The 57,671-nt window shown below is 64.6% G+C and carries 51 protein-coding genes (2 of these 51 cut by a window edge); 15 read left to right on the top strand and 36 right to left on the bottom strand.

Features of this window, described 5'->3' with window-relative positions:
• The 25 genes from DOD19_RS12940 to DOD19_RS13060 all read right to left on the bottom strand — a co-directional run.
• A protein-coding gene (locus DOD19_RS12940; RefSeq protein ID WP_112185872.1) for an acetyl-CoA C-acyltransferase crosses the window boundary here: on the bottom strand, window positions 1-523 show its start. It extends 677 nt beyond the left edge of the window; 523 of the gene's 1,200 nt are visible here — the first part of the coding sequence; it begins with the start codon at window positions 521-523; the stop codon falls past the left edge of the window.
• Window positions 524-555: 32 nt separating this feature from the next.
• A complete protein-coding gene (locus tag DOD19_RS12945; protein ID WP_112185874.1) occupies window positions 556-3,036 on the bottom strand; it encodes a 3-hydroxyacyl-CoA dehydrogenase/enoyl-CoA hydratase family protein in 2,481 nt (826 codons plus the stop codon).
• A gap of 74 nt (window positions 3,037-3,110) precedes the next feature.
• Window positions 3,111-4,898 (bottom strand): acyl-CoA dehydrogenase C-terminal domain-containing protein, encoded by a 1,788-nt coding sequence (locus DOD19_RS12950; protein ID WP_024976653.1) that lies wholly within the window; start codon window positions 4,896-4,898, stop codon window positions 3,111-3,113.
• A 51-nt stretch (window positions 4,899-4,949) separates the two neighbouring features.
• A complete protein-coding gene (locus DOD19_RS12955; protein ID WP_021196492.1) occupies window positions 4,950-5,540 on the bottom strand; it encodes a TetR/AcrR family transcriptional regulator in 591 nt (196 codons plus the stop codon).
• Window positions 5,541-5,944: 404 nt separating this feature from the next.
• Complete coding sequence (locus DOD19_RS12960; protein WP_112185875.1) at window positions 5,945-7,609, bottom strand: CoA-transferase; 1,665 nt, start codon at window positions 7,607-7,609, stop codon at window positions 5,945-5,947.
• A gap of 40 nt (window positions 7,610-7,649) precedes the next feature.
• The gene (gene clsB, locus DOD19_RS12965) at window positions 7,650-8,912 is read right to left on the bottom strand and encodes a cardiolipin synthase ClsB (RefSeq protein WP_112185877.1); all 1,263 of its coding nucleotides are present in this window, start codon (window positions 8,910-8,912) and stop codon (window positions 7,650-7,652) included.
• Entirely contained in the window at window positions 8,909-9,655 is a 747-nt protein-coding gene (locus DOD19_RS12970) for an endonuclease/exonuclease/phosphatase family protein (protein ID WP_024976656.1), read from the bottom strand. The genes clsB and DOD19_RS12970 overlap by 4 nt, the downstream gene beginning before the upstream one ends.
• Window position 9,656: 1 nt before the next feature.
• Window positions 9,657-10,142: a dihydroneopterin triphosphate diphosphatase gene (nudB, locus tag DOD19_RS12975; protein WP_024976657.1), complete on the bottom strand. Its 486-nt coding sequence runs from the start codon at window positions 10,140-10,142 to the stop codon at window positions 9,657-9,659.
• Window positions 10,143-10,258: 116 nt separating this feature from the next.
• Window positions 10,259-11,119 carry a hypothetical protein gene (locus DOD19_RS12980; protein ID WP_112185879.1) on the bottom strand — a complete coding sequence of 287 codons (861 nt, stop codon included), beginning with the start codon at window positions 11,117-11,119 and terminating at the stop codon, window positions 10,259-10,261.
• Between the two features lie 163 nt (window positions 11,120-11,282).
• Entirely contained in the window at window positions 11,283-13,154 is a 1,872-nt protein-coding gene (gene aspS / locus DOD19_RS12985) for an aspartate--tRNA ligase (protein WP_024976659.1), read from the bottom strand.
• A 51-nt stretch (window positions 13,155-13,205) separates the two neighbouring features.
• Complete coding sequence (locus DOD19_RS12990; RefSeq protein WP_024976660.1) at window positions 13,206-13,943, bottom strand: DUF502 domain-containing protein; 738 nt, start codon at window positions 13,941-13,943, stop codon at window positions 13,206-13,208.
• A 31-nt stretch (window positions 13,944-13,974) separates the two neighbouring features.
• Complete coding sequence (locus DOD19_RS12995) at window positions 13,975-14,316, bottom strand: FmdB family zinc ribbon protein (protein ID WP_112186047.1); 342 nt, start codon at window positions 14,314-14,316, stop codon at window positions 13,975-13,977.
• A 247-nt stretch (window positions 14,317-14,563) separates the two neighbouring features.
• The gene (locus tag DOD19_RS13000) at window positions 14,564-16,003 is read right to left on the bottom strand and encodes a sodium:solute symporter family protein (RefSeq protein WP_024976662.1); all 1,440 of its coding nucleotides are present in this window, start codon (window positions 16,001-16,003) and stop codon (window positions 14,564-14,566) included.
• Between the two features lie 231 nt (window positions 16,004-16,234).
• Window positions 16,235-16,864, bottom strand: a complete 630-nt coding sequence (locus tag DOD19_RS13005) for an SAM-dependent methyltransferase (RefSeq protein ID WP_112185881.1) — start codon at window positions 16,862-16,864, stop codon at window positions 16,235-16,237.
• Between the two features lie 23 nt (window positions 16,865-16,887).
• Window positions 16,888-18,465 (bottom strand): ubiquinone biosynthesis regulatory protein kinase UbiB, encoded by a 1,578-nt coding sequence (gene ubiB / locus DOD19_RS13010; protein WP_024976664.1) that lies wholly within the window; start codon window positions 18,463-18,465, stop codon window positions 16,888-16,890.
• Window positions 18,462-19,124 (bottom strand): SCP2 sterol-binding domain-containing protein, encoded by a 663-nt coding sequence (locus DOD19_RS13015; RefSeq protein WP_112185883.1) that lies wholly within the window; start codon window positions 19,122-19,124, stop codon window positions 18,462-18,464. Before DOD19_RS13015 ends, ubiB begins: the two co-directional genes overlap by 4 nt.
• A 146-nt stretch (window positions 19,125-19,270) precedes the next feature.
• Window positions 19,271-20,299 (bottom strand): Tim44-like domain-containing protein, encoded by a 1,029-nt coding sequence (locus DOD19_RS13020; RefSeq protein ID WP_200869037.1) that lies wholly within the window; start codon window positions 20,297-20,299, stop codon window positions 19,271-19,273.
• 128 nt (window positions 20,300-20,427) lie between these two features.
• Window positions 20,428-21,159, bottom strand: coding sequence for a bifunctional demethylmenaquinone methyltransferase/2-methoxy-6-polyprenyl-1,4-benzoquinol methylase UbiE (ubiE, locus tag DOD19_RS13025; RefSeq protein WP_004633265.1), 732 nt, complete (start codon window positions 21,157-21,159; stop codon window positions 20,428-20,430).
• Between the two features lie 52 nt (window positions 21,160-21,211).
• Window positions 21,212-21,628 (bottom strand): DUF971 domain-containing protein, encoded by a 417-nt coding sequence (locus DOD19_RS13030; protein ID WP_024976667.1) that lies wholly within the window; start codon window positions 21,626-21,628, stop codon window positions 21,212-21,214.
• Between the two features lie 33 nt (window positions 21,629-21,661).
• The gene (locus DOD19_RS13035) at window positions 21,662-23,506 is read right to left on the bottom strand and encodes an ABC transporter ATP-binding protein/permease (RefSeq protein WP_112185885.1); all 1,845 of its coding nucleotides are present in this window, start codon (window positions 23,504-23,506) and stop codon (window positions 21,662-21,664) included.
• Between the two features lie 115 nt (window positions 23,507-23,621).
• Window positions 23,622-24,065: an HIT family protein gene (locus tag DOD19_RS13040; RefSeq protein ID WP_112185887.1), complete on the bottom strand. Its 444-nt coding sequence runs from the start codon at window positions 24,063-24,065 to the stop codon at window positions 23,622-23,624.
• On the bottom strand, window positions 24,062-28,096 hold the full coding sequence (locus DOD19_RS13045) for an FAD/FMN-binding oxidoreductase (RefSeq protein WP_112185889.1): 4,035 nt from the start codon (window positions 28,094-28,096) through the stop codon (window positions 24,062-24,064). Before DOD19_RS13045 ends, DOD19_RS13040 begins: the two co-directional genes overlap by 4 nt.
• Before the next feature lie 201 nt (window positions 28,097-28,297).
• A complete protein-coding gene (locus DOD19_RS13050; protein WP_112185891.1) occupies window positions 28,298-28,879 on the bottom strand; it encodes a YqaA family protein in 582 nt (193 codons plus the stop codon).
• Window positions 28,880-28,935: 56 nt separating this feature from the next.
• Window positions 28,936-30,183 (bottom strand): nucleoside recognition domain-containing protein, encoded by a 1,248-nt coding sequence (locus DOD19_RS13055; protein ID WP_112185893.1) that lies wholly within the window; start codon window positions 30,181-30,183, stop codon window positions 28,936-28,938.
• A gap of 31 nt (window positions 30,184-30,214) precedes the next feature.
• On the bottom strand, window positions 30,215-31,132 hold the full coding sequence (locus tag DOD19_RS13060) for an ion channel (RefSeq protein WP_112185895.1): 918 nt from the start codon (window positions 31,130-31,132) through the stop codon (window positions 30,215-30,217).
• Window positions 31,133-31,274: 142 nt separating this feature from the next.
• Here DOD19_RS13060 and ilvA point away from each other — a divergent pair, with 142 nt between their 5' ends.
• The 3 genes from ilvA (at window position 31,275) to DOD19_RS13075 (ending at window position 35,178) form a co-directional block, all read left to right on the top strand.
• The gene (gene ilvA / locus DOD19_RS13065) at window positions 31,275-32,795 is read left to right on the top strand and encodes a threonine ammonia-lyase, biosynthetic (RefSeq protein ID WP_024976674.1); all 1,521 of its coding nucleotides are present in this window, start codon (window positions 31,275-31,277) and stop codon (window positions 32,793-32,795) included.
• A complete protein-coding gene (gene queF / locus DOD19_RS13070; RefSeq protein ID WP_112185897.1) occupies window positions 32,795-33,631 on the top strand; it encodes an NADPH-dependent 7-cyano-7-deazaguanine reductase QueF in 837 nt (278 codons plus the stop codon). The genes ilvA and queF overlap by 1 nt, the downstream gene beginning before the upstream one ends.
• 224 nt (window positions 33,632-33,855) lie before the next feature.
• Window positions 33,856-35,178 (top strand): transporter, encoded by a 1,323-nt coding sequence (locus DOD19_RS13075; protein WP_024976676.1) that lies wholly within the window; start codon window positions 33,856-33,858, stop codon window positions 35,176-35,178.
• A 1-nt stretch (window position 35,179) separates the two neighbouring features.
• Here DOD19_RS13075 and DOD19_RS13080 read toward each other — a convergent pair whose 3' ends face one another.
• The 5 genes from DOD19_RS13080 to DOD19_RS13100 all read right to left on the bottom strand — a co-directional run bounded on the left by DOD19_RS13080 (window position 35,180) and on the right by DOD19_RS13100 (window position 40,725).
• Window positions 35,180-35,713: a hypothetical protein gene (locus DOD19_RS13080; RefSeq protein WP_112185899.1), complete on the bottom strand. Its 534-nt coding sequence runs from the start codon at window positions 35,711-35,713 to the stop codon at window positions 35,180-35,182.
• A gap of 43 nt (window positions 35,714-35,756) precedes the next feature.
• On the bottom strand, window positions 35,757-36,440 hold the full coding sequence (locus DOD19_RS13085; RefSeq protein WP_024976678.1) for a C39 family peptidase: 684 nt from the start codon (window positions 36,438-36,440) through the stop codon (window positions 35,757-35,759).
• A 16-nt stretch (window positions 36,441-36,456) separates the two neighbouring features.
• On the bottom strand, window positions 36,457-36,891 hold the full coding sequence (locus tag DOD19_RS13090; RefSeq protein ID WP_024976679.1) for a hypothetical protein: 435 nt from the start codon (window positions 36,889-36,891) through the stop codon (window positions 36,457-36,459).
• Window positions 36,892-37,015: 124 nt separating this feature from the next.
• Window positions 37,016-38,305, bottom strand: coding sequence for a hypothetical protein (locus DOD19_RS13095; protein WP_024976680.1), 1,290 nt, complete (start codon window positions 38,303-38,305; stop codon window positions 37,016-37,018).
• A gap of 704 nt (window positions 38,306-39,009) precedes the next feature.
• On the bottom strand, window positions 39,010-40,725 hold the full coding sequence (locus tag DOD19_RS13100; protein WP_112185902.1) for an AMP-binding protein: 1,716 nt from the start codon (window positions 40,723-40,725) through the stop codon (window positions 39,010-39,012).
• A gap of 232 nt (window positions 40,726-40,957) precedes the next feature.
• Here DOD19_RS13100 and DOD19_RS13105 point away from each other — a divergent pair, with 232 nt between their 5' ends.
• Complete coding sequence (locus DOD19_RS13105) at window positions 40,958-41,467, top strand: gluconokinase (protein WP_112186049.1); 510 nt, start codon at window positions 40,958-40,960, stop codon at window positions 41,465-41,467.
• 19 nt (window positions 41,468-41,486) lie between these two features.
• Here the strand turns inward: DOD19_RS13105 and DOD19_RS13110 are convergent, their stop codons facing one another.
• Window positions 41,487-42,281 carry a hypothetical protein gene (locus DOD19_RS13110; protein ID WP_112185904.1) on the bottom strand — a complete coding sequence of 265 codons (795 nt, stop codon included), beginning with the start codon at window positions 42,279-42,281 and terminating at the stop codon, window positions 41,487-41,489.
• Between the two features lie 57 nt (window positions 42,282-42,338).
• On the bottom strand, window positions 42,339-43,310 hold the full coding sequence (locus tag DOD19_RS13115; protein ID WP_024976684.1) for an alpha/beta hydrolase: 972 nt from the start codon (window positions 43,308-43,310) through the stop codon (window positions 42,339-42,341).
• An 81-nt stretch (window positions 43,311-43,391) separates the two neighbouring features.
• On the opposite strand from DOD19_RS13115, the gene DOD19_RS13120 reads away from it, so the two are divergent.
• The gene (locus DOD19_RS13120) at window positions 43,392-44,024 is read left to right on the top strand and encodes a c-type cytochrome (protein ID WP_024976685.1); all 633 of its coding nucleotides are present in this window, start codon (window positions 43,392-43,394) and stop codon (window positions 44,022-44,024) included.
• Window positions 44,025-44,135: 111 nt separating this feature from the next.
• Here DOD19_RS13120 and DOD19_RS13125 read toward each other — a convergent pair whose 3' ends face one another.
• Window positions 44,136-44,969, bottom strand: a complete 834-nt coding sequence (locus tag DOD19_RS13125) for a hypothetical protein (RefSeq protein ID WP_024976686.1) — start codon at window positions 44,967-44,969, stop codon at window positions 44,136-44,138.
• A 153-nt stretch (window positions 44,970-45,122) separates the two neighbouring features.
• Entirely contained in the window at window positions 45,123-45,704 is a 582-nt protein-coding gene (locus tag DOD19_RS13130; RefSeq protein WP_024976687.1) for an SEL1-like repeat protein, read from the bottom strand.
• A gap of 329 nt (window positions 45,705-46,033) precedes the next feature.
• Here DOD19_RS13130 and DOD19_RS13135 point away from each other — a divergent pair, with 329 nt between their 5' ends.
• Window positions 46,034-46,612, top strand: coding sequence for a TetR/AcrR family transcriptional regulator (locus DOD19_RS13135; protein WP_112185907.1), 579 nt, complete (start codon window positions 46,034-46,036; stop codon window positions 46,610-46,612).
• A gap of 16 nt (window positions 46,613-46,628) precedes the next feature.
• On the opposite strand, the gene DOD19_RS13140 is transcribed toward DOD19_RS13135, so the two are convergent.
• Window positions 46,629-47,399 (bottom strand): glycosyltransferase family 2 protein, encoded by a 771-nt coding sequence (locus DOD19_RS13140; RefSeq protein ID WP_024976689.1) that lies wholly within the window; start codon window positions 47,397-47,399, stop codon window positions 46,629-46,631.
• A gap of 54 nt (window positions 47,400-47,453) precedes the next feature.
• Complete coding sequence (locus DOD19_RS13145; protein ID WP_092973370.1) at window positions 47,454-47,714, bottom strand: phosphopantetheine-binding protein; 261 nt, start codon at window positions 47,712-47,714, stop codon at window positions 47,454-47,456.
• Window positions 47,715-48,126: 412 nt separating this feature from the next.
• Between DOD19_RS13145 and DOD19_RS13150 the strand changes: the two genes are divergently transcribed.
• The 9 genes from DOD19_RS13150 to DOD19_RS13190 form a co-directional block, all read left to right on the top strand.
• The gene (locus DOD19_RS13150) at window positions 48,127-48,801 is read left to right on the top strand and encodes a membrane protein (RefSeq protein WP_024976690.1); all 675 of its coding nucleotides are present in this window, start codon (window positions 48,127-48,129) and stop codon (window positions 48,799-48,801) included.
• Between the two features lie 26 nt (window positions 48,802-48,827).
• Window positions 48,828-50,525 (top strand): AMP-binding protein, encoded by a 1,698-nt coding sequence (locus DOD19_RS13155; RefSeq protein ID WP_112185909.1) that lies wholly within the window; start codon window positions 48,828-48,830, stop codon window positions 50,523-50,525.
• Entirely contained in the window at window positions 50,522-51,484 is a 963-nt protein-coding gene (locus tag DOD19_RS13160) for an acyl-CoA synthetase (RefSeq protein WP_112185910.1), read from the top strand. Before DOD19_RS13155 ends, DOD19_RS13160 begins: the two co-directional genes overlap by 4 nt.
• A complete protein-coding gene (locus tag DOD19_RS13165; protein ID WP_024976693.1) occupies window positions 51,481-52,077 on the top strand; it encodes an outer membrane lipoprotein carrier protein LolA in 597 nt (198 codons plus the stop codon). Before DOD19_RS13160 ends, DOD19_RS13165 begins: the two co-directional genes overlap by 4 nt.
• A gap of 13 nt (window positions 52,078-52,090) precedes the next feature.
• The gene (locus DOD19_RS13170; protein WP_112185912.1) at window positions 52,091-54,511 is read left to right on the top strand and encodes an MMPL family transporter; all 2,421 of its coding nucleotides are present in this window, start codon (window positions 52,091-52,093) and stop codon (window positions 54,509-54,511) included.
• On the top strand, window positions 54,508-55,371 hold the full coding sequence (locus DOD19_RS13175; RefSeq protein ID WP_112185914.1) for a polysaccharide deacetylase family protein: 864 nt from the start codon (window positions 54,508-54,510) through the stop codon (window positions 55,369-55,371). Before DOD19_RS13170 ends, DOD19_RS13175 begins: the two co-directional genes overlap by 4 nt.
• 72 nt (window positions 55,372-55,443) lie before the next feature.
• Entirely contained in the window at window positions 55,444-56,661 is a 1,218-nt protein-coding gene (locus tag DOD19_RS13180; RefSeq protein WP_112185916.1) for a beta-ketoacyl-[acyl-carrier-protein] synthase family protein, read from the top strand.
• Window positions 56,658-57,461, top strand: coding sequence for a beta-ketoacyl synthase chain length factor (locus DOD19_RS13185; protein ID WP_112185918.1), 804 nt, complete (start codon window positions 56,658-56,660; stop codon window positions 57,459-57,461). The genes DOD19_RS13180 and DOD19_RS13185 overlap by 4 nt, the downstream gene beginning before the upstream one ends.
• Window positions 57,458-57,671: the 5' end (the start) of a hotdog family protein gene (locus DOD19_RS13190; protein ID WP_112185920.1), read on the top strand. 248 nt of this gene lie beyond the right edge of the window; only the first 214 of its 462 coding nucleotides appear in the window; its start codon is at window positions 57,458-57,460; its stop codon lies beyond the right edge, outside the window. The genes DOD19_RS13185 and DOD19_RS13190 overlap by 4 nt, the downstream gene beginning before the upstream one ends.

Raw genomic sequence — 57,671 nt, forward strand, 5'->3', positions numbered from 1 at the left:
AAGCATCCTGCGCCTCGCGCGAAATCTTCCATTGCTGGGCGACCTTTTCGGCGGTCAGGCCCATGCCATAGGCGATACCGACATTCTCGTCGCGCGTGAAGATGTCCGGCGACATCGACGGCGAGTTGCCCATCATCGGCACCATGCTCATCGATTCCACGCCGGCGGCGATCATCACGTCGGATTCACCCACGCGGATGCGGTCGGCAGCCATCGCCACGGCGGTCAGGCCCGAGGCGCAGAAACGGTTGACGGTCACGCCGCCCACCGTGTTCGGCAGGCCGGCCAGCAGTGCGCCGATACGCGCTACGTTCAGGCCCTGCTGCGCTTCGGGAATCGCGCAGCCAACGATGGCGTCTTCGATCAGCGCCGGGTCCAGGTTCGGCACCTGGGCGACGGCGCTCTTGAGGATGGTCGCCAGCAGATCGTCGGGGCGCAGGTTCTTGAGCGTGCCTTTGGGCGCCTTGCCGATCGGGGAACGCGTCGCGGCGACGATGTAGGCGTCTTGCAGTTGCTTGGTCATGATGAAACTCCTGTTCTCTGTCGTCGCGCGGGTCAGTTACGAACGGGCTTGCCGGTCTGCAACATGCCCATGATGCGTTCCTGGGTCTTGGAGCTGCCGAGCAGATCCACGAAGGCCTTGCGCTCCAGCGCCAGCAGCCAGTCTTCGTCCACCAGCGCGCCGGCTTCGACGTCACCGCCGCACACGGCTTCGGCGATGCGCGAGGCGATCGTGAAGTCGTGCTGCGAGATGAAGCTACCGTCACGCATGTTCACCAGCGACGCCTTGATCGTGGCGATACCCGAACGGCCCGCCACCGGGATGCCCACCGGACGCAGCGGTGCGCGGTAGCCTGAGTCGGACAGCGCACGCACTTCGTTGCGCGCCTCGTGCAGCAACTCGTGCACGTTGAAGACGATGGTGTCGGTCGGCTGCAGGTAGCCGATCTTCTGCGCGTCCAGCGCGGAGGACGACACCTTGGCCATCGCCGCCGCCTGGAAGCGGTTCGTCAGGAACTGCAGGATGTTGGTGCTGCCCGCAGCTTGCGCAGCCTTGGCAGCGGCCAGCGCCGCTTCCTTCAGGCCACCGCCCGCCGGAACCAAGCCCACACCAACTTCCACCAGACCGATATACGTTTCCAGCGCAGCCACACGCTTGGCCGAGTGCAGCAGCAGCTCGCAGCCGCCGCCCAGCGCAATGCCCGACGCAGCCGACACGACCGGCACGCCGGCGTACTTCACGCGCATCATGCCGTCCTGGAATTTCTTGACGAACGGCTCGATACCCTTGGCGCCGCCCATCATGAAGGCCGGCATGGCTTCTTCCAGGTTGGCACCTGCGGAGAACGGACCACCCGGCGCGCCCAGCTTGAGCGACGTCGGTTGCCACACCACCAGACCCTTGTAGCCAGCTTCGGCCAGATCAACCGCACGCGTCAGACCATCGATGACGCTCGGTCCGATCGTGTTCATCTTGCTCTTGAACGAGACGATCAGCACGTCGTCCTGGCCTGCCGCGTCGTCCACCCAGATGCGTACGGCGTCGGTCTCTTCGATGGTCTTGCCATACGTGAGCGGGTTGACCGTCGTCGCACCCTTGATCGGCGCACGGAACACCTGGCGGCCGTACACCGGCAGCGTGCTACGTGACAGGAACGTGCTCTGGTTGGCCGACCACGAGCCCTCTGCCGAATGCACACCGCCGTTGTCCGCCACCGGGCCGGAGAACACCCATTGCGGCAGCGCTGCATTCGACAGCGCCTTGCCGGCTTCGATGTCTTCCTTCACCCACTCGGCGACTTGCTTCCAGCCGGCCTCTTGCCAGTCTTCAAACGGGCCGCTGTTCCAGCCGAAGCCCCAGCGGATGGCGAGATCGACTTCCGCTGCCGAATCCGCAATTTGCTCCAGATAGACGGCGATGTAGTGGAACACGTCGCGGAAGACCGCCCACAGAAACTGCGCCTGCTGGTTGGTCGATTCGCGCAGCAGCTTCAGACGCTCGGCGGGCTCCTTCTTCAGGATGCGCACGACGATGTCGTCGGCCTTCTTGCCGCTCGGCCCGTACTGGCCGCTTTGCGGGTCCAGCACCTTGATTTCCTTGCCTTCCTTCTTGTAGAAACCGGCGCCTGCCTTCTGGCCCAGGGCACCCGCTTCCACCAGCTTGGCCAGCACGGGCGGCGTGGCGTAGACCGGAGCGAACGGATCGTCCTTCAGGTTGTCCTGCATCGTCTTGATGACGTGCGCCATGGTGTCCAGACCCACCACGTCGGCCGTGCGGAACGTTGCCGACTTGGCGCGGCCCAGCTTCGAGCCCGTCAGGTCATCCACCACATCAAACGGAATGCCGTACTTGGCCGATTCAGCAAACACCGCCAGGATCGAGAAGATGCCGACGCGGTTGGCGATGAAGTTGGGCGAGTCCTTCGCACGCACCACGCCCTTGCCGAGCGCGGAGGTCAGGAACGTTTCCAGCTTATCGAGGATGTCGCCGCGCGTGTGTGCGGTCGGGATCAACTCGACCAGATGCATGTAGCGCGGCGGGTTGAAGAAGTGCACGCCGCAGAAGCGCGACTTCAGCTCGGCATCAAAGCCGTCCGACAGTTCGGTAATCGACAGTCCCGAGGTGTTCGACGCAAAGATCGCATGCGGAGCAATGTGCGGCGCGACTTTCTTGTACAGATCGTGCTTCCAGTCCATGCGCTCGGCGATTGCCTCGATGACGAGGTCGCAGTCGCGCAGCTTCTCGATATCGTCTTCGTAGTTGGCAGCCTGAATCAGATTGGCGTCGTCCTTGATGCCCAGCGGCGCCGGCGACAGCTTCTTCAGGTTTTCAATGGCTTTGAGCACGATGCCGTTCTTCGGGCCTTCCTTGGCCGGAAGATCGAACAGCGTGACAGGAACCTTGGCGTTGACCAGGTGCGCGGCAATCTGCGCGCCCATCACGCCGGCGCCCAGCACAGCAACACGCCGGACGAGGAAGTTGGAGCGCTGGCCGGCCTGCGGCTGCGCGCTGGTGGAGAGTTCAGTGCGGGTCATGATGTCCTCGCGGGGAGAGAGGAAGAGACGAGGGGGCGACGCTTACACACGTCGCCCCAAGAGAATGCGGCTGTTTAGAACAGATCCGCTTCGAGTGCCATCAGCGTCGCGCCGCCGGCACGTGCCATGCGGATCTGCGAAGCCGTTTCGGGCAGCAGCTTGGCGAAGTAGAAGCGCGCCGTTGCCAGCTTGACCTTGTAGAAGGTGTCGCCGCTGTCTTGCTTTTCCAGAGCGATCTTGGCCATGCGGGCCCAGAAGTACGAGAACACCAAGTGGCCGACCACACGCAGGTACGGCACAGCGGCAGCACCGACTTCGTCCGGGTTGGCCATGGCCTTCATGCCGATTTCCATGGTCAGCTTCTGGACCTTGTCACCAATGTCGGCCAGCGGGTTGATGAACTCCTGCATGGCTTCGTTGGTGCCTTCGGCTTCCACAAAGTCCTGGACCAGCTTGCCGAACTTCTTCATCTTGGCGCCCATGTCACCCAGGATCTTGCGGCCCAGCAGGTCCAGCGACTGCACGGTGTTCGTGCCTTCGTAGATCATGTTGATGCGGGCATCGCGCACGTACTGCTCCATGCCCCACTCGGCGATGTAGCCGTGACCGCCGAAGACCTGCATGCCTTCGTTGGTGGAGATGAATGCGTTGTCGCTCAGGAAAGCCTTGGCGATCGGCGTCAGCAGCGCGACCAGATCAGCCGCATCCTTGCGTACGGACTCGTCTTCGTGCGACAACTCGCGGTCGATCTGCAGGGCGATCCAGTAGCTGAATGCGCGGCCGCCTTCGGCGAAGGCACGCTGCGTCAGCAACATGCGGCGCACGTCCGGGTGCACGATGATCGGGTCGGCCGGCTTGTCCGGTGCCTTCGGGCCCGACAGGCTGCGCATCTGCAGGCGTTCCTTGGCGTAAGCGGCCGAGTTCTGATATGCAACTTCGGTCAGGCCCAGGCTCTGCATGCCGACGCCCAGACGGGCGGCGTTCATCATCACGAACATGGCGTTCAGGCCCTTGTTCGGCTCGCCGACCATCCAACCGCGTGCGCCGTCCAGATTGATCACACAGGTGGCGTTGCCGTGGATGCCCATCTTGTGTTCGATGGAGCCGCACTTCACGCCGTTGCGCTCGCCTGGGTTGCCGTTGGCATCGGGAATGAACTTCGGCACCACGAACAGCGAGATGCCCTTCGTGCCGCCGGGCGCATCCGGCAGGCGTGCCAGCACCAGGTGGATGATGTTTTCGGCCAGGTCGTGCTCGCCCGCCGAGATGAAGATCTTCGTGCCGGTGATGGCATACGAGCCATCGGCCAGCGGCTCGGCCTTGGTGCGCAGGATGCCGAGGTCGGTGCCGCAATGTGGCTCGGTCAGGCACATCGTGCCGGTCCACACGCCCGACACCAGCTTGGGCAGGTAGCGCTGTTTGAGTTCGTCGGTACCGTGCGCGTGCAGGGCTTCGTACGCGCCGTGCGACAGCCCCGGATACATTGTCCACGCCTGGTTAGCCGAGTTCAGCATCTCGTACAGCGCGTTGTTGATCAGGATGGGCAGACCCTGGCCACCGTACTCGGGATCGCAGCCCAGCGAGGGCCAGCCAGCCTCAACGTACTGTTGATACGCTTCCTTGAAACCCTTGGGAGCCGTCACCACGCCGTCGCCGTGGTAGGTGCAGCCTTCGCGATCGCCGGACTGGTTGAGCGGGAAGATGACTTCGGAGCAGAACTTGCCCGCTTCCTCGATCACCTGATTGATGGTGTCTGCATCGATCTCCGCGTGCTGCGGCATTTGCTTCAGGTGGTCCTCCACGCCGAGAAGCTCGTGGAGAACAAACTGCATGTCACGCAGCGGTGCGGTGTATTGACCCATCTTGCAACTCCTTGGTGTGTACTGCGCGACCGCTAGGTGTGCGATGCCGCGTCAGGTTCGGTAAGACTGAATGAGTTTGTTAAGCGCCACCATGGCCAGCTCGGCACTGTTCGGCAACCGCAGGAAACGCGCATCGTGATGCAGACCCAGCTCCAGGCTGTACATCTCGAAGAGCATCAATTGCGGGTCCGCTTCTGCACGCAGGTGGCCTTCTTCCTTTGCCTGTGCAATGGCGCGAGCCAATGCTGCACGCCAGATCGTCACGCTCTTGACGAGTTCGTCGCGCACCGGGCTTTCGGCACGATCGTCGTACTCCACCGCGCCGCTGATGTAGATGCAGCCTGTGGTCACTTCCTGAATGCGACGCTCCATCCAGCGTCGCACCATGCTCCACAGGCGCGGCAGACCGCGCGGTTCCGTCAAGCTCGGGTAGAAGACTTCCTGCTCGAACCGTTTGTGATACTCGCGAACTACTTCCACCTGCAGATCCTCACGCGAGCCGAAGTGCGCGAACACCCCGCTCTTGCTCATCTGCATGCGCTCCGCGAGCACACCGATCGTCAATCCTTCCAGTCCGTCGCGCGAAGCCAATTCCAGCGCGGCATCGAGAATCGCTGCACGCGTCAACTCGCCCTTGCGCATCGGCGTGGCTGCTGCGTGATTCGATTCGAGACGAGCGGTCGGGTGACGCATGATGATTTCTCTCCGTTCTTTTCTGGGGCGTAACACGCGAGAAAATTGGCTTCTTGCAGGGCGCCTTTCGCGTGCCGGGCAGGACTGTAAACCAGCCTGCGCGAACACTCTAGCCCAAAATCGAACGGTCGTTCAATTATTTACAGGGGCCCTTTGAGCGGCAAGTGTTTTATTAGAAAGCGGCATCTAAATGGCGACCCGGAATCGCCACCTTCCGCGGTGCAGCGTGAATCCCGCAAATCCTTTAGATGAAAGGCTTTGCAGGGTGTGCACCGCACCCATAAAACGCGTGCGGCGCAGCATATCTGACGGATTTTCTAGTGCTACCCATCAGTAAATAAACAGCCTAAAAATCAGATCGGCTTGATGCCCGTGCACATGGCGCCACGGCGGAAGATGCGGGCGTCCATTTCGCGCAGCTCGGCTGCCACGGCAACCTCTGCCGCACACTGGTCTAACACGTCACGCTGCAGGTCGATGCCGGGAGCGATTTCGGTCAGCGTGAGGCGCCGGCCGCCGTGGCCATCGTCACGCATTTCGAAGACAGCGCGCTCGGTCACGTAGCGCACGGGAATGCCCGATCGCGCCGCATACTCACCGTTGAAGGTCAGGTGGGACACGGCTGGCACGATCTTCTTGAGCCGTCCTTCGCGCACGATGCGCAGCTTGCCGTCTTCGGCCTCGACCTGGAGGCCGCCAGCGGTGAGCGTGCCCATGAACACGACCGAGCGTGCGCTCTGCGTGATGTTGATGAAGCCGCCGACGCCCGCGACGACGGTGTCGCCGCCCTCGCCAAACAGGCTGACGTTGACGTTGCCGGCGCCGTCCAGTTCTGCCAGGCCGAGGATGGCGAGATCGATGCCGCCACCTTCGTAGAAGTCGAACTGCGCTGGCTGGTCCACCACGGCTTCAGGATAGGCCGAGGCGCCGAAGCTGAGGCCATCTGCCGGCGTGCCGCCGATGGGGCCGGCCTCCACGGTGAGCGTAAAGCCACGCGCACCCTCCTGTTCTGCCAGGGCGCCGACAGCTGCGGGCATGCCCACGCCCAGGTTCACAACGCGCGGCTGCTGTGCCATCAGTTCCAGCACGGCACGGCGCTGCACCAGCGTGCGCGCATCGAGCGCGCCGTGCTGGCTGGTCTCCAGCGCCTCGCTCGCTTCGATGGCGTCCTCCTTGAGCTGGATCGCTTCGCCTTGCCAGGGGCGGATATAGGTCGGGTTGAACGCCTCCCCGAAGGTCATCTGGTGTTCGGTTTCATCGTCAGCCACGACTACGTAATCGACGAGGATGCCCGGCACGTGGATCGCCTGCAGGTTGTCATGCCGATCGACGAGCCGACGCACTTGCGCGATGACGATGCCACCCGAGTTGCGCGCGGCCTGCGCCATGGCCAGCAGTTCGTGGTGAAATGCTTCTTCGTGCGTGCTGATGTTGCCGCGCGGGTCGGCAGCCGTGCCGCGCAGGAAGACACAGTGCAGCGGAAAGCTGGGGTAGAAGAGATAGTCTTCGCCGCGAAAGCGTTCGTACTCGACCCACGAGGCCGTGCCTGCAGCCCGTGCCGCCTTGGCGCGGGCGTTGATGGCACCGCCGTGGTAACGCGCGTCAAGCTCAGTGCGTGGGTCGACGAAGGTGTGCAGGCCCATCTTGGTCAGCACGCCGGGCTTGCCGCCCGCGATGGCGCGGTACAGATGCGTGAGCACGCCCTGCGGCAGGTTGAAAGCATCGCACTGCTCGGCAAGCGCCAAGTCCGCCAGTCGCGTGGCCGAGCGCCAATGCCCGCCGACCACACAGCGCGTCATCCCGGGGTTGCCGAAGTGGTTGACGCCGCGCGTGGCGCGATCGCCCTGGCCGGCGGAATAGACCAGCGTGAGATTACGCGGCTCGCCGGTGGCCAGAAAGCGGCGTTCGAGCGCATGCGTGACGGCCTCTGCATGACCCGCGCCGACAAACCCTGCGCACGCAACCGTCCACTCCGGCTGTACCAACCGCGCCGCTTCATCGGCTGTGATGACTTGCATGTCTCCTCCGTCTTGTTGTGTTTTATCGGTGTCTGCACCACTAATACTGTGCTGCGCGCCCGCTGATGACGACGCCAAGGCGCACGAGCCGGTAGGCGCACCAATCTGCCAGGCGCCACCACCAGCGGCGCGCGGCGTGCTCATCAGCCATGATGCGGCGTGCGTGATGGGCGATGGCGTCTTCGAGGGCAGCACGCAGTTCGTTGGCCACGATCGCATCCCACGCAACGACGTTGGCTTCGCGTGCCAGCAACAGGCTGAACGGGTCGATGTTGCTGGAGCCGACGGTAGCCCAGCGGTCGTCCACCACGGCCACCTTGGCGTGCAGGAAGCTGGCCGTGTATTCGTGGATCTCGACGTTGTCCCGCAGCAGCATGTGATACAGCGAACGCGTCGCGTAGTGCTGCAACCGGTATTCGACCTGTCCCTGCAGCAACAGGCGAACGCGCACACCGCGCTGGCGGCATGCCGCCAGCGCGCGCATGAAACGCACGCCCGGCAAGAAGTACGCGTTGGCGATGATCACCTCGTGCCGCGCCGCCCCCAGCGCGCGCAGATATTCTCGTTCGATCGCGCGCCGGTTGCGGACGTTGTCACGCAGCACCAGCGAAGCCAACACGGTGCCCGGTGCGCGCTCGCTTTCTCGTCCGGACGCGCCGCGATGCCGTGGTCGCGGCGTATCGGTCATCACCGGAAAGTCGGCGGCGACGCCCGTGACGCCCACTTCCCGCATGCCTGCGCGCACGCCCATCTGCCACCAGAGCCGGTCGACGGTCAGCGCAATCTGCGCGACCAGCGGCCCGCGTACCCGCACGACAAAGTCGTAACGCGGTCCCAGCGCAGCATCGTGAAATGGCGCGTGGTTTAGGTCGTCAATGATATTGATGCCGCCCACGAACGCCACGTCGTCATCGATGACAACGATCTTCCGATGCAGCCGGCGCAAGTAGCGGCGTTGCAGGCGAAAACCGCGCACCGGACGATAGATGCGCAAGATCACGCCCGCCGCCTCGAGCATCGCGGCGGCGGGCAGCAGGCCGGTGCCGAAGCCGTCGATGGTCAGGTGGACATCCACGCCACGGCGTGCCGCGCGGGCGAGCGCTTCAGTCACGCTGTGGGCGGTGGCGTCATCGGTGTAGATGTAGGTTTCAAGCGCCACACGGCGTTGCGCAGCATCGATGGCCTCGATCAAGGCCGGGAAGAACTCGGCGCCGCCGCACAGCAAATCGACGTCGTTGCCCGGCAGGGGCTTGCCCCGCCGCCACTCGGAGCGCAGCGGGCCCGCATCGCGCACCACCCTCATGGATGGGCCAGTTCCGCCAGCAGGGGCACGTGATCGGAGCGCTGCGCCCATTCGCGGCCGGTCAGCGCATGCGCACGTTCGATCTCGAAACCGCGCACGTAGATGCGGTCCAGCCGAAGCCACGGCATGTGGCTTGGGAAGGTGCGCACGGGGCGCGCGTCGGCGGCCTTGTCGGCCACTTCGGTCGCCCCCAGCGCCTGGCAGATCATGCGATCGAGCCGGTTGCTCCAATCATTGAAATCACCCGCTACCACGAGCGGTGCATCCGGCGGCACGACTGAACGCACGCGATCAAGCAGCGCCTCCGCCTGCCGCTGCCGGCTGCGTGCAAACAGGCCGAAGTGCGCGCACAGCAGATGCACCTCGCCAAAGCCGAGATCGGTCACGGCGTGCAGCAGGCCGCGCTGCTCGAAACGGTGGTCGGAGATATCGAGGTTTTCCGACAGCAGAATCGGATAGCGCGACAGGATGGCATTGCCGTGATGCCCGTGCTCGTACACGGCGTTGCGGCCATAGACCGTGTGCGGATAGACGTCGGTCGCGAGGTAGCGCAGTTGCGTGTAGTTCGGGTCGAACAACTCGGCGGCGACGAGGCGGTCGTTGCGGTCCTGCACTTCCTGCAGGAAGACGATGTCGGCGTCCATGGTATGCAGGCCCTGCCGCACGTCATGCACGCGCACGCGCCGCGCAATGCCCGTCACGCCCTTGTGGATGTTGTAGGTGGCGACGCGCAAACGCAGCATGTCAGGCTTGGTCCTTTGTCAGCGCGGCCTGACGCGCATGATAGGCAGCAAGGCGTTCGGGCAACTGCAAAATAGCCTCGGCGTTGCTGCGCGAGAAGCACCGCGCGGCAGCCTCTTGGTACGGCAGCCATTCGGCCTGCACATGCTCGCGCGGTGACATCCGCACCGGCACCTTGCCGCTCACCAGCAAGCCAAACCAATGCTCGGTGTTGCGCGTAACGCCCGGCGCGTAGCGGTGCCGCCAGTGGGGGTAGATCTCGTATTCGATGTGGTGGCCCCAGTCGATCAGATGATGCTGGGCCGCGTCGATGCCGGTTTCTTCGAGCGCTTCGCGGCGGGCCGTGTCGGCCAGGGGCTCGTCGAGCGCATCGCAACTGCCCGTCACGGATTGCCAGAAGCCCGGATGGTCTGCCCGCTCCATCACCAACACGTGCAAATCGAGTGTGTGAATGACGACGAGAACGGAGACGGGAATCTTGTGCGACATGGGTGCGGTTGCTGCGTGCTTCGATGGGCGGCGCGATCGCGCTGCAAGGCAATAGCTTACCGCAGCCAGAAGCGTGCCACCGTGACGTTCAGCGTGCCGCCATGCCGTGGCAACAATCAGGCAGCCCGCAGCGGCCCTTGGCCAGTACGCGTGCGGGCGAGCCACAGCGCCGTCTCATCCGTCGCCGTTTCGTGACCAAGCTCGCGGCGAGCCACAGCAAGCAGCGGATCGAGCATCGCAGCATAGTCATCGGCCGCGCGCTGCGATTGCGCCCACAACGCTTCTGTACGCTCGCCGATTTGTTGGCGCAGCGCAGCGAGCTGTGCGGTCAATTCGCGTTCGCGATTGCCTAGCGTGTTGAATTTCTGGATGAGGAAGCGCTGTACATCGGTCTGCTCCGATTGCGCATTGGCTTGGTCGAAGCGTTCAACGATGGCCGAGGTCTCGCGCTCGATGCGATGCAGCTCGCTGGTGCCCTCACGCTCAGCGGTCTCCAGCGCTTGCAGGGCGCGGCGTTCGGCCTGCAAAACACGTGCGTGGTCGGCAAAGCGGAGTTCTGCCGCCAAATGAGCTTCGGCCAGGGCGCGCGGTGTGTCGTAGACAAGCGGATGCACCGGCATGCCCGGTGCGGCTGGCGGCAACGCCGTCTCGGGCAAACGCAGGTTAGCGACCGCGTACAACCAACGCATCCGCTCCGCGGCAAGGTGACCCAGCGCGCGCATCGCCTCGATCAAACCCGGAGACGACGCCGATGCGGGTACTGGTGGATGTGCGCTCTGCGCCGCTGCCGCAATGTCGGGCACGCAAGCCGCAACCGTGGTGGCCACTGCCTCGGTCATGGCCAGGGCGGCACGCCGGGTGGCACGGCGAATTTCGAACCACGCCAGCGTCATCACCACCAGCGCGGCGATCAACCAAGTCAACAAGAACTCGGCATGTGCGGCGATCCATGTGCGCACAAAGTCGATGTAGTCCATCTAAACACTCCTCCTTCGTTGTCACCCAACGTGACAGAAACGAAAGAGTCGGTTTAGCACGCAATGTTCCCGATTGCTGCACATTGCCCGGCGGCCGCCCAAAAACAAACCGCGCCGCCCTTGTCAGGCGGCGCGGTTCTTTGTGAAGCGTCAGCGCGGGCGCTTAGGCAGTCGTTGCAGCCGTCGGCGCGGCCACTTTGGCCTCGGCAGCACGCAAGCGGATGTGCAGCTCGCGCAATTGCTTCTCGTCGACCGGGCTCGGTGCCTGCGTGAGCAGATCCTGCGCACGCTGCGTCTTCGGGAAGGCGATCACGTCGCGGATCGAATCCGCACCGGCCATCATCGTGACAACGCGGTCCAGACCGAACGCGATACCGCCGTGCGGAGGCGCACCGTACTGCAGTGCGTCGAGCAGGAAGCCGAACTTGGCACGCGCTTCCTCATCGTTGATCTTCAGCGCGCGGAACACCTTGCTCTGTACTTCTTCGCGGTAGATCCGCACCGAGCCACCGCCGATTTCCCAGCCGTTGAGCACCATGTCGTAAGCCTTGGCGATGCACTTGCCCGGATCAGTTTCCAGGTATTCCAGGTGTTCGTCCTTCGGGCTCGTGAACGGGTGGTGCATGGCCACCCAGCGCGCGTCTTCCTCGTCGTACTCGAACATCGGGAAGTCGATCACCCACAGCGGTTTCCAGGCGTCTTCGAACAGCCCGTTGCTCTTGGCGAAGTCCGAATGACCGACCTTCAGGCGCAGCGCACCCATCGCGTCGTTGACCACCTTCGCGCGGTCAGCGCCGAAGAACAGGATGTCGCCATCTTGTGCGCCGCTGCGCTTGAGGATCTCGGCGATGGCCGCGTCGTGCAGGTTCTTCACGATCGGCGATTGCAGGCCGTCACGGCCCTTGGCCACTTCGTTGACCTTGATCCAGGCCAGGCCCTTGGCGCCGTAGATTTCGACGAACTTGGTGTATGCGTCGATATCGCCGCGCGACAGGGAAGCACCGCCCGGCACGCGCAGTGCTACGACGCGGCCGCCTTCTGCGTTGGCCGGGCTCGAGAACACCTTGAAGTCGACGTCCTTCATGGCGTCGGTCAGTTCGGTAAATTCGAGCTTGACGCGCAGGTCCGGCTTGTCCGAACCGAAGCGGGCCATCGCCTCGCGGAACTCCATCACCGGGAACTTGGCATCCAGCTCAACCGACATGGTGTTCTTGAACACCGTGCGGATCATCTCTTCAAAGAGGTCGCGGATTTCCTGCTCGGTCAGGAATGACGTTTCGCAGTCGATCTGGGTGAATTCGGGCTGGCGGTCAGCACGCAGGTCTTCATCGCGGAAGCACTTGGTGATCTGGTAGTAGCGGTCAAAGCCCGACACCATCAGCATCTGCTTGAAGAGCTGCGGCGATTGCGGCAGCGCGAAGAACTGGCCGGCGTTCACGCGCGACGGCACCAGGTAGTCGCGCGCGCCTTCCGGCGTGCTCTTGGTCAGCATCGGCGTTTCGATGTCGATGAAGCCCTTGTCGTCCAGGTACTTGCGCACTTCCATCGCAACCTTGTAGCGCAGGCGCAGGTTGTACTGCATCTGCGGGCGGCGCAGGTCCAGCACGCGGTGCGTCAGGCGCGTGGTTTCCGACAGGTTGTCGTCGTCCAGCTGGAACGGCGGCGTGACGGAAGCGTTGAGCACCGTCAGCTCGTGGCACAGCACTTCGACCTTGCCGCTGGTCAGGTTGGCGTTGGTGGTGCCTTCCGGGCGGGCACGCACGACGCCCTTCACCTGCAGGCAGAACTCGTTGCGCACACCTTCAGCCACCTTGAACATCTCCGGGCGGTCCGGGTCGCACACGACCTGCACCAGGCCTTCACGGTCGCGCAAATCGATGAAGATCACGCCACCGTGGTCACGACGACGATGGGCCCAGCCCGACAGCGTGACGCTCTGGCCGAGCAGTTGTTCGGTGACCTGACCGCAGTATTGAGTACGCATTTGCATGTTGTGGTTTTCCGCGAAGCGCGCCGCCAAGAAAACGTCGCGCATGAAAGTTGATTGGGGGGCCGGGGTCGATTCGACTTCGTTCGTATCGCCGGCTCAGGGTGCCGCGATGGCGCCGCCCTCTGCAGGCAGCGCGGTCGGATTCGAAGGGTCGCGCGGCTCTTGAGCCGGCGACCGGTCCTCCGTCTTTGGCGAGGCATCGGGCGGGTCCATGCGGCGCGGCAGCGCTTCGGGCGCCACCACCCCCATCGACACGATGTACTTGAGCGCTGCATCCACCGTCATATCCAACTCGATGGTGTCGGCCTTGGGCATCATCAGGAAGAAGCCCGACGTCGGGTTGGGCGTGGTCGGCACGTACACGCTGACGTACTCGCCCTGCAGATGATTCTCGACATCACCGCCGGGGCGGCCGGTCAGGAAGGCGATCGTCCATGAGCCTTCGCGCGGGTACTGCACCAGCAGCGCCTTGCGGAACGCATTGCCGTTGGACGACAGCAGTGTGTCCGACACCTGCTTCACGCTCGAATAGATCGGGCCGACCACAGGAATGCGGCCCACGAGCGCTTCCCACCACAGCACCAGCTTCTGACCGATGAAGTTGTGCGCCAGCACGCCGACGATCAGGATGAACGCCAGCGTGAGAATCGCGCCCACGCCGGGAATGCGCCGGCCAAACAGCTGATCTGGCTGCCATGCCGACGGCAGCAGCGCCAGGCTCTGGTCCATCGTGCCGATGATGAGCGACAGCACCCACAGCGTGATCGCAAGCGGGACAAGCACCAGAAGACCGGTTAGGAACCATGTCTTGAGTGCGCTGGTTTTCTGTTTCATGGGGCGATGGACCGAAAGGTGAGCGATGCGATCAGTGGCAAGCGCACGACGTGCCGCAACCACCGGACGCGGCCGGCGTGCTGGCACTGGACGACGCGCTGTCCGACGACGCGGCAGCCGCCGCAGGCGCAGCGGCCTCCGTCTTGGCCGCCGAACCGGTTGCCGGAGCCGCAGCCGATGCGCCGCCCGAGCCACCGCGGAAGTCCGTCACGTACCAGCCCGAACCCTTGAGCTGGAAGCCGGCAGCGGTTAGCTGCTTCTTGAACGCCGGCGCGCCGCATGCGGGGCAATCCGTCAGCGGCGCGTCGCTCATCTTCTGCAGCACATCTTTGGCGTGGCCGCAGGCGTCGCATCGATAAGCATAGATCGGCATGGTGTCCTCACCCTGGAACAAACAAATGACAAGAAAGCGATTGGATTGCCCGCGCATCCCGCGAACACGGTGCGGGAAATATGCACACGGGCTCACGCAAGATCGGGGCAGCTGCGCGCCATACAAGTGCTGGCGCGCAAAGCCTTGAATTATAAACCCTTTTAAGGGAATTCCCGACCGCAGATTCGGCGCGGGCGATGGCGATGCGCGACAAAGTGGCACACCACGCACGCGTGCGCCGGGACGCTCAGGCTTGTGTGGCCGCCTTGGTAGTCGGCGCGCGGTTTGCGATCCACTGCGGTCCGAGCGAGCCGAGGACCATCGCGCCGAAGCTGGCCAAGAGGCCGACCAATTGTGGCGGAAGCATCGCATCTGGCAGGACCACTTCGCACCAGATCCATGCCGCGAGGCCCAGGATGATGGCCAGCAGACCACCCTGCTTCGTCGCGCGCTTCCAGAACAGACCGAAGGCCAGCGGCACGAAGGCGGCCACCAGCGTTACCTTGTAGGCACTTTCGACCATGTGGAAGATGGATAGGTGCGAGTTCAGCGCGAACAGCGTCACCAGCACCGTGAATGTCAGCACCACCGCCTGCATCACGCGCAGGAAGCGCTTGTCGTCCATGTTGGGCAACAGCGGGCGCAGCACGTTTTCGGCAAACGTTACGGACGGGGCCAGCAGTGTCGCGCTCGCGCAGCTCTTGATGGCCGACAGCAGCGCGCCAAAGAACATGACCTGCGCGAAGATCGGCGCATGCTGCAGCACGAGGTTCGGCAAAATCATCTGCGAATCGGTATCGATGTACTTCGCGACCATCTCCGGGTCGATAAGCGTGGCGGAATACGCCAGAAACATCGGGACGAACGCAAACATGAAGTACAACACGCCGCCCAGCACCGAAGCCGTACCGGCAATGCGCTCGGTGCGCGATGACGTTACCCGCTGGAACACGTCCTGCTGCGGGATCGAGCCGAGCATCATGGTGATCCACGCTGTCACAAAGCCGATCACCTCGATCGGGTTGAACGCCGGCCAGAACGAGAACTTGCCCGAAGCCGCCGCGTGCGCCACCACCGTGCCCACGCCACCGGCCTGGCCCGACACCTCCCAGCCGATGTACAACATGCCGATCACGATGATGATCATCTGGATGAAGTCCGTCACCGCCACCGACCACATGCCGCCGAACAGCGTGTAGACGAGCACGCTGCCCGCGCCGATCATCATCCCGAGGTCTTGCGAAACCGCGCCGTCAGACACGGTGTAGAACACCAGGCCCAGCGCCTTGATCTGCGCCGCCACCCAGCCCAGGTACGACACGACGATGCACAGGGTGGTCAGCGTCTCGGCTGCGCGGCCAAAACGGTTGCGATAGAAGTCCCCAATGGTGAGCAGGTTCATCCTGTACAGCGGCTTGGCGAAGAACAGACCCACCAAGATCAGGCACAGCGACGAACCGAACGGGTCGGCCACCACACCGTGCAGGCCATCCTTGAGAAATTCTGCAGGAATCCCGAGCACCGCCTCGGAGCCGAACCAAGTGGCGAACACCGTGGCGGTCACGACATAGAACGGAAGGCTGCGTCCAGCCACGGCGAAATCGGCGGTACTGCGCACCCGCAGTGCAGCCCACAGGCCGATCCCGACCGAAATCACCCAGTAAACAATGACAAACCAGATCAGCATGGCAGCGCGGATAGAAGCTGGAAAACCCCATGGCAGCCCGGTTTTGGGCCCAGGGGCGCCGGGCAAAGTGGCCGGATTATAGCGATGGGACCGCGCGCCGGGGCATCGGTGCGACCACGAAGGCCGCCCCGTTTGCCAGATTTTTGGGCGACGGCCCGCAACGGGCGACGGCAGGCTTTTTGTTGACCACGGCCCATGTTGCTTTGCACCAACAGTGGCCGGGAAAACGGATCAATCGGCGCGACGGCGCCAGACTTGCCAGCGCTCGCGCCCGGCGAACACCGGAATCGAATCGGCTTCGGCGATGGGCATATCGCTGATGCGCTCGAACGCGGGCGACAGCAGCCCATCCAGCTCGGGTTGCGTGGTCTCGAACGGCGGCCCCTTGGGCGCCGCCTCTCGGCCTTCCACCACAGCAAAGAAGCCGGCCAGCAACCCGCCGGGCGGGAGCAGTTTCGCCACCTGTACGGCGTAGTCCGGCCACAGACGACGCGGCATCGCACACAGAAATGCGCGTTCGTAGATCCATTGCACCGGACGCGGCGGCGAGAAACGGAAGAAATCCGCCAACTCTACGACGCCGGCATGCGGGCCCAGCAGGGTCTTGGCCGATGCCACGGCACTTGGCGCAAAGTCGATGGCCGTAACCGGCCAACCGCGGTCCGCCAGCCAGCCGGCCTCATAGGCGTTGCCGCAACCGGGAATCAGCGTGGAAAGCGGCGCAGGCTGCGCTTCACAGAATTGCCGGAACGCGCGGGGTACACCGGCGGCATCCCAGGGGGTGTGCTCGCGGCTGAACCGCTCGTCCCAGAAGGCGGGATCGGCGGCGTCACGGGATTGGAAGACAGGCGGCTGGGCCATGGCGCTGAGAAAGTGAAGACGGATCAGTAACGGGACATCCAGGCCAGCACATGCGTGGCGACGATGCCGACCGCGAAGCCACCGACGAACAGCAGCGCGGCGGACAACAGCCGGTTCGTGCGCTTTTGCTCGGCAAGCAGCGCGGTGAGCGCAGCGGTCTGCGCATTGCCGTCCTCGCGGGAGCGGCGATCCAGAATCTGGTACACCAGGCGCGGGAAGTCCGGCAACTTGTTGGCCCACTGGGGCGCCTCGACCTTCAGGCGCTCCACAAAACCGCGCCAGCCGATCTGCTCGTGCATCCAGCGTTCGAGGAACGGCTTGGCCGTCTTCCACAGGTCCAGATCCGGATCGAGCTGGCGGCCAAGGCCCTCCACGTTCAGCAGCGTCTTCTGCAGCAGCACAAGCTGCGGCTGCACTTCCACGTTGAAGCGGCGCGAGGTCTGGAACAGCCGCATCAGCACCAGGCCCAGCGAAATTTCACCCAGCGGCCGATCAAAATACGGCTCGCAGCACGCGCGGATGGCGCCTTCCAGCTCTTCCACGCGCGTCGCTTCCGGCGCCCAGCCGGACTCGATGTGCAGCACCGCCACGCGGTGGTAGTCGCGCTGGAAGAACGCCAGGAAATTCTGCGCGAGGTAGTTCTTGTCGAACTCCGAGAGCGCCCCGACGATGCCGAAATCCAGCGCAATATAGCGGCCCAGCGTCTCGGGTGCCACGCTCACGAGGATGTTGCCGGGGTGCATGTCGGCATGGAAAAACCCGTCGCGGAAGACCTGCGTGAAGAAAATCTCCACGCCGTCGCGCGCGAGCTTGTGCATGTCGACGCCGGCGGCGCGCAGCTCTTCGGTGTGCGAGATCCGCATGCCGTGCATGCGCTCCATCACGAACACCTCAGACGTGCACCAATCCCAGAAAACCTCGGGCACCAGCAGCAGGTCGGACTTGGCAAAATTGCGGCGCAACTGGCTAGCGTTGGCCGCCTCGCGCATCAGGTCAAGCTCGTCGTGCAGGTACTTGTCAAACTCGGCGACCACCTCGCGCGGTTTCAGCCGCTTGGCGTCGGCCCACAGCTTTTCCATCCAGGTGGCGAGGTCTCGCATGAGCGCGAGGTCGCTGTCGATCACGGGCAGCATGCCCGGACGCAGGACCTTGACTGCCACTTCGCGGCCGTCGTCCGGGCCGCCGCGCAGCGTGGCGAAATGCACCTGCGCAATCGACGCACTCGCCACCGGATGATGATCGAAACGATGGAACAGCGCCGACAGCGGCTTGCCGAGCGATTTCTCCACGATGGCCGCAGCCACCTTCGGGTCAAACGGCGGCACGCGATCCTGCAGCTTGGCCAGTTCGTCGGCCACATCGGGGGGGAGCAGATCTCGCCGCGTCGACAGCACCTGCCCGAACTTCACGAAGATCGGCCCGAGCTGCTCGAGCGCCAGGCGCAGGCGCTCGCCGCGCGGGAGCTTGGGCTTGCGACCCAGCGTCAGCAGCCAGACGAGCGCGCGAATGCGGCGGCTCTTGAAGCCCGACAACGCGAGCTGATCCAGCCCGTAATAGAGGATTACGAAAACGATCTTGCCCAGCCGGAAGAGGCGCGTCATGCCGATTCACCCTGGCGTACGGCCTGGGTGGCCGGTCGTGGAAATTTTTCGAGCCGCTCCAGCCGCTTGGCCAGACGCGCCTCGGCATCACGTAGTGCCGCCACATCGGCGGCGAACTGGGCGAGGCGCGCATGACGCACGAGCGTCGGTTGCTCATCGGTCAGGTACGACGCCACCGATTCCGCCAGCGAACGGCTGACGCACGTGGCCTCGGTGCGGGCGGCCTGCGCGCCGCTCACCATACGCTGCGCGATCACATCACCAAACACGCGCGACAGATCTTCCGCCGCATCCCAGCGCAGATTGCGTAGCAACGTCGACAGCACGTTGGCGAACTCGGCCTCGCCCTCGATGCGCACGTGCTTGAGCACGGCGGCCTGCCCGCCCGTGGCGTAGTCGCCTGCTGCAGCCGCGAGCGGCACGACAACAGTCACGGCTGGTTCAACGTCAGGCTGGGGGGCCGTCACCAAGCCGGCCGCGTCCACCTGCAACGACATCGACATGGGCGCCAGATCAAAGCGTGCGACGCGGCCCGCGAACGGCCGCAGCGTCTCCTGCGCCCAGGGCTCCTGGCGTAGCAGATGGTTGAGCGCGAGCAGCAGCGGCTGCATCAGCACAAGCGGAAACGAAGACGGAGACGAAGTGGCTGTCGAGGACATGCGGTGATGGTGCGCAAAAACAGCAAGGAAGCAGCAAAAAGCGGGCTAGCGGCGGGCAGCAAAAAGGGCCCGAACCAGACGGTCGGGCCCTATTTTACGGGGAATGTTGAAACGGCCGTTTTGCGGCGCTTCAAGTTGTTACAGCGTCACTGCAACTGCTGAATACCCGCCAGCACCCAGCCACCCGCACCCTGCGTCGGCTTGGTCAGGTTCCACACCTCGGCAAACGGCTGTGCGGGCGCGTTGGCTTCTTCGCGGATCATGCCCGAGAAGCGCACGCTCGCGAGGTACTCGGAGGCCTGCGTTTCGATCCCCAGCATTTCGGCTTCGACCGAAACCACGTCGGTCTTGTTGGGCGACGTGCCGCGGTCAGCCAGGTCCATTTTGATCTCGGCAAACATCTCCGGCGTGGTGAACTCGCGGATGTCGTTGAGATTGCCGGCATCCCAAGCGGCCTGCAGGCGGATGAAGTACACCTTGGCGTTGCGCAGGAAGGCTTGCGTGTCGAAATCCGCCGGCACGCCCCATGGCTGCTGTGGTGCGGCTGCGGCAGGTTGTGCGTTGACGGCCTGCGCGCCGGAAGCGGCCGGACCACCCAGATTCCACGACTGTGCAGCGGTTGCCGCGCCAGCGCCCAGGCCAGACGTGTTGCCGGTGTTCAGCGATGCGGCTGCCGGGGCGGCAGGTTGCGGCACGTACGGTTCACGGTCGCCACCCAGCGACGGGCCACCCGTGGCATAGGCCGGACCTTGCGGACGGCTGCCGCGCACCTTGCGGATGATCCACATCACCACGAAGGCGACAAGCGCGATCAGGATCAGGTTCGACAGCAAAGAGGCGAGGCCCGCGCCCAGACCGAACTTCGACAGCAGATAACCGATACCCAGACCGGCTGCCAAGCCACCCAGCATGCCGCCCCAGTTACGTCCAGGCTTTGCCGCCGGCGCGGCCGGAGCCGGTGCAGCGGGCGAGGGTTGCGCAGCCGGTGCGGCCTGCTGTGTCGGCGACGGCGTTGTGGCCGGCGGCGTCTGTTGGCGTTGCGTCACGGTGGACGACTGCTTGCCGACGCTGCGGCTGCCGCCCATGCGTTTGGCGTTGGCGTCAATCGCCGTGCCCAGTGCGAGCGTCGCGACCAGCGCGCCCGCCATCAATTTTCCACCCCAATGCAAACTCATCGCTGTCTTCTCTCCAATGGCAGTGACGCCCATTAGATGAAGACGTCAATGCGGAAATTCAATGTGAAGGATCGTGGCATATCGCCGCAGCGCACTACATCGCCCATCTGGTGGAACGACGAAAACACTTAGAGGCGACGGCCAACGTGCAGAGCCACGACACCCGCTGTCAGATTGAAGTATTCGACCGAGTCCAATCCGGCCTGTTCCATCATCTGCTTGAGCGTTTCCTGATCCGGGTGCATGCGGATGGACTCGGCCAGATAGCGGTAGCTCTCGGGGTCGCCCGCCACTTTGCTACCCAGCCACGGCAGCACCTTGAATGAGTACACGTCGTAGGCCTTCTCCAACGGCTGCCACACTTTGGAGAACTCCAACACCATGACCTTGCCCCCTGGCTTCACTACGCGGCGCATTTCAGCGAGCGCGCGATCCTTGTGCGTCATGTTGCGCAAGCCGAATGCCACTGTCACCACATCGAAGTAAGCATTCGGAAAGGGAATGTGCTCGGCGTCGCACAGCGCGGTGGGGGTGAGCACACCGGCATCGAGCAGGCGGTCACGGCCGACGCGCAGCATGGACTCGTTGATGTCTGTCAGCCACACCTCGCCGGTGGGGCCGGCCTGGCGCGCAAAGGCCTTGGCAAGATCACCCGTGCCGCCAGCAATATCGAGCACCTTATAGCCCGGGCGCACCGCTGCCTGGGCGATAGTGAACATCTTCCACACGCGATGCAGGCCACCGGACATCAGGTCGTTCATCACGTCGTACTTGCTAGCGACGGAATGGAACACGCCGGCAACCTTGCCGGCTTTCTCCTGCTCATCGACCTGCTGGAATCCGAAGTGGGTTTGGCTCATGACAGAAAAGGATGCGGATGCGGCGTGCAGGCGCCGCGAAGTGAATCGGGAATCAGTGGCTGTGGCCGCAGGCGTGGCCAGCGTTTTCTGCCATTGGGGCGTCACGGTCGACGCCCGCAGCGGTCAGGCGATCGAGATACGCCTGCCACAGCGCGTCGTGCTCAATGCCGAGGCGGTACAGGTAGGCCCAATCGAAGATGCCGGAATCGTGGCCGTCGGAGAACAACGGCCGGATCGCGTAATTGCCCACCGGCTCGACGCCGATGATGCCCACCTCGCGCTTGCCGGTCTGCAGCACTTCCTGACCGGGCCCATGCCCCTGCACTTCGGCCGACGGCGAGAGCACGCGCAAGTATTCGAACGGCAGGCTGAACTGCTTGCCATCAGCAAAGGCGATCTCCAGCACGCGCGATTGCGTGTGCACGGTGATGCCGGTCGGGTGCGGGGTGTCGGCGGAAAGTCCGGCCATGAAAAACGTCTCGTTCGGTCTAAAAACTGTGTTTCAGGAAGCCGCCAGCGCCATGTGCGCAGGCTCTTCCACCACCCGATAGCTTACCGCAGTCAACGGATCGCCCTCGGGGATGTAGCGCAGGCGGCGATGGTGGAATCGTGCCACGGTGCTGCGATGTGCCACGCTGACGATGGTCACGTCAGGCATCGATTCGACCATCAGGCTGTACATGAATGCCTCGGTGTCTTCGTCGAGTGCGCTGGTGGCCTCGTCGAGGAAGAGGTAATCGGGGCGCTGCAGCAAAGCCCGCGCAAAAGCCAGGCGCTGCTGCTCGCCGGGGGACAGGCGCAGGCTCCAGTTGCTCACCTCGTCCAACAAGTCGGTCAGTGCCGGCAACCGGCACGCGTTCAGCACCTGGGTCAGACGCTCAGCGGTGTACTGGGTAGCCAGATCCGGATACGACAGCGCATCGGCCAGCGTGCCCGACGGCAGATAGCTGCGCTGCGGCAGGAACAGCACGCGGGCATCGTCCGGCACCTCGATGCGGCCGCTGCCATACGGCCAGATGCCGGCCACGGCGCGCACCAGCGTGCTTTTGCCGCAGCCCGACGGGCCGTTGACGAGCACGCGCTCACCGCGTGCGAGCGTCATGTCGAATGGCTCGACCAGCAAATCCTCGGGCTTGCGGTTTGGGAGGTTCAGCGCAAGAGCGCGGGCTTCGATGGCGGGTACGGCTGCGATTTCGACCTCGACGTCGCGCACGCCGGCGCGGTGCTCTTCTTCACGCTCGGCGGCGCGGATGGCGCGCTGGAATTCGATCAACCGGTTGGTGGAAGCTTTCCAGGTGACCAGCGTGCGGTAGTTCGTGACAAACCACGACATCGCGTCCTGCACCTGTCCGAACGCCGTGGCGACCTGCATCATCCCGCCCAGCGTAAGCGTGCCACCAAAATAGCGCGGCGCCGACACCAGAAACGGAAAGATGATGGCGAACTGCGCATAGCCGGAACTGGCGAAAGTCAGGCGCCGCGTGTAGTCCATCAACTGATTCCAGTTGGTGCGGATGCGTTCGAAACGGCCGCGCAGGATGGCTTTCTCGGTGGGCTCGCCGCGGTACAGGGCGATGCTCTCGCTGTTTTCGCGCACGCGCATGAGCAGAAAACGGAAGTACGCCTCGTAACGTTCCTGCTGGAACGACAGCCCGATCAGCGGCCGCCCCACAAAGTGGATGATGACCGAGCCCACGATCGAGTACAGCAGCGCAAACCACACCATGTAGCCCGGAATCACGAAGTTGTGGCCGCCCAGGCTGAACGCCAGAGGCCCCGACACCGCCCACAGGATGCCGAAGAACGATACCAGCGTCACAGCCGAATTCAGGAACCCCAGCGCCAAGGTAAGCGTCGCATCGGTGAAGGTGCGCAGATCGTCGGCAATCCGCTGGTCGGGGTTGTCGGCGCTGCGCGTCTGTTCCAGGCGGTAGAACGCCTGCTTGCCAAGCCAGTCGTCGAGGAAGCTGCCGGTAATCCACGTCCGCCAGCGCATCTGCAGCATCATCGAGTAGTACAGCCGCATGATCGAGCCAATGATCAGCAGCGCGGCAATCCATGAGAAACGCAGCAACTGCGCCCAGAACTCGCCGTAGTTCTTCTGCTCGAGCGCGTTGTAGAAAAGCCGGTTCCAATCGGTGAACAGCACGTTCATGAACACCAGGAACAGGTTCAGGCCGATCACCAGGGCAAGCAGCCCCCAGGCCTTGTGGCGATCTTCCGAAAACCAGTACGGGCGAATCAGTTGCCATGTCTCCGAGAGATTCAACCGCCCATGGTGGACGGTCAGCTCGGAGATGGAATCCTTGTGGGAATCGGGTGTGGCGGCGGTGCGCGGTGTCGTCATGGCGAGGGCGTTGGCGCAACAGAAAGAGAATCAGACGTCGTGTGCGCCACAGGGGTTCCGCGCACGACGTGGCGATGCGTTACCAGGCGTTACCCAGCGCTACCGCCCACTGGGCTCAAGCGTCGGCGAGCGCCGCTTGGAGCGCGTACGACAACGCTGGCAACTTGGCCGTGATCTCGGCCATGCGCGCGGTATCGGGCGCGCGCTGCTCGGGGCCCCACACGGCTTCTGGAAAATGCGTATCCCACCGATAGCGCGGAATGACGTGCCAATGCAGATGCGGCACGAAATTGCCGAAGCTGGCGAGGTTGATCTTGTCCGGGACCAGTTCGGCGCGCAGCACCCGCTCAACACGGGTGACAACTTCCATCAGCCAGTGGCGATCGGCGTCAGACAAGTCGGTCTGCTCGGCCATGTGGTCGTTCCAGATGACGCGGCAGAAGCCCGGAAAGCGCGCGTGCTCGACCAGCACCACGCGCGCCTTGGCATTACGCCAGACAGGCTCGCCGCCATCCGCCTCGCACAGCGCGCAGCCTGGCGTCCGCTCGATCGTCGTCACACCAGCACGCGCTCGATGCCGCCGGCGTTGGCCTGCGCAACGTAGTCCTGCAGCCAGGTCTCGCCGAGCACATGACGCGCCATCTCGACCACGATGTAGTCGGCCTGCACCGAGACATCTTCGGTGTAGCGCGACAGACCCTGCAGACACGCCGGGCAGCTTGTGAGGATCTTCACGTCGCCGTTGAACGCCTCGCCCTGGCCGTTGGTCTGGCCAAGGCTGCGCAGCTTGTCGGCGCCCTTCTGCATCTCCTCTTCCTTGCGGAAGCGGACCTGCGTGGAAATGTCCGGCCGCGAGATCGCCAGCGTGCCCGACTCACCGCAGCAGCGGTCGTTCTTCTCGATTGCGCGGGTCTGGCCGTCGGCGCCGATGTTGCCGCCCATCAGCTGGTTGACCAGCTTGGTCGGGTCCATGGTCTTGATCGGGGTGTGACAGGGGTCGTGGTACATGTACCGCGTGCCCTGCACACCATCGATCTTCACGCCCTTCTCCAGCAGGTATTCGTGAATGTCGATGATCCGGCAGCCCGGGAAGATCTTGTCGAATTCATATCCGGCAAGCTGGTCGTAGCAGGTGCCGCAGCTCACCACCACCGTCTTGATGTCGAGGTAGTTGAGCGTGTTGGCCACGCGGTGGAACAGCACGCGGTTGTCGGTGACGATCTTCTCGGCCTTGTCGAACTGGCCCGTGCCGCGCTGCGGATAACCGCAGCACAGGTAGCCCGGCGGCAGCACCGTTTGCACGCCGGCGTGCCACAGCATTGCCTGCGTGGCCAGACCCACCTGCGAGAACAGGCGCTCCGAACCGCAGCCTGGGAAGTAGAAGACCGCCTCGCTGTCCGGCGTGGTCGCCTTCGGATTGCGGATGATCGGGACGATCTCGTTGTCCTCGATATCCAGCAACGCGCGCGCGGTCTTCTTGGGCAGGTTGCCCGGCATCTTCTTGTTGATGAAGTGAATCACCTGCTCGCGCACCGGCGGCTTGCCCACCGTGGCGGGCGGACGGGCGGTCTGCTTCTTGGCGAACTTCTTCAGGATGTCGTTGCCCAGACGCTGCGCCTTGTAGCCCCAGTCGAACATCACCTTGCGCGTGAGGTTGATGGTCTCGGGGTTGGTCGCGTTCAGGTAGAACATCGCCGCTGCGGTGCCGGGGTTGAATTTCTTCTGCCCCATCTTGCGCAGCAGGTTGCGCATGTTCATCGACACATCGCCGAAGTCGATCTTGACCGGGCACGGCGTCACGCACTTGTGACAGACCGTGCAGTGATCGCCCACATCGGCAAATTCTTCCCAGTGTTTGACCGACACGCCGCGACGCGTCTGCTCTTCGTACAGGAAGGCCTCGATGAGCAGCGAAGTGGCAAGAATCTTGTTGCGCGGGCTGTACAGAAGGTTGGCGCGCGGCACGTGCGTGGCGCACACCGGCTTGCACTTGCCGCAGCGCAGGCAGTCCTTGATCGACTCCGAGATGGCGCCGATGTCGCTCTGCTGCATGATGATCGACTCGTGCCCCATCAGGCCGAACGACGGCGTATAGGCATTGCGCAGATCAGCAGCCAGACCTTGCGGGTCGTTGATGTCGCGCAGCAGCTTGCCCTTGTTGAAGCGGCCGTTCGGATCGACGCGGCGCTTGTAGGCAGCAAAGTCGGCGATCTCTTCGTCGGTCAGGAATTCCAACTTGGTGATGCCGATGCCGTGCTCGCCCGAGATCACACCGTCCAGCGAACGGGCGAGCGTCATGATGCGGGCCACCGCCTTGTGGGCGTCCTGCAGCATGTCGTAGTCATCCGAGTTGACAGGGATGTTGGTGTGCACGTTGCCGTCGCCGGCGTGCATGTGCAGCGCCACGAACACGCGGCCGCGCAGCACTTTCTTGTGGATCGCCTGGGCCTCGTCGAGGATCGGCTTGAACTCGCCACCGTTGAAGATCTTGCGCAGCTCGGCGCGAATCTCCGACTTCCACGACACGCGAATCGTACGATCCTGCAGCAGGTGGAACAGGTTCGCGTCGGGCTGATTCACCAGACGGTCATCGATGGTCTGCGCCAGGTAGCCCAGGCCGAGGCCAATGAGGCTGGCGCGCGCAGCCGTAACGGGCGTATCGAGATGGTCCAGCAGGTATTGCCAACGTGCACGCGTGGCACGCAGCAGTTGCTGCGCCTGTTGCACGCGGTCTTCCAGCAGTTCGGCGCTGGGGATCTCGTTGGCGTCGTCGGTGCGACCGAGCGGCAGGTTGCTGCCGGCGAAGAAATCGAGCAGCGCGTCGGTCAGCTTGAGCTTGCTCTTGATCGACAGCTCGATGTTGATGCGCTCGATGCCGTCGGTGTACTCGCCCATGCGATTGAGCGGGATCACCACGTCTTCGTTGATCTTGAAGGCGTTGGTGTGCTTCGCAATCGCTGCCGTGCGTGAGCGGTCCAGCCAGAATTTCTTGCGTGCCTCGGGGCTCACGGCCACGAAACCTTCGCCGCTCTTGCCGTTGGCCAGACGGATCACCTCCGACGTGGCGCGCGCCACGGCATCATCGTCGTCGCCAACGATGTCACCGATCAGCACCATCTTCGGAAACGCGTTGCGCTTGCTCTTGGTGGCATAGCCGACCGCGCGCAGGTAGCGCTCATCCAGATGCTCCAGACCCGCGAGGATCGCGCCGCCGGGCTTCTTCGTCTCGGCGTCGAGGTAATCCTTGATCTCGACGATGCTCGGGATCGCGTCGCGCGCCTGGCCGAAGAACTCCAGGCACACGGTGCGGATCGACTTGGGCATCCGATGCAAAATCCAGCGTGCGCTGGTGATGATGCCGTCGCAGCCTTCCTTCTGCACGCCGGGCAAGCCGGCCAGGAACTTGTCGGTGACGTCCTTGCCCAGCCCTTCCTTGCGGAACTTGCGGCCTTCGATGGTCAGCGTCTCGGTGCGCAGCAGCTTGGCTCCGACCGGCGCGGTGCCGTCGAACCACTTCAGCTCGAACATGACGACCGGCGCGTCGTGGATCTTGCCGAGGTTGTGATTGAGGCGCTGGACTTCCAGCCAGTTGCCGTCCGGATCAACCATGCGCCACCAGGCGAGGTTATCCAGCGCGGTGCCCCACAGCACAGCCTTCTTGCCGCCGGCGTTCATGGCGACGTTACCGCCAATGCACGACGCGTCGATCGAGGTCGGGTCCACGGCGAAGACGAGGCCGGCCTTCTCCGCCGCATCCGCCACGCGACGCGTGACCACGCCGGCGCCCGAGTAGATGGTCGCCACGGGATGGTCAACGCCAGGCAGGTCGGTCATCTCGACCGCATCCAGACGCTCCAGCTTTTCCGTATTGATGACGGCCGAGAACGGCGTGAGTGGCACGGCGCCGCCGGTGTAGCCGGTACCGCCTCCGCGCGGGATGATGGTCAGACCCAGCTCGAAGCAGCCCTTGACGATCCCGGCGATCTCTTCTTCCGTATCGGGCGTGAGCACAACGAACGGATATTCAACGCGCCAGTCGGTGGCGTCGGTCACGTGCGACACGCGCGACAGGCCGTCGAACTTGATGTTGTCCTTCGCGGTGACGCGGCCGAGCACCTTCTGGGCGCGACGGCGCAGGTCGTACACCTGGGCGAATTCTTCCTGGAACGCCTTGACGGCACGGCGGGCATGCACGACCAGTTGCTCGACCTTGCTGGCACGCTCGTCGCCCACCGGATCGTGGTGCGAATCGTGGTCGGCCACGCGGCGCTTCTCGATCTCCGCCAGGCGGTGATTGAGTGCGTCGATCAGCATCTGCCGGCGCTTCGGGTTGTCGAGCAGGTCGTCCTGAAGATAGGGGTTGCGGCGCACCACCCAGACGTCGCCCAACACTTCGTACAGCATGCGTGCCGATCGGCCGGTGCGGCGCTCGGCGCGCAGTTCGTCCAGGATCTGCCACGCAGACTCGCCCAGCAGACGGATGACGATTTCCCGATCCGAGAACGAGGTGTAGTTGTAGGGAATCTCGCGCAGCCGGGGCGCAGCGTCCTGCGCCGTGAGTTTGGCGTCGATCAGAAGTGGGGCATTCATGGCGTGCCGCTGGGGAGGGAGGGCGCGGCAAAGAGGGCCCAAGCCGCGCGGTCTTTAAAGGGCGATTGTACTGCAACGCGCAGCGTTGATGCGTTGCAGCAACGGTATCCCTGCCAGTGATATGGGCGGCAAAACCGTCGCATTTTCAATGGCTTGCGAAAAGTGCACGACCGCCAAAGTGAAGCATACGCCACGCAAACGTCACATCATCACGCCCCTGATCCAACCCAGGATGCCATGCCAGAAGCCGTCGGGCAGGGTCATCAAGGCCGCAGTCATGGCCAGATAGCGTAAAAATTTGCCGATAGCCATGTACATGGCGCTGGGCCAGAACTTCAGGCGCAGCCAGCCGGCCAGCGTGCAGAGTGGGTCGCCAATGCCCGGCAGCCACGACACCAGCAGCGACACCGGCCCGATGCGGCGCATCCAGCGGAAGTATTTTTTGTCGAGCGGGGGCTCACGGTGGCGCTTGGGATGCGGCACGTGCTGGACATGCTCGGTGTTGTGCTGACGGCGGCGGCGCGCAAGGTGGTAGCGCACCAGCGCCAGCTTGGCCGCATAGCCCATCCACCAATCGACCACGCCGCCCAGTGTGTTGCCGAGCGTGGCCACGATGATGGCCGGCCAGAACATGTCCGGATTGAGCTTGATGTACGCAAAAACCGCCGGCTCGGAGCCCAGCGGCAAGAGGGTCGCCGAAATGAAACTGACGACGAAGATGGCAGGCAGCCCGACCTTTGGCAGGGCGAGCGTGGCAAAAAGCGTGTCGATCCACTGTTCCATGCAGTCGATTGTAGAGGGCGGGCGGCTGCGGCGTCGCTTGGGGCCGCCCTAGCCGGTCAGGCGAAGAACAGGTAAGCGACAAGCACGGCGCCGATCAGTCCGATCAGGTCGGCCCACAGCCCACATGCCAGCGCGTAACGCGTGTCCTTGATGCCAACGCTGCCGAAGTACACGGCCAGCACGTAGAACGTGGTCTCGGTCGAACCCTGGATGATGGCGGCCAGCTTGCCCTGGAAGGAATCCACGCCGTAAGTGGTCATCACATCAACCATCAGGCCGCGCGCACCGGCGCCGGACAACGTCTTCATCAGCCCAACGGGCAGAGCCGGCACAAAACGCGTGTCGATGCCCAGGTGCGCGAACAGCGCGGAAAGCCCCTGCATCAGGAAATCCATGCAACCCGCCGCGCGAAACACGGCAATGCCCACCAGCACCGCCACCAGATACGGGACGATGCCGATCGCCACCTGGAAGCCATCCTTGGCGCCATCGACGAAGGTTTCGTACACGTTGATGCGGCGAATTGCCCCGCACACCAGGAACGCCACGACGATGGTGAGGATGGCGCCCGCGCCGATCAGGCCGATCCAGGCCGCCATCTGCTGCGGCGGAAACTGGCGCAGCCAAGCAAACAGCAGCCCCATCAGCGCGACGAAGCCCCCGAAATACGCCAGCAGCGCAGGCTTGAAGAGGTTGATGCGCTGATACCACGCCACCGCCGCGATGCCCGCGCAGAAGCCGATGAACGTGGACAGCAAGGTCGGCAGGAAGATGTCTGCCGCGTTGAAACCGACCAGGCCCTGCTTGACTGCCATGGCCTGGCGGATGGCGATGACGGACGTCGGCACCAGCGTCACCCCCGCCGTGTTGAGCACCACGAACATCAACTGCGCGTCGCTGGCGCGCTGCGGCTGCGGGTTGATCTGCTGCAACTCGCGCATGGCCTGTAGGCCGAGCGGCGTAGCGGCGTTGTCCAGCCCGAGCACGTTGGCCGAGACGTTCATCATCATCGCGCCGTTGGCGGGGTGGCCGGCGGGCACGGAAGGAAACAGGTGCCGCATCAGCGGGTTCACGAGCCGCGCGAACAGATCGACCACGCCGGCGCGCTCGCCCACGCGCATGATGCCCAGCCACAGCGCCATCATGCCGGTCAGGCCGATCGCAATTTCGAAACCGGTGCGCGCGGCATCGAACATGCCGGTCAGCATGCGGGAAAAGACCTCCATGTCGCCCTGCACCACCTGCACGCATGCGGTAACGAAGGCAACGAGGAAGAAGGCGAGCCAGACGAGGTTCAGGGCCACGGAGGTTGCGCGTTGGTATCGGACAAGCCGGTCATTGTGCCTGCGGCGGCGTCTCGATCGGATGGATCAGGTGGAAATTGTCGTAGTCGACCGACGTGACGCCGCCGTCGTCGCGGATAAGGTCGGCATAGCGATAGTTCCAGCGGATGTCGTCGTGCCGCCAGGAATGGCGCGCCTGCACGGTTTGCGCCGCGGTCTCGTCGGCGCCCTCGATCGTGAGCAGCAGCAAGGCGTCACCGGCGGCGAGCGATTCTGCGGTGGCGCCATGCAGCGGGCTGGTTTCGTCGATCACGTGCATCATCACCCAGCCCAGCAGAAAGATCGGGTGCTCGCTGCGCTCAAGCTTCAGGTCGTGGATCTTGTAGATCGAGTAGCCCTCTGGCGAGACCTCATCCTGCATCAGGCGCAGCCGGGCGGTGGCCTCTGCGATGACGTTCTGGCGCGCATTGGCCGCCCGCAGCATCAACGTGGACTTACCGTTGAGCGGCCGCACGACAACGTTGCGCGCAAACATGATCTTGGCGCGCGGGCGCGAGAACCGCGCAAATACCAGCCCTGTCGCCATGGCAATGCCCGACATGCCGATGAAGATCTCCAGCGTGGCGATGACGTGGGCGTAGAGCGTTTGCGGGTGCATGTCGCCGTAACCGACGGTGGCGAGGGTCTCGACGCTGAAGAAGAATGCCCCCACGAAACCCGGCGGCGACTGGTTCGCGATCGCGCCGTCACCCAACGAATACAGCCCCGCGAATACCGCGTTGAGCGCCAGGAACAGCGTGGCCAGCAGCGCGAAGAAGGTGGGCCAGTTGACTTCAAGCGCGTGGTGATAAAGGTCACGCCAGCCCAGCGGAGGCATGCCGTAAGCGACGACGTGCTGCGTGCCGGACCAGACTTTGCGGCCCCGGCGCGCACGTCCGGCACGCTCGGAGGAAGACGACGGGGTGTTCATGGAGGCCTCTCGCCGATGATGCGCTGCGCCCGCCCGGGCACGGCCGGGGCAGTGTACCGACCGGCACGCAGGTCCGGCAAGGCGGGCAAGGCGCCGCGTGATAGGCTTACGGGCTCTGTTCACGTCCAACCCGGTCCGCACCATGGCCATCGATTACCTCAAGAAAATCCTGACCGCGAAGGTCTATGACGTCGCGGTGGAAACCGAGCTGAAGTTCGCGCCAAACCTGTCGGCGCGCACCGGCAACCGCGTCTACCTCAAGCGCGAGGATGACCAGCCGGTGTTCTCGTTCAAGCTGCGCGGCGCCTACAACAAGATGGCCTCGCTCACGGCGGCCGAGCGCAAGCGCGGGGTGATTACGGCATCGGCGGGCAACCACGCGCAGGGCGTGGCCTTCAGCGCGGCCCGCATGGAGTGCAAGGCGGTGATCTGCATGCCGGTGACGACGCCGCAGTTGAAGATCGACGGCGTGCGCTCCCGCGGCGGCGAATGGGTCGATGTCGTACTGCAGGGCGAGAGCTATTCCGACGCGTACAACCACGCCGCCAAGCTGCAGGAAAAGCACGGCTACACCTTCGTGCACCCGTTCGACGATCCCGACGTGATTGCCGGCCAGGGCACCATCGCCATGGAAATCCTGCGTCAGCATCCGCAGCCCCTGCATGCCATCTTCTGCTCGATCGGCGGCGGCGGGCTGATCTCGGGCGTTGCGGCCTACGTGAAGGCCGTGCGGCCGGACGTCAAGGTCATCGGCGTGCAGAGCGTGGATTCCGACGCCATGGCGCGTTCGGTCGCCGCTGGCAAGCGCGTCGAACTGAAGGAAGTGGGCCTGTTTGCCGACGGCACCGCGGTGAAGCTGGTGGGCAAGGAAACCTTCCGCATCACGCGCGAGCTGGTCGACGAAATCATCACCGTGGATACGGATGCCATCTGCGCGGCACTGAAAGACGTGTTCCAGGACACCCGCAGCCTGCTGGAGCCGTCGGGCGCGCTGGCGCTGGCAGGCCTTAAGCAGTATGCCGAGACCCACAAGCTGAAGAACGAATCGCTGGTGGCCGTGGCCAGTGGCGCGAACATGAACTTCGACCGCCTGCGCTTCGTGGCCGAGCGCGCCGAAGTGGGCGAGGCGCGTGAAGCCGTGTTTGCCGTGACGATTCCGGAAGAGCGCGGCAGCTTCAAGCGCTTCTGCGAACTGGTCGGCTGGTCGCGCAACGTGACGGAGTTCAACTACCGCATTGCCAGCAAGGACGCGGCGCATATCTTCGTGGGCGTGCAAATTGCATCGCGCGCAGAGGGCGACAAGATTGCCGAGAACTTCCGCAAGCACGGTTTCCCGACGCTGGACCTGTCCAACGACGAACTCGCCAAGCAGCACATCCGCTACATGGTGGGCGGGCGTTCGCCGCTGGCGGAAAACGAGCATCTCTATCGTTTCGAGTTTCCCGAGCGGCCCGGCGCGCTGATGAAGTTCCTCTCGAGCATGAGCCCGAACTGGAACATCAGCCTGTTCCACTACCGCAATCAGGGCGCGGATTCGAGCAACATCCTCGTCGGCATCCAGGTACCGAAGAACGAGAAGCGCGAGTTCAAGGCGTTCCTCGCCACGCTGGGCTATACCTACTGGGACGAAAGCGAGAACCCCGTCTACAGCCTGTTTTTGTGATGAGCAACCAACCCGAACATTCGCCCCTGGGTAAGGCCTCCGCGTACAAGACGGAGTACGACCCGAGCCTGCTGTTTCCGATTCCGCGCCAGGGCAAGCGCGACGAGATCGGCCTCGCCGCCGGCACGCCCCTGCCCTTCTTCGGCGTCGACCTCTGGAACCTGTACGAGCTGTCGTGGCTGAACCTGCGCGGCAAGCCGCAGGTGGCGCTCGGCACCGTGATCGTGCCGGCGGATTCGCCCAACATCGTTGAATCGAAGTCGTTCAAGCTGTACCTGAATTCGTTCAACCAGACGAAGGTGGCGTCGCACGAAGCGCTGCAGCAGTTGATTCATCACGATCTGTCGGAAGCCTGCGGTGCACCGGTGCAGGTGCGTATCGTCCCCCCGGAGGAATTTTCCCGGCAGAAAATGGGCGAACTCGATGGCCTGCTGCTTGATCGCCTTGACATCGAAACCGACGTCTATCAGCCCACGCCCGAGCTGCTGCATGCCGATGAGGAAGAAAGCCCGGTGGAAGAAACGCTGGTGTCGCACCTGCTGAAGTCCAATTGCCTTGTGACGGGTCAGCCGGACTGGGGCAGCGTGCAGATCCGCTATGTGGGTGCGCCGATCAATCAGGAAGGGCTGCTGAAGTATCTGATCTCGTTCCGTGAGCACAACGAGTTTCACGAACAATGCGTGGAGCGGATCTTTACCGACATCCTGCGCCAGTGCCGGCCGGTCAAGCTGGCCGTGTATGCGCGCTACACGCGGCGCGGCGGGCTGGACATCAACCCGTTCCGCACAAACTACAACACGCCCTGGCCGGATAACCTGAGAAACGCGCGTCAGTAAGCGCTGACACTGCGTAAGCCACGCAAGGCGCCTTCGGGCGCCTTTTTTCTTGCCTGAGCGATCCACCAAACGGGCATTTCGGCCTCGTCCGTTTTGTGGACGCCACCGCCCTATCGTTTCACGCCCGCTCGCCTATAGTGGTATCCGCAGTACACCACCCGGGGGAATCGTGAAGCGTCCGTCCGCTGCCAGCGGTAAGGACACTCTCGACGGGGGACATTGCCGTGACGAAGACGCCATGGTGGCCGCAAGGTGAGACAACCCAAGCGGTTACGTGCGCATGCCTGCTGTTGTGCAGCGGGTCGGTCCTTGCGCAGACCAACGAGCCGGTGGACGACAAGCCACCCAGTCTGGAAGCGCTGCAGCGCGAGCTTGCCGATACGCAGGCGCGCCTGCAGGAACTCAAGCGCTCGATCCAGCAACAGGAAACGCATCTGCGGCGCATGCGGCGCGCGCTCGGCATGAGCGAGGGCCGACTCGACACCGTGCGCGGTGCCGGCGCTCCTGGCGCGGCAGGCGACGCATCGGAAATCGCGCAGAACGACCAGCCCGGCGCCACGCCCGTCGGCAAACCGCCGGAGCCACCTGACCGGCCACCCCGCATCGCGCAGATCTTCGACGAGCCCAGCGCGCTTACACCGCCGGGCAAGGTGGTCGTCGAGCCGTCATTGCAGATGGCGTATTCATCGTCCGACCGCGTGGCACTGGTGGGCTACACCATCATCCCCGCGCTGTTGATCGGGTTGATCGACGTACGGCAGGTCAAGACCACCACGCTCACCGGCACGGTGGCATTGCGTTACGGCCTGGCGCGCCGTTGGGAACTGGAAGCGCGCGTGCCCTATGTCTACAGCGCGAGCGACACGGTCAGCCGCGAACTGTTCACCGGCACGGCGACAGACAACGCCTTCAGCTCGCACGGGCGCGGCATCGGCGATGTGGAACTGACCGCGCGCTATCAGATCAATGCGGGCGGCGTCGACAAGCCGTTCTACATCGGCTGGCTGCGCTTCAAGACGCGCACCGGCAAGGATCCGTTTGACGTCACCACCGATTGCGTGACGCGCTGCGTGAGCAATACCACGGGCACCGGCCTGCCTCTGCAACAGCCAACGGGTTCTGGCTTCTTCGCGGTTCAGCCGGGGCTGACGTGGCTGTTCCCGACGGATCCGGCAGTGTTCTTCGGCAGCATCAGCTACCTGCACAACTTCGAGCGCAAGGACGTGAGTCTGAACCTGGTGGACGGTTCGAAGCAGTTCCTCGGCAACGTGAAAGCCGGCGACATCATCGGCCTGAACTTCGGCATGGGGCTGGCGCTGAACGAAAAGGCATCGTTCTCCATCGGCTACGACCAGAGCATCATCGCGCCGACCAAGCAGAACGGCCAGCGCGTGCCGGGCTCGGTGCGGACGATTCTCGGTACGTTGCTGGTCGGCTATTCGTACCGGCTATCGCCCAAGATGTCGCTAAACCTGTCGGTGGGGGCAGGCCTGACGCGCGACACGCCAGATCTTACCGTCACGCTTCGCCTGCCGATCCAGTTCTAGCTCAGTGCTGCATGGTGACGACGTTGGCCAACGCGCCTTGTAGCACGTTGGCGAGATTCATCTGACGGAACTGCGGCAGGCTGTTGACCGCCGCATTGATGGTCGTCACCGCCTGCAGCGTCTGGTTGTTCAAGCTGTTCTGGATGACCGTGGCCGCCGCTGTCGCACCCGCGGCCACATCGGGCGGTGCGACATTGTTGGGGCCGTTCTGCACGAGGTTCACCGTGTTGACCACCGAGGCCAATTGCTGCGCCTGGTTGGCCGTCATGCGTGCCACATCGGGGATGTTGACCGATGCGCTCGCCACCAGATCGCCGTTGACGTAGACCGCCCGGTCGATGCCGAACGAGATATGCAGCCCCGCAAGCGAGGGCACATCAAACCCGCCGCGCATGTCGTCGAGCTTGTCTTCGGACACGGCGTGCCAGACATGGACGGGATTGTTATCCATGCTATCCATGCCGGCAGCAAACGCATGCCCGGCCGCAGCCAGCGCGAACCAGCCGGCCCACGCCATCTTGCCAAACCGCTTCATGATGCCCTCCTGCCGGACTACCTGACTGCCATGCAGACGACGCTCAGAAATCGGACGGACCGTGCTTGGGAACGACGATGTTTCCCAAGCCGCTGCGGTCCATGCCTTCCTCCAGCGGCGCACGCGGTGCCACGCGCCAATCCGATGCGGCGTTGAACGTCGCCCCCGACTCGCGGTTGTGGACGACGAACAGCAAATGGTTGTCCCACATGCTCTCGAAACTCGCACGCGGAATCGCACGCGTGCCCATGGCCGGATCGCCCACCAGCACACGCCCTTCTTGCACACCCTTGACCACCACGAAGTGGTGATAGCCGTTCTCGGTCAACAGCACGATGGCCGGCAAGTGCGCGTCCTTCAATGCATCCAGCGGCTGCTCGAAACCATCGGCCTCAAAGCCTACAGACGCCAGATAGCGTTTGATGTCGAGCAGCGAAAAGCCTTCTCGCCGGATCTTCTCCTGGTTGCCATGCTCATACATGGCCTGGAACACGGTCTGCTCGCTCACCGGATAGCCGTACTGATACGTAAGCAGCGTCGCCACCGCGGCCGACCCGCAACTGAAGTCGAAACGCTGATGCACGGTTCGCAGATAGCGCGCGGCCTTCATGCTCGTCACCGGCACCGCATACGTGCCGCCGCCCGTGCCGAGCATGTCGATCGCGCCCGCCAACGCGGGCCCGCACATCAGTGCCATCAGCACTGCGCCGCACGTCTTGCGCATCATTCCGTCCTTCACAAGCTCAAGGCCGGAACTGCACGTTGACGATGGTGGCGTTCTGGATCAGCACGTTCGCTCCGCTGTTCTGGATGACCGTGGGGATCCCGCTGGCATTGGCAAACGAGCCGTCGCGCACGATGTTCGACCCCGTCGCCACATTCACGGCGGCGTTGTCGCTCACGGTGCCCGACAGGCGCGCGTCATTGACGGTCTGGTAGAGATCCTGCGTGCCGCCGCGATAGCTGTCGAGCCGATCTGCTCCCACCGCATGACCGAACCCAGGCACCGACACGGCCGCGGCGACCGGGGGACGCACCGCTTCCGTATTGGCTGTCTGAGCACCGTCTGCGATTGACGCATCGTCCGCTGCCATCGCCGCTGCCACTGGCCACACTGCCAGGCCGCATGCCAAACACCATGCCGCCCATCCTGCTGTGGTTCTTCTGTCGGATCGCATCGAACATCTCCTATACGCTCCAACTGCGGGCCGGACCACGCATGCAGTCCGGCCCTGTCCACCGCCATGCGCGCAATGTCACCGCACGCACAACGGCACTTCCCCGCTCATGCCTGATACCGGGCTACTTGCCGACATTCAGGTTGGCCTGCACGTTGATGCTTTGCTGGATGAGGGAAGCGAAGCCGCTGTTCTGGTTCGCCACCATCACGCCTGCTGCAGACTGGCCGACGCTGGTCATGGCGTTGGACATGTTGAACGTACCTGCGTCCACCATGACCGTGCCGCCTGCACCGCCCGTGCCGCCCACCGCACCATTGCCGACACCGCCATTGCCCACACCGCCTGCGCCGCCGGCCGCACCGACTGCACCCACAGCGCCATTGCCCGCCGTGGACGATGCTGCGCCGTTGGTTGCGCTGCCGTTGGTCGCGCTGCCGCCTGCGCCGCCATTGCCTGCCACGTTGGTCGCTGCACCGCCCGCGCCTGCCCCGCCACCCGTGCTGGTGCCGGTGGCACTGCTCGAGCCCGTGCCCGCACCTGCCGATGCCGTGGACGTGCCGCTGGTGGTGGAGCCGCCAGCGCCGCCTGCCCCGCCTGCCGAGGCACTGCCGCCGCCCGTGGCCGCGCCGCTGCCGTGATGGCGGTTCGCATCGCCACCGCTGGCGCTGGACGTGCCGCCTGCCCCGCCGCCACCGCCGCCGGCTGCGCTCGTGCTGCCCGCTGCGCCGCCAAGGCCCGCGCCCAGGCTGGCCGAGAGCGTGCCGGAGCTGCCGCCGTTACCGCCGCTGCCCGCACTGCCGCCGGCGTCTCCGCCATTGCCACCGTTGCCGGCCACTGCGCCGCCGTTGGTCGCGCTGCCATGCGTGACGCTGCCCGAGCTGCCGCCCGCGCCACCACTGCCACCTGCGCCGCCAGCGCCACCGTTGCCGCCAGCGCCAGCGCCGCCGTAGCCGTATCCGCCACGCCCGCCCGCGCCGCCATTGGCCGAGCCGCCATTGTTGGTGGCGACGTTGCCGATGCCCGACACGCTGATGTTGGTGACGGTGCCGTCCAGCTTCGAGACTGCAATTGCCTTGCTTGTGTTGAAGGAGTTGGTGAATGTTGCCGTTGCCATACCGCCGTTGTTGGCGGCGGCGGTGCCATAGCCGTCAGCGTTGGCCCAACCGCTGTTGTCGCGGTTGCTGCCCTGGCTTTGGTTGTTGTGCTGATTCGAGTTATCGGTTGCCGTCGTGGTTGTGGTCGTTGCGGTGTTCGTCGTCGTGTCTGTGCTGGTGTTGGTTCTGGTGATAGTCGACGTGTTGGTTTGGGTCTTGTCACCCGCGCCGGACGCCGTATTCCCGATGTCGGCCAATGCAACGCCAGAGACCCCCAATCCCATGGCGATCGCGGTGGCCAGTAAGGTCTTCTTCATAACGCACTCCATAAAGGTGAGAGGGACGGCTGGAAACGCAGCCAGTAAGGCCGGCGCGCTCTGCCTGTGGGAAAAAACATGACCCACCCCGGGGCGGCTCGTTTGCATAATCAGTGCCAACTTGTGCGCCTGCTTTACGCGGCTGCTCTAAGCGTTTGAAAACGCAAAAGTTTCACCGGCACCCGCGTACATGGGCGCGCACCGTGCCATGCAATCGTGTCGACGCGTGCAACTTTTGGGGGGCGGTTTGCGCCTTTTCGGTTGCGGCGCCGATACACCGTCGTGTCACGCATGGCAGCCACGGCATGCACGGCTTTCGCGCCAAGACGCAAACCACGCGCACGCATACGCTCGGTGTGGGTGTTTGAGACGAGCGATTGGCTGGGTGTTTCAGGCGTGATACGTCGGCGCATCGTCGCTCACATTGCGTGAGCGGTTGGTCGCGGCGAGTGAGCATCCCGCCGCGCACCTCGCAGCGGTTTGCATGCCTCGATGGCGTACGCACCGTCAGCACGCAGCCGCGCGTGGCTGCTCGATTGCGAGTGCCCCCTATCGGCAAGACGCATGCGGGAGACGTGTCTCGATTTCTACGTCAGGCGTTGCCCAGGCAGGCGAACAAAGCCGCGCGCGGCAAGCATCGTCATGGCAACGAAAAGCCGCGCGCAACCGGTTGGCATTTCAGCGGCGAAACCGCAAGCTCAGGTTCAGGCCGTGGCGGCCACCGTCAACTTGAGTTCTTCGATCATGCGGTCGCGCATGACGAACTTCTGCACCTTGCCCGTCACCGTCATCGGCATCTCGGTGACAAAGCGGATGTAGCGCGGGATCTTGTAGTGCGCGATCTGGCCCTGGCAGAACGTACGGATCTCATCTTCCATAGCCTGCTGGCCGGGCTTGAGGACGATCCACGCGCAGACCTCTTCGCCGTACTTCGGGTCGGGCACGCCAAATACGTTGACGGCCTGCACCTTCGGATGCCGGAAGAGGAATTCTTCGATCTCGCGCGGGTAGACATTCTCGCCACCGCGAATGAGCATGTCCTTCACGCGGCCGACGATGTTGCAGTAGCCCTCGGCATCGAACGTTGCCAGATCGCCCGTGCGCATCCAGCCGTCGTGGATCGATTCGGCGGTCTTGGCCTCGTCGTCCCAGTAGCCGAGCATGACCGAATAGCCCTTGGTGCACAGCTCGCCCTTCTCGCCCACAGGCACCACCTCTCCCGCGCCATCCACCAGCTTGACCTGCAAATGCGGCTGGATGCGGCCGACGGTGGTCACGCGCTTGTCGAGCGGGTCCGTCACGGCGCTCTGGAAGGACACGGGGCTCGTCTCGGTCATGCCGTAGGCGATGGTGACTTCGCGCAGGTTCAGCTCCGACACCACGCGCTTCATCACCTCGATGGGACACGGCGATCCGGCCATGATGCCGCCGCGCAGCGTCGATACGTCAAAGCTCTTGAAGTCCGGATGATCGAGCTGCGCGATGAACATCGTCGGCACGCCGTGCAGTTGGGTGCAGCGTTCTTCCGCCACCGTGCGCAGCGTGGCCAGCGGATCGAATGCCTCGCCCGGGAACACCATGCACGCTCCGGTGGCCGTGCAGGTGAGCACCGACATGACCATGCCGAAGCAGTGATACAGCGGCACGGGAATGCACAGCCGATCGCCCTCTTGCAGATTCATCGCCATGGCAACGAAGCGCGCGTTATTGACGACGTTCACATGCGTGAGCGTCGCCCCCTTGGGCGCTCCGGTCGTGCCGCTAGTGAACTGAATGTTGATGGCGTCGTCGGGCGACAGCGTGGCCGTGATGGCATCCAGCGCATCAACGGGTACGCTTTTTCCACGCGCAATGACGTCAGCAAAGTTGAGCATGCCAGGCGTATTGGCGTCGCCCATGCGGATGACCCAGCGCAGCGCCGGCAGCTTGGCGGCGTTCAACGCGCCGGGCTGCGCAGTCGCCAGTTCCGGCGCGAGCGTCTGCAGCATTTCCAGATAGCGCGATGTCTTGAAGGCCTCGGCCGCCACGATGGCCTTGCAACCGACCTTGTTGAGCGCGTATTCCAGTTCCGACAGCCGATACGCCGGATTGATGTTGACGAGGATAAGGCCCAGGCGCGCCGTCGCGAACTGCGTGAGCACCCATTCGACGCGGTTGGGCGACCAGATGCCGATGCGGTCGCCCCGCTCCAGTCCCAGCGCGTGCAGGCCGGCGGCCAGCGCATCGACCTGTTCGGCAAAGGCGCGCCACGTCCAGCGCACGTTCTGTTCGCGGAACACGACAGCCTCGTCGTCAGGACAGCGACGCACCGTTTCCGCCAGCAACGCCGAAACCGTCACGTGTGCCAGCGGCACCGCCGTGTCGCCCACCACATACGACGCACCGTTGCGCGGTCGCGCGTCGAAAACCTCACCAGCCATGGATGTCTCCTCCAATCAACGTTGACCTTTTTGGGGCCTTGTTCTGAATGATTTGTAACCAATGCTTCCACCGCAATTTGACGCAGCTTGACGTATTTGGCAATCCGTTGCCGGACGAACAATGACGCGGAACAATTGCTGCGCTGCAGCAGCAAAAATCGGCGGGCGCGGCCTTCAACGCGCTAACATGCCGCCCTGATGTTTTGCGCTTTCTTGCACGTAGGGAATGACGATGATCGTAGTAGTGATGGGTGTTTCGGGTTGCGGCAAATCCACGGTGGGCCAGAAGATTGCCGAGCGGCTGGGCTGCGCTTTCCGTGATGGCGACGAGTTCCACTCCGAGGCCAACCGCGCCAAGATGCACGCCGGCATCCCCCTGAACGACGACGACCGCAAACCCTGGCTCGAATCCATCCGCGCCTACATGGACGAAAAAACGAGCAGCGGGCAATCGCTGGTGGTGGCCTGCTCCGCTCTCAAGCAGCGCTACCGCGACGTGCTGCGCGGCCCCGCCGGCAACGCGGAATTCGTCTACCTGAAGGGCGACTTCGATCTGCTGCAAGGCCGCCTCGCCGCACGGAAAGACCACTTCTTCAACCCGAACCTGCTGCGCAGCCAGTTTGAGGCGCTGGAAGAGCCGACCGACGCCGTCATCGTCGACATCGCGCTGCCGCCCAAAGCCATCGTCGACGAGGCCATCACGCAACTGCAGGCACGCGCCGCGCACCGCCCGGCCGCCTGAACTCGCACGTGTTCGCGCGCTAGCTGCGCGTGAGTTGTTGCAATACGGCCTGCACCTCGCCATTGCACACGCGACTCATGCGCTCCTGCTCACGCGGCGTGTCGATCTGCTCGTGCGCCTGCAGCCCAAGTTCGATCAGCGATTGCGCACGCGGCAGCCAATGGCGCGTGAGCGCTGCCTGCAAATCTGCGGCAATGCGGTCTGGGTCTCCAAAGTAGAGCCGGCCGCCGTATTCGCTCTCGATCTCCTTGCGGATCACCTCGGCGGCATGCGGCAACACCGCACGGTTGACAGCCACATGCCGCAACTCATGCTCGCGGATGGCGTTGTACGCGCAAGTGCCCGGCGCAAATTCGCGCGCCACTGTCACCCGAAAGTTATTCAGCACCAGCTCCACCGAGATGGACGGCCGCAGGCAGGTCGTAGCCGGCTGCGTGGCGATGGCCATGTAGCGACTGTTGACGTCGAAGCGCGCCAGCAGCGTCGCATACGTCTTGCCCAGCACGCGGGCTGAGCGATCGTACGGCGGCGCCTCGGCGGTGAGTTGACTGACTGAGCGGTCGTTGGAGAAAGACAGCGGCGTTTCGATGGCACGCACCTCCACGCGCATCGGGCCAAGCGCCTGGTCGCACGCCTTGAGCCAGTGCGATTTGTTGGCATTGAAGGCGGGGCCGCCCGCAGCGCCGGTCGCGGCGGCGACGGTTTCAATCGGTGCAAAACGCACATTCGCCAGCCTCAGCCGATGCAGCCGACTCCAATGCCAGGCGCCGGCCGCCACAGCCAGCACCAACCCCAATACCACCACCCGACGCATGCTGGGCTCCCCGTTTGCGCATCCCGACCGGGCTACGCATGGGCGCCACGGGTCGGGTCATGCCGGTGTCAGTGCCACCGGTTCTCGGTTCTCATATTGGGCGGCAACGAGTCGTCTGATCTGCTCGCCCGATCGTTTGAGCGCTACGCGCGCCTCTGGAAGGAAAGGATAGAAGATCGGCCACACGTGCGGAAGCCGCCGCCCCATTTCTACCGAAACGGATACCCCGGCCGCCCGCGCGCGCTCGGCCATTCGGAGGGTATCGTCGCGTAGCACCTCGCTGGTGCTGACATAGCAGTGCAGCGGGGGCAGGCCCGTGAAATCGGCATATAACGGCGAGGCGAGCGGATGGTCCGTCGGCGCGCCCGAATCGCCCAGGTACAACGCCGCACCGTGCGCCATCCACGCGCCGCGAAACATCACGTCGGATTCATCATTATCGATCAGGCTCTGGCCGGTGGCTGCCAAGTCCGTCCACGGCGAATACAGCACCGCGCCGGCCGGCAGCGGATCAGCCGCATCACGCAGGGCCACCAGCAGCGCCAACGCCAGCCCGCCCCCCGCGGAATCGCCGGCCACCACAATGCGCGATGGCGCCACACCCTGCGCCAGCAGCGTGCGATACGTGAAGAGCGCATCTTCCACCGGCGCTGGAAACGGATGTTCGGGTGCCAGCCGGTAGTCCGGGACGCACACGCGCGCCCGCGCATGCGTAGCGAGGCCAATGGTGATCGGGCGATGTGTGCGCGGACTGCAGAAGAAATAGCCGCCGCCATGCAGATAAAGGACGACGGGCGCGTCGTCATGCAGGTCCGGATCAGCGGGTTCGATCCATTCGCCGGTGAGGCCGTCGCCGTTGACACCCTTGGCCGGCACGATGCGCCAATCCGGCGGCAGTTCCACCGGCGAAGGCATCTTGCGCTTCTCGGCATGCAGGCGCGTGGCGATGGGATCGAAGGGCTCCCGCTCGGTCGGCTTCTTGACCTGGTTGCGCACCATCCTCGAGACGACCCAGTTCTGCCAGCTCATCGCGCAACCCTCCGCTGCAAAGTCTCAGCCTAGCGAGGAAGCGCTGCCCAGACAATCGGTTCACACCCTGCGGGAACGCGAGTGTGCCCATACGACAACGCCGTCTCTCAGGACGTAACGTCAAGCCACGTCAGGCGTCTCGCGCGTCGCAGCCGAGGGACGGGCGCAACCGCGTTTCCGGAGTACCGATCGCGCAGCGGTGCGGTCATCTCGCTGCAACAGCGCGTGAATGATTGCTTCCAGCGGTCGATGAACGGCAAGCCCATCGCCTTCGATGGCGAAGACATGAACGCCATCCTCGCCTACATGAAATGGCTCTCCAGCGGCGTACCCGTGGGCACCAACGTGACAGGACGCGGTTTCGAAAAGATCGACACGTCGCTCGCGCCTAACCGCGAGAACGGCAAGGCCGTCTACGCCCAGCGCTGCGCAGCCTGCCATGGCGCCGAAGGCCAGGGGCTGCCCAACCCGCAAGGTGGTTACCTGATGCCCCCGTTGTGGGGCAAGGATTCGTTCAACGTGGGTGCGGGCATGGCTCGCATGTACACCGCCGCTGCCTTTGTGAAGCACAACATGCCCCTGGGCCAGGGCGGCACGTTGACCGCGCAAGAGGCAGTGGACGTGGCCGCCTTCTTTACCCAGCAGCCGCGCCCCGACTATGCCGCGCGCGCCAAGGACTGGCCCAAGGGCGACAAGCCGAAAGACGCGCGCTGAGCGCCGCCTGCCTCAAAAGCAAAAAGCCTGCGACGCAACCGCCGCAGGCTTTTTTGCTCTCGCACCTCGGGGCGCTGAATGCCCTTTCAGTGCTGGTCCGGTTCAGCCCGATCAGTTGACCTTGAGCTGACCGCCACGACCCAGGCCGCCCTTGACGTCCTGCGCCTTGTAGCTACGCAGTGCAACAACCATCTTGTTCCACGCGTCGATAAAGGCGACCACCGTGGCCTTGCCTTCCGGCGTGCTGGAGAAACCTGCCAGACCGCCGCCCACGCCACCGCCAAAGCCGGCCAGCACCGCACCGTAGTTCGTCGCGGTTGAGCTGCCTTCGGCGGCTGCGATCTGCACGGCCGAGCGCACGTCGAACAGGGTCAGCGTCACAACCGAAGCCTTCGACTTCACGCTGCCGGCCAACGCGGCGATGGCGCTGTTGCCCAGCAGGCCGCCCACGGCACCCGCCACACCGCCGATCGGCGAGTCGTTGATGATGATCTGCGGCTCCATGTAGTAGTCAGCCGCCACGCGCTGACCCTTCTGCTGCTTCGAGCCGGCACGGTATTCACCGGAGTTGCGCTGCAGATCGGTGATGCGCGACAGGCGTGCGTCGGTCTTCTGGTTGCCGATCGACGTGATCACGAAGCAGTTCGATTGCTGCACAGCCATGCGCAGCAGCGGATCGATGGTCGTCACCTTGGTGGCGCTGCCGAACTGGCCGTACCAGTCTGCGTTGCGGCCATCATCCATCGCGATGGTGCCCAGCGGCGAGGCACAGCGCTCGAGCGTCGGGTCTGCACCCACGCTGGAGCCGCCGGCCGCCGCACCGCTCACGCCGGCGTTCTGGCCGCCCGGCGTCACCATGCCGCCGCCTGCGCACGCAGCCAGGGAAGAGATGATCAGTGCTACGCCTGCGGCCCTGGCAGTGCGGCTGAGAAGATTGGTTTTCATATTGTTGTGTGGCTCACATTGAGTCGATGTTCGGCTTATGCGTCCTGCGACTCAATAAGCCCCCCTTGATCAGGCGTGCGAGGTGTGCAACAGGTTTCCCCCCTCCCCGAACTGCCTTGAAACGCTTTGAAACGGATGACTGCGGCGCCTCTCTCAGTACCAGTACCAGCTCGTCTGGCGCCAGACGCCGAGGTACGGATAACCCGAATACCAATAGCCGTAGTAAGTGGTGCGCCATTGCGCGCGCCACTTGTAGTCGTCTTCATCGGATTTCTTGGCGGCGCGTGCTTGCTCAAGCAGCTTCTTCGATTCCTTGTCGCCACGGCTCACGGCAATCGAGAGCCATTTTTCGGCTTCGCGCGGGTCGGAGCCCATCTCTTCCAACCCGAACAGGTAGAACGCGCCAAGTGCCTTTTGCGCCTGCAAATTGCCATGCTCGGCAGCCTCGCGCATCCAGTTCAGTGCCTGGTAGCTGTCCTGGCGGACGCCGTCGCCGCGGAAATAGCGCAGACCCAGGTCGTAGGCGGCCTTGGGCTCTCGCTTGGCAACTTCCTTGAGGGCGGTAATGCGCGGATCTTCGTCAGGGATATTCGCCTGGTCAAACGCCACTTGGGCTTTCGGCCGATCGGCACAGCCGCGGTCGTCACATACCCGTACCACATCGCTGGGTGGCTGCGGCTGGGCACACGCTGCCAGCAGTGACACGACTCCCAACATCAGCAAACGATTCCGCATTCGCCTGACCCTTTCTTTTATTGTTGCTGTTGATCGAGAGAAACTCCGCTGACAGCCAGGTCGGTGCCGGTCGTTTGTGCGATCCCGTTCGCAAGACCGGCGCCGCCAGATCGGCTGCACAACGCTTTCTCTTCCGCGCCCCCGCAGGATTTGCGGGCACATGATATAGATCGGTCTACTTTAGCTTGAAGCGTGTGCCGTTGTGTTATCAAAGCGTAAAGCTGACGTGGCAACAACACCGTGCGACTGAGTGTGCTCGGGGCGAGTCCCCCAAGGTCGCAACAAGGGGCCGATGCTAAGATGCGGCCCAGCAATGAGGAGAGGTAGCAATGCGCGCAAGCAAGCGCCAACAGGTGGTGGACAAGGCCAGTGAGCTGTTTTCCAAGCACGGCTTTCACCCCGTGGGCGTCGATTGGATCATCGACGAGTCCGGCGTCGCTCGCATGACGCTGTACCGGCACTTTGCCGGCAAGGAAGATCTGATCAAGGAAGTGCTGGAGCAGCGCTATACCTACGTCATGGGCAGCATTGCCGAAAAGCTCAGCCCCCTGCCCGACGCCACCGCCCGCCTCAAGGGCATCTTCGAGTGGTACGGCACGTGGTTCCGCACTCCCGAATTTGCGGGCTGCCTGTTCGAGCGCGCGCTTGCGGAGTTTGGCGCCACCTGCCCCAAGGTGACCGACGTGGCGGTACGCTACCGCGACGATCTGCTCGCAATGATGGAAACGCTGCTCAGGGATGTGGTGCCCGCCAGTACGGCGCGGCAGCTTGCGGGCGTGTACGTGATGCTGCTATCGGGTGCCACGGCCGATGCGCGCACGATGGGCGATCCGTCCGCCGCGTCACAGGCCTGGCACGCCGCAGAAACCCTTCTGAACCAGGCCAGGGCCGCCACCGAAGCTGCCTGAACCCGGCCGCCGCAAGCTACCAGCCGCGCTGCACCCGCCGCGCAATCATCGAGGGCAAGCGCAGCATGCCCTCAGCCGCCAGGCGTAGATGCATCCCGACCAGCAGGATGTTGTCGCGCAGATACCGGAAATGCGACACGCCGCCCTCGTGCGCGCGGAAGTAGCGCACCGGCGCCGCCAGCCGGATCGGACGCACACCGGCCCAGCACAGGCGCACGGCCGCTTCCGGGTCGAAATCGAAACCGCGCATCCAAGTCTGCCGGCGCATGATCTCGGCCAGCGGCGCAATCGGATAGACGCGAAAACCGAACAACGTATCGCCAATACCGGCCCACAGCGTTTCGATATCCGCGCAGCCATTGGACAGGCGCCGACCGTGCACGCGCATCTGCGGCGCCGTTGCGTCGAACACCGGCTGGCCGAGGATCATCGCGTCGGGCGCAGCCTGCGAGGCCGCCATGAATTCGGGGATTAGGTTGGCAGGATGCTGCCCATCGGCGTCCATGGTCAGCACGTAGGTGAAGCCCGCCGCGGCAGCAGCTTCCAGCCCGGCCAGCACAGCCACGCCCTTGCCGCGATTGCGCGGCAGCACGATCACGCGCAGCCCCGGGTCTTGCGCGGCCATGGCCTGCAGGCGTTCGGTGCTGCCGTCGGTGCTGCCGTCGGCCACCACCCAGACCGGGTTCCACTGCGCGCGCGCAGTGCGCACGGTGTCGTCAACCTTGGGGCCAGGGTTGTAGCTTGGAATCAGAACGAGGTGCGAAGTGGAAGCGCCGGTCATCGGCATGGCGTCGGTCCGGCCAAACGTTGAAAGCGGAATGCGTCGGGCGCTGGCGCGAGCCTATCGCGTGCGGTGTTCTGCCACGTAGGCTGCGAGCGAGCCCAGCGAGGCGAAGATCTTCTGGTTGTCGGGATCGCCCGAGCGCAGCTCGAAGCCGTATTTCTTGGAGATCAGCAGCGCAACTTCGAGGATATCGATGGAATCGAGCCCGAACCCTTCGCCATACAGCGGTGTGTCGGCGGTCAGGGTATCGAGTTGAATGTCTTCGAGATTCAGTTCGCCGATCATGAGCGCGGCGAGCTCTTTTTCCAGGTCGTTCATCGGTCTTGCAACCACAGGCGGCGTGCAGCGGGGATTGCGGCCAGAGCCAACGACGTTCTCCTTGCCCGAAGCCCCTGCCTTGTCCAGCCCAGCCTGTGAAAGGGGGTCGTTTAAGCTACGCGGATTCTAGACGAAGGGTTACACCCCGTATAGCGCGAAACCGTGACAAAGACCGCATGTCTCGGCGTCTGCCCGAAGTGACGCAAACGATTCACCGGCTTGTGTGGCGCCGCAAAGCGGCAATGGGCGCCGTGGCAGCGCCGGCCGGGCCCCGTACATCCGGTTACAAACAGGCCGCTGCCGGATCGGGCGAGACAGGCTCGGGGCCCTAGAATGTGCTCCGCCCTACGATGAAACTGCCCGCCTCACCGACGATAACCATGCAGTGCCGCTCCTCCCACCCTGCCCTGCCATGCAGCGACTGACCAGCTTTGCGCGGGGCGCAGCCGGCGTGGGTGCGGTCGTGGCGTATCAGATCGGTGCGCATTACGCAGCGGCAACACCGGGCGCGCATGGCATGGGCTTGGCGATGGCTTTGGTGCCGCCGTTGGCCGTCGCGCTGGCCGCGGCCACACGTTCCACGCATCGTGCATGGCTGCTGCCGCTGTGGCTGCTCGTCTGCGGAGTGCTGTGGATGGCGCGCGCACCGCTGGCCGCGCATTTTGACTGGGGCCTGTACCTCGAACATGCAAGCTTCAACCTGATGATGGCCTACGTGTTCGGCCGCACGCTGGTAGCGGGGCGAGAGCCGCTGTGCACGCGCTTTGCCCACATGGTGCACGGCACGCTCACGCCGCGCATTGCGCGTTATTCGCGGCAGGTCACGCTGGCATGGACGCTGTTTTTCCTGGCAACCGCCATCGTATCCACCCTGCTGTTTGCCACGGCATCGACCGTAACGTGGTCGACGTTTGCGAACTACCTGTCGCTGCCGCTGGTGGGCGTGATGTTCGTGGCGGAATACCTCTGCCGGCGCGTCGTGCTGCGCGGCGAGCCGCACTCCAGCCTGTTCGATGCGGTACGCGCATATCGACAATCGGAACAATCAGGGCACTCCATACCCGTCGCCACAGAGCGCTCCCGCTGAACCCACACGCTCTCACGATTTGCTTCATGCCGACTTACCCGCTGGTCTCCCATCCAACACTCGACCACACGCTGGCCTGGCGTGACGGCGCGCCCGTCTCCGTACGTGCGTTCCTGGCCGATGTGATGGCGCTGGCCACGATGCTGCCGCCGGGCGATCACGTGTTCAACGCCTGTTCAGACCGTTACCGCTTTGCCGTCGCGCTGTGTGCGACGCTGGTGGCCGGCAAAGTCAGCCTGCTGCCGCCCATGCAGACGCCGCAGATGGTGCGTCAGCTTTCGGTGTTTGCGCCCGAAGTGTTCTGCCTGCACGATGCGGCCGCCTGCCCCGTCGACCTGCCGGGCTTCCGTTATCCCGATGCGTTGACAGCCGACACAACGCTCATCGACGTGCCGCAGATCGACGCGTCGCAAGTCATGGCGGTGTTGTTCACCTCTGGATCAACCGGCACGCCGGTGCCGCATCGCAAAACGTGGGGCGCACTGGTGCGCTGCATGCGCACGGCAGTCGCGCACCTTGGCCTGGACGGCGGGCGCGCCTTCACGCTGGTCGGCACCGTACCACCGCAGCACATGTACGGCTTTGAGGTGACGGTACTGCTCGCGCTGCAGGGCGGTCTGGCCTTCAGCAACCAGCTGCCGTTCTATCCGGCGGACATTCGCGAAGCGTTGCTGGCCGTGCCGCAGCCGCGCGTGCTGGTGACCTCGCCGGTGCATCTGCGGGCGCTGCTGGCATCGGAACCCGCGTTGCCAAGCGCATCGCTCGTTCTGTCGGCCACTGCGCCGCTGTCGCAAACACTGGCGCAGGCGGCCGAGACGCGCCTGTCCGCTCCGCTCCTGGAAATCTACGGCAGCACCGAAACCGGCCAGGTCGCGACGCGCCGTACCGCACAGGAAACCGCGTGGCATCTGTACCCCGATGTCCGCATGGAATCGCGCTCCGGCACGCCGGAAGACGACGGCCCAACGGTGTGGGTCCAGGGCGGGCACGTCGAAACCGCGGTGCCGATGGGCGATGCGATTGAGCTGATAGACGAGGCACATTTTCTGCTGCACGGCCGCAAGGCCGATCTGATCAACATTGCCGGCAAGCGGTCTTCGCTGGCGTATCTGAATCATCAGCTCAACGCGATTGCGGGTGTGGAAGACGGCGTGTTCTACATGCCGGACGATGCGTCCGCCGCCCCGCATACGCACGGCAGCGCCGCAGTCACGCGCCTGGTGGCACTCGTTGTGGCGCCGAGCCTTAGCGCGGCGGACGTACTGCGCGCCCTGCATGAGCGCATCGATGCAGCGTTCCTGCCACGCCCGCTGCTGCTGGTAGACGCGCTGCCGCGCAACGAAACCGGCAAACTGGCGCGCGATGTGCTGGCCGCGCTGGTCGCACAACATTCGCACCGTAACGCACACAAGCCCGACATGCACTTCACCATTCCCGCTGATCACCCGGCGCTGCCGGGGCACTTTCCCGGCCACCCGATCGTGCCGGGTGTGGTGCTGCTTGACCACGCGCTCCACACGATCGGTGCCGCGCTGGGCCGCTCGCTTGATGCTTGCAAGATCAGCTCGGCCAAGTTTCTCAGCCCTGCGGCACCCGGGGAGTTGCTCGACCTCGCGTTCGAGACGACGGCGAGCAACGCCGTCCGCTTCACGATCCGCGCGGGCGAGCGCGACGTGGCCAGCGGCGTGCTGTCCGCTTCAGCGCCGGAGGGCGTTGCTGCATGAAACGCACCGACTGGGCCGAGCATCCGGAGCGCAGCAACCTCGCGCTGCTGCGCGTGATGACGTGGCTCTCGCTGCGGCTTGGGCGGCCGTTCGGCCGGGTTCTGCTGTGGCTGATTGCGGTGTACTTCGTGGCGGCCTCTCCGGCGGCGCGGCGTGCTTCGCGTGACTATCTGCGCCGCGCGCTCGGCCGGCCAGCCACGCTGCGCGACGTGTTCCGCCACATGTTCACCTTCGGCACGACCATCCATGACCGCATTTATCTGATCAGCGGGCGCTTCGATCTGTTCGACGTCGAGTTGCAGGGCCAGCAGCACATACACGACGTGCTGGCGCAGGGGCGCGGTGCATTCCTGCTGGGCGCGCACCTGGGCAGCTTCGAGGTGGTGCGCGCGCTCGGCCGTACGGTGCCCAACCTGCGCGTGGCCGTCGCCATGTATGAAGAGAACGCCCGCAACATCAACGCCGCGGTTGCCGCCATCAACCCGGCGGCGGCGCCGGAGGTCATTCCGCTGGGGCGCGTAGACGCAATGCTGCACGTGCGCGAGGCGCTGGACGACAACCGGCTCGTCGGCATGCTGGCCGATCGCACGCTGTTGCGCGATGCGGGGCCATCAATCCAGCGCAGGGATTTTCTCGGCAGCCCGGCAGCGTTTCCGCTCGGGCCGCTGCACATGGCCGCCATGCTGAAGCGCCCCGTGCTCTTCATGACGGGGCTGCACCTGGGCGGCAATCGCTACGCCGTGCATTTCGATCCGTTGGCGGACTTCACCGATGTGCGCCGCGAAGATCGCGCCGCCGCCGTGCAAGCCGCGCTCGGCCGCTATGTGGAACGCGTCGAACATTACTGCCGCACCGCGCCGTACAACTGGTTCAATTACTTCGACTTCTGGCAGGATGCCGACGCGGCCGGCGCGCAGAATCACACCCCTGCCGAGCGCCAGACCACCCAAACGCCATGACTGCAACGCGCCCCTTCCTACGCGCCCTTCTGGCCCTGCTCGCAGCCAGCATGTTGGCCGCGACCGCCCACGCCGCGGATACCGTCTGGACGCTCGACCGCCTGATGTCCACGCTTGCACGCAACAAGTCGGGGCGCGCGACATTCACGGAAACGAAGACGCTGTCGATTGCGGCACAGCCGATCGAATCGTCCGGCGAGTTGGTGTTCGTGGCGCCCGATCATCTGGAAAAGCACACGCTGGCTCCCAAGCCAGAACACCTCGTGATTGACGGCGACAAGCTGACCGTGGAGCGCAACCAGCGCAAGTTCACGATGCCGCTGTCGCAATACCCGGAGCTGGGCGCCTTCATCGAAAGCATCCGCGCCACGCTGGCCGGCAACCGCTACGCGCTCGAAGCGATTTACAAGGTCGCCATCGCTGGCCACGGCGATGACTGGACGCTCACCCTTTCGCCCATCGACACGCGCATGCAGCAGGTGGTCCACACCATCACGCTGGAGGGCACGCGCGATGTCCTGCGCAGCGTCGCCATCCGCCAGGCCGATGGCGATCATTCTCTGATGCGCCTTCAACGCGTGCCGGGCAACTAAGGACGCCGCGCACATGAAACGCTTGCACGCCCTGCGACGGCCCGCTCTGCTGGTTTGGTTGACCGGACTGCTGCTGTGCGCGATCGTGATCGGGCGCACAAGCTTTACAGCGGACCTGTCGGCGTTTCTTCCGCGCTCGCCGAGTGCCGAGCAACGCGTGCTGGTCGACCAGTTGCGCGAGGGGCTGGTGTCACGGCTCATCCTCGTCGGGATCGAGGGGAGTGACGCAGCCACCCGCGCCACGCTGTCGAAGCAGCTCGCCGCCACGCTGCGCACCGACCCGCAGTTCAGCGCCGTCAACAACGGCGAGCCCGTGAGCGAAGCGCGCGACCGGCAGTTCGTCTTCGACCACCGCTACGTGCTCAGCCCCGCTGTCACGCCGCAGCGCTTTTCCGCAGAAGGTCTGCACGCGGCGCTGGGCGAGAGCCTGGACCTGCTCAGTTCGTCAGCCGGGCTGTTTGCCAAGAACATGCTGCCGCGCGACCCGACCGGCGAGGTGGCGGCACTCGTCAGCCAGTTCGACAACACCGCGCTGCCGTCGTCCATGCATGGCGTGTGGGCGTCGCGCGATGGCCAGCGTGCTGTGCTGGTCGTGCAGACAACGGCCGCCGGCTCTGACACCGACGCTCAGGCGCGTGCCATCGACACCGTGCACCGCGCGTTCGATGCGGTTGCACGCACGGTGCCGAACGCCGCATCGGCGCGCATCCTGCTGACCGGCCCGGGCGTGTTCTCCGTCGAGTCGCGCGACACCATCAAGCACGACGTCGAGCGGCTTTCCACAGTCAGCCTCGTGCTCGTGGTGGCGCTGCTGCTGACGGTGTACCGCTCGCCGCGCACGGTGGCGCTGGGATTGCTGCCGGTGCTGTCCGGCGTGGCGGCCGGCGTGGCAGCGGTCAGCCTCACGTTTGGGGCCGTGCACGGGCTCACGCTCGGGTTCGGCACCACGCTCATCGGCGAGGCGGTCGACTATTCGATCTACCTCTTCGTGCAATCTGCCCGCCTGCGTGGCGCCACCCCCAACGACAGCCTGCGAGCATGGATCAACACGTACTGGCCGACCATCCGCCTGGGTGTGCTGACCTCGGTATGCGGCTTTGCGTCGATGCTGTTCTCGGGCTTTCCGGGGCTCGTGCAGTTGGGGCTGTATTCGATTGTGGGGTTGGTGACAGCGGCACTTGTCACGCGCTACGTGTTGCCGCATCTGCGTGGTGCAGACGTGGCGACGCGGGACGTATCGCGCGTGGGGACGTGGCTCGCACAGGCCACGCATGCTGCACCGCGTCTGCGCTGGGTGTTGGCGGTGGTGCTCGTCGGTGCATGTGCGGCGCTGGTGCTGCATCGCGATGACCTGTGGAGCCGCGAACTCGCTGCGCTGAGCCCCGTACCCGCGAAGAGCCAAGCACTCGACGCCAGCCTGCGTGCAGACGTGGGGGCGCCCGACGTGCGCTATCTGGTGGTGATTCCGGCCGCAACCGAACAGGCCGTGCTTGAAGGCGCCGAGAAGGTCGCCGCGCAACTGCAACCGCTGGTGGACAACGGCGTGCTCGCTGGCTTCGAGAACCCCGCGCGCTATCTGCCGAGCGATGCCACGCAGCGCGCTCGCCTGGCAAGCCTGCCCGCCGCTGATGCACTGGCTGCACGCATGCGCGGCGCCGTTGAAGATCAGCCGATCCGCGTGAAGCCTGATCTCTTCGCCCCGTTCATCGCCGATGTGGATGCAGCACGCGCGCAGCCCCTCTTGCGGCGCGCAGACCTGAAAGGCACATCGATGGCATTGGCGGTGGAGGCACTGCTGACGGAACACGCCGGCCAATGGAGCGCCATGCTGCCATTGCGCGCACCGTCAGGCGCGCCGGCCACCACCAAAATTGCATCCAATCCGTCCAGCCTGGATGCCGCCCCGATTCGCGCCGCCGTCGAGCATGCGAGCGTACCCGGCGCGCTCTTCGTCGACATGAAGGCCGAGGCTGATCGGCTGTATGTGAACTACGTGCGGGAAGACCTTCGCCTGTCGCTGGCCGGTTTTGGGGCGATCGCGTTGCTGCTGCTCGTGGCGCTGCGCTCTCCGCAGCGGACCCTCCGCGCGTTGGCGCCCCTGGTGGCGGCGGTGCTGGTGGTGACGGCCGGCTTTGCGCTGGCACGCGTGCCGCTGACCATCCTGCATCTGGTGGGCATGCTGCTGATCGTGGCGGTGGGATCGAACTACGCGCTGTTCTTCAATCAACGCACGCAGGCCATTGCGCCGCAGACGCTGGTGTCACTGCTGGTGGCGAATTTGGCGACGGTGGCCGGCTTCGGCCTGCTGGCATTCTCGCGGGTGCCGATGTTGGAAACATTCGGGCTGACCGTCGGGCCGGGCGCCATGCTTGCGCTGGTGTTTGCCGCCATCCTCGCGCCACGCGCCAATCACGATCAGCACCCAGCCGCATGAACTCATCGATCACCACACCGCCTGGCAACGCCCGCCGCTGGAAGCCGACACCGCTGATCAGCGGCGCGCTCGCGCTGCATGCCGGCGCGGCGGTTGCCGTTGCGACCGCCCCATCGACATGGCCATGGGCGGGCGGCAGCGTCATCGCCTCGCATCTGGTGCTGATGGCGGGTGGACTGTGGCCGCGCAGCGCGTGGCTCGGCCCGAACTGGACGCATCTGCCCGCCACCGCCGGCCGGCAGATCGCGTTGACCATCGACGACGGCCCTGACCCCGATGTCACACCGCGCGTGCTGGATGTGCTTGACCTGTACGGTGTCAAGGCCACCTTCTTCTGCATCGGCGAATTGGCGCAGCGGCACCCGCGCTGCGTCGAGGCCATCGTCGCGCGCGGGCACGCGGTGGAAAACCACAGTCAGCGCCATCGGCATACGTTCTCGCTGCAGGCGCCGGGCGCGTTGCGGCGCGAGATCGCTGCCGCGCAGGACACGCTCGCGCAGATCACCGGCATGCGCCCGCTGTTCTTTCGAGCGCCGGCCGGACTGCGCAATCCGTTTCTCGAACCGGTGCTGTGTCAGCTTGGCCTGCAGTTGGCGAGCTGGACGCGCCGCGGCTTCGATACCCGCTCGCGCAATGCCGACGCTATCGCCCAGCGCCTGCTGCACGGTCTGGCGCCACAAGACATCCTGCTGCTCCACGATGGCCATGCGGCGCGCGATGCGCACGGCACGCCCATCATATTGGCCGTATTGCCGAAGGTGCTCGAAGCCGCCGCCCGCGCGCAATTGCAGTGGACGACGTTGCGTGCGGCCCTTGCGCCGGAGCCCCCGCAGGCCACCCGCCCGCAACGGGTCATTTGATAAAATTTGTCAACGATTGGCGCCCCGTCTGCCGAGTCATCTCACCCAACAATTGCCGCGACACCATCCCCAGTGAAGCCCGTCCTGCTCACGCATTTCACCGCCACAAGCTGCCTCGGACGTGGCCTAGACGCCACGCTCGACGCGTTGCGCGGGCAACGGGGCGGGCTCACGCCATGTCACTTCCCACGCGCCGAACTCGACACGTGGATCGGCGAAGTGCCTGGCACTGATGTCACGCCCGTGCGTGCAGACCTAGCCGATTTCGACTGCCGCAACAACCGGCTCGCCCAGATCGGCCTCACGCAGGACGGCTTTGCCGAAGCTGTCGAAACCGCCAAGGCGCGCCATGGCGGTGGACGCGTCGGCGTGTTCATTGGCACCAGCACGTCGGGCATTCTCGAAACCGAACGTGCCTACCAGCAGCGCGACCCGCAAACGGGGGCGCTGCCGGCAAACTTTCACTACGCACAGACGCACAACATCTATTCGCCCGCCGCGTTTGTGCGGGCGTACTTTGGGTTGGGCGGACCGGCCATGGTGATCTCGTCGGCGTGTTCGTCGGGGGCCAAGGTGTTTGCCTCGGCGCGGCGCATGCTGGCGGCGGGCCTGATCGATGCGGCGGTCGTGGGCGGCGTCGATTCGCTGTGCCTGACCGCGCTGTACGGGTTCAACTCGCTGGAGCTGCTGTCGCGGCAACCGTGCCGGCCATACGATGCGGCGCGCGACGGCATCTCCATCGGCGAGGCCGCAGCCTTTGCGCTGCTGGAGCGCGCCCCCGAGGCGAAGGGCGCGCTGGACGACGATGCAATCCTGCTGCTCGGCATTGGCGAATCGAGCGATGCGCATCACATGTCCTCGCCGCATCCGGAAGGGCTGGGCGCACGCGCTGCCATGGCGCAAGCGCTGGCCACAAGCGGGCTGGCAGCAACAGACATCGATTACATCAATCTGCACGGCACCGGCACGCCCAGCAATGACGCCGCGGAGGCGCGCGCCATCCACGCGATGTTCGACGGCACGGCGTGCAGCTCGACCAAGGGTGCGACCGGCCACACACTGGGCGCGGCGGGTGCATTGGAAGCGGTGATCACAGCGCTGGCGCTGCGCCATCAATTGCTGCCTGCCGGCATCAACACCACGCAGCCGGACCCGACCTTGGCCGTCAACTACCTGACGTCGAGCCACCACGCCCCTGTTCGCACCGCGCTCAGCAACGCCTTCGGATTTGGCGGCACGAATTGCAGCCTGGTCTTCGGCTGCGCAGACCACGTGAGGCTTTCGTCATGACCCGACTGCGCGCCTTCATCGACAGCATCGGCGTGTTGGGCCCCGGTCTGCGGGATTGGCCGCACGCCGCTGACGTGCTCGCCGGGCGCACGCCGTACGCGCACGCACCGACCGAGTTGCCGCCGCCGGCCGGCCTGCCATCGGTCGAGCGCCGCCGCACGGGGCCCGTAGTCAAGCTGGCGCTGGCAGTCGGTCACGAGGCCGTCGCAGCCAGTGGACGCGATGCCGCGACGCTGGCCACCGTCTTCAGTTCGTCCGGCGGCGATGGCCAAAACTGCCACGCCATCTGCGAAACCCTGGCGAGCGACGATCGCAAGCTCTCGCCCACGCGCTTCCACAACTCCGTGCACAACGCCCCCGCGGGCTACTGGAGCATCGCCACGCACGCGATGGCGCCGTCCAATGTGCTGTGCGCGTACGACGGTAGCTTTGCCGCCGGCCTGCTGGACAGCCTCTGTCAGGTTGTGATTGACGCCACACCCACCCTGCTGATCGCGTATGACGGCGAGTACCCGGAACCGTTGAACGCGGTGCGGCCCGTGCCCGATACGTTTGCGGTGGCGATGGTCCTTGCACCCGAAGCCGGCCCGCGCACGCTCGCGCGCATTGACGTCGCGCTGACCGACACGGCGTCCACGGCGCTGACACAACCCGGGCTCGAAACGCTGTGGCGCGGCAACGCCGCAGCCCGCGCGCTGCCGCTGCTGGAAGCGTTGGCGGCACGGCGCGCATCCAACGTCGTGATCGACTATCTGTCCGAGACCCGCGTGCAGGTCGACATCACCTTCGGCACGCCATGACGTCAAGCGTGCAGCCATCTCCGCCACTCGACCGCAACTGGATCGCGGCGCGCATTCCGCACAGCGGCGCGATGTGCCTGCTGGACGCGGTCGTCGCATGGGACGACGCGCACATCCATTGCAGCGCCACGAGCCATCGTGACGCTGCCAACCCGTTGCGCTCGCACGGCCAGTTGGCTGCTGTCTGCGGCATCGAGTACGCCGCTCAGG

The organism is Ralstonia sp. GX3-BWBA (genome assembly GCF_003290055.1).
Classification (GTDB): domain Bacteria; phylum Pseudomonadota; class Gammaproteobacteria; order Burkholderiales; family Burkholderiaceae; genus Ralstonia; species Ralstonia holmesii.

Bases quoted from the DNA above. Each gene is read 5' to 3' on its own strand.
- DOD19_RS13030 (WP_024976667.1), bottom strand. From the start codon at position 21,628: ATGGCCGGACTTTCCGCCGACACCCCGCACCCGACCGGCATCACCGTG.
- DOD19_RS13150 (WP_024976690.1), top strand. From the start codon at position 48,127: ATGCAGCGACTGACCAGCTTTGCGCGGGGCGCAGCCGGCGTGGGTGCG.
- DOD19_RS13095 (WP_024976680.1), bottom strand. From the start codon at position 38,305: ATGAAGAAGACCTTACTGGCCACCGCGATCGCCATGGGATTGGGGGTC.
- DOD19_RS13020 (WP_200869037.1), bottom strand. From the start codon at position 20,299: ATGAGTTTGCATTGGGGTGGAAAATTGATGGCGGGCGCGCTGGTCGCG.
- DOD19_RS13100 (WP_112185902.1), bottom strand. From the start codon at position 40,725: ATGGCTGGTGAGGTTTTCGACGCGCGACCGCGCAACGGTGCGTCGTAT.
- DOD19_RS12990 (WP_024976660.1), bottom strand. From the start codon at position 13,943: ATGAAACAGAAAACCAGCGCACTCAAGACATGGTTCCTAACCGGTCTT.
- DOD19_RS13160 (WP_112185910.1), top strand. From the start codon at position 50,522: ATGAAACGCACCGACTGGGCCGAGCATCCGGAGCGCAGCAACCTCGCG.
- DOD19_RS13170 (WP_112185912.1), top strand. From the start codon at position 52,091: ATGAAACGCTTGCACGCCCTGCGACGGCCCGCTCTGCTGGTTTGGTTG.
- DOD19_RS13090 (WP_024976679.1), bottom strand. From the start codon at position 36,891: ATGCGATCCGACAGAAGAACCACAGCAGGATGGGCGGCATGGTGTTTG.
- DOD19_RS13165 (WP_024976693.1), top strand. From the start codon at position 51,481: ATGACTGCAACGCGCCCCTTCCTACGCGCCCTTCTGGCCCTGCTCGCA.
- ilvA (WP_024976674.1), top strand. From the start codon at position 31,275: ATGGCCATCGATTACCTCAAGAAAATCCTGACCGCGAAGGTCTATGAC.
- nudB (WP_024976657.1), bottom strand. From the start codon at position 10,142: ATGTCGCACAAGATTCCCGTCTCCGTTCTCGTCGTCATTCACACACTC.
- ubiE (WP_004633265.1), bottom strand. From the start codon at position 21,159: ATGAGCCAAACCCACTTCGGATTCCAGCAGGTCGATGAGCAGGAGAAA.
- DOD19_RS13125 (WP_024976686.1), bottom strand. From the start codon at position 44,969: ATGAAAACCAATCTTCTCAGCCGCACTGCCAGGGCCGCAGGCGTAGCA.
- ubiB (WP_024976664.1), bottom strand. From the start codon at position 18,465: ATGACGCGCCTCTTCCGGCTGGGCAAGATCGTTTTCGTAATCCTCTAT.
- DOD19_RS13105 (WP_112186049.1), top strand. From the start codon at position 40,958: ATGATCGTAGTAGTGATGGGTGTTTCGGGTTGCGGCAAATCCACGGTG.
- DOD19_RS12955 (WP_021196492.1), bottom strand. From the start codon at position 5,540: ATGCGCAAGGGCGAGTTGACGCGTGCAGCGATTCTCGATGCCGCGCTG.
- DOD19_RS13155 (WP_112185909.1), top strand. From the start codon at position 48,828: ATGCCGACTTACCCGCTGGTCTCCCATCCAACACTCGACCACACGCTG.
- DOD19_RS13175 (WP_112185914.1), top strand. From the start codon at position 54,508: ATGAACTCATCGATCACCACACCGCCTGGCAACGCCCGCCGCTGGAAG.
- DOD19_RS12970 (WP_024976656.1), bottom strand. From the start codon at position 9,655: ATGCTGCGTTTGCGCGTCGCCACCTACAACATCCACAAGGGCGTGACG.
- DOD19_RS13015 (WP_112185883.1), bottom strand. From the start codon at position 19,124: ATGTCCTCGACAGCCACTTCGTCTCCGTCTTCGTTTCCGCTTGTGCTG.
- clsB (WP_112185877.1), bottom strand. From the start codon at position 8,912: ATGAGGGTGGTGCGCGATGCGGGCCCGCTGCGCTCCGAGTGGCGGCGG.
- aspS (WP_024976659.1), bottom strand. From the start codon at position 13,154: ATGCGCGACGTTTTCTTGGCGGCGCGCTTCGCGGAAAACCACAACATG.
- DOD19_RS13085 (WP_024976678.1), bottom strand. From the start codon at position 36,440: ATGATGCGCAAGACGTGCGGCGCAGTGCTGATGGCACTGATGTGCGGG.
- DOD19_RS13110 (WP_112185904.1), bottom strand. From the start codon at position 42,281: ATGCGTCGGGTGGTGGTATTGGGGTTGGTGCTGGCTGTGGCGGCCGGC.
- DOD19_RS13130 (WP_024976687.1), bottom strand. From the start codon at position 45,704: ATGCGGAATCGTTTGCTGATGTTGGGAGTCGTGTCACTGCTGGCAGCG.
- DOD19_RS13060 (WP_112185895.1), bottom strand. From the start codon at position 31,132: ATGAACACCCCGTCGTCTTCCTCCGAGCGTGCCGGACGTGCGCGCCGG.
- DOD19_RS13050 (WP_112185891.1), bottom strand. From the start codon at position 28,879: ATGGAACAGTGGATCGACACGCTTTTTGCCACGCTCGCCCTGCCAAAG.
- queF (WP_112185897.1), top strand. From the start codon at position 32,795: ATGAGCAACCAACCCGAACATTCGCCCCTGGGTAAGGCCTCCGCGTAC.
- DOD19_RS12945 (WP_112185874.1), bottom strand. From the start codon at position 3,036: ATGACCCGCACTGAACTCTCCACCAGCGCGCAGCCGCAGGCCGGCCAG.
- DOD19_RS12950 (WP_024976653.1), bottom strand. From the start codon at position 4,898: ATGGGTCAATACACCGCACCGCTGCGTGACATGCAGTTTGTTCTCCAC.
- DOD19_RS12980 (WP_112185879.1), bottom strand. From the start codon at position 11,119: ATGGACTACATCGACTTTGTGCGCACATGGATCGCCGCACATGCCGAG.
- DOD19_RS12960 (WP_112185875.1), bottom strand. From the start codon at position 7,609: ATGCAAGTCATCACAGCCGATGAAGCGGCGCGGTTGGTACAGCCGGAG.
- DOD19_RS13045 (WP_112185889.1), bottom strand. From the start codon at position 28,096: ATGAATGCCCCACTTCTGATCGACGCCAAACTCACGGCGCAGGACGCT.
- DOD19_RS12995 (WP_112186047.1), bottom strand. From the start codon at position 14,316: ATGCCGATCTATGCTTATCGATGCGACGCCTGCGGCCACGCCAAAGAT.
- DOD19_RS13080 (WP_112185899.1), bottom strand. From the start codon at position 35,713: ATGAAGCGGTTTGGCAAGATGGCGTGGGCCGGCTGGTTCGCGCTGGCT.
- DOD19_RS13135 (WP_112185907.1), top strand. From the start codon at position 46,034: ATGCGCGCAAGCAAGCGCCAACAGGTGGTGGACAAGGCCAGTGAGCTG.
- DOD19_RS13115 (WP_024976684.1), bottom strand. From the start codon at position 43,310: ATGAGCTGGCAGAACTGGGTCGTCTCGAGGATGGTGCGCAACCAGGTC.
- DOD19_RS13035 (WP_112185885.1), bottom strand. From the start codon at position 23,506: ATGACGACACCGCGCACCGCCGCCACACCCGATTCCCACAAGGATTCC.
- DOD19_RS13145 (WP_092973370.1), bottom strand. From the start codon at position 47,714: ATGAACGACCTGGAAAAAGAGCTCGCCGCGCTCATGATCGGCGAACTG.
- DOD19_RS13000 (WP_024976662.1), bottom strand. From the start codon at position 16,003: ATGCTGATCTGGTTTGTCATTGTTTACTGGGTGATTTCGGTCGGGATC.
- DOD19_RS13140 (WP_024976689.1), bottom strand. From the start codon at position 47,399: ATGCCGATGACCGGCGCTTCCACTTCGCACCTCGTTCTGATTCCAAGC.
- DOD19_RS13185 (WP_112185918.1), top strand. From the start codon at position 56,658: ATGACCCGACTGCGCGCCTTCATCGACAGCATCGGCGTGTTGGGCCCC.
- DOD19_RS13005 (WP_112185881.1), bottom strand. From the start codon at position 16,864: ATGGCCCAGCCGCCTGTCTTCCAATCCCGTGACGCCGCCGATCCCGCC.